Below are 55,333 nucleotides of genomic sequence, written 5' to 3' on the forward strand. Positions count from 1 at the left end.
CCTTATCGTCGGCAGCGTCAGATGTGTATAAGAGACAGGGTCGGCACCGGGTCGCCGGCCTCGTCCAGTCCACCGAAGAAGTCCATCGCGTACTGCGCCATCCCCGCGCGGTACAGGTTGTGGGTGTATCCCTGCAGGCTGATCGACTGGAACGTGGGCCGGGTGGCGTCCCCGTAGGTGGTGCGGGTCCAGTCCGGCTGCGGCCGGTCCACCGTTCCGGAGCCCTGCGCGATCCCGTGCAGGTTGGTCCACTGCTTGACCTGCTCGCCGAGGTTCGGGTAGGCCAGCACGGTGTCCTGCGTACCGTGCCAGGTCTGGAACCTCGGGTAGAAGCCGCCGTACCCCGGGTACATGGCGCGGGCCGCGTCGCCCCATTCCTGGGCCGTACGGATGTCCTGCCCGTTCGAGCACGTGCTGTTCCACGTGTTCTCCGCGCTGCCGGTCGCGAAGCAGGACGCCGGCACCCCCGCGAACGCCGCGCCCGCCGCGAACACGTCCGGGTAGAGCGCCAGCAGGACGTTCGTCATCATCGCCCCCGACGACACGCCGGTCACGTAGATGCGCGAGGTGTCGACGTCGTACTGCTGCGTGGCATGGTCGATCATCGACCTGATCGCCACCGGGTCGCTGCCGCCGTCGCGCGTCAGGGCGTCCGGCGAGTACACGTCGAAGCAGTGCCCGTCGCGCGGCGCCTCGGGGAACACCATGACGAACCCCTGCTCGTCGGCAGCCCGCACGAACTCCTGCGCGCCACCGCTGAAGTACGCCGCCGCCGTCCCCGTGCAGTAGTGCACCGCGACCAGGAGCGCCGGGTGCGGGTCCACGTCGTCGGGCACGTACACGTACATGTTCAGACCGCTCGGGTTCGGCCCGAAGTCGGTCACCCGCTCCAGGCTCGCCGCCGCCGACGGCTGCGTGACCGCGCCGGCCCAGAGCGAACCGAGCGTCAGGGCGAGCGTCGCCGCGAGCGCCGCGGCCACCGGGCGCAGGAGTGGTCTGGTCCGTGGTGCGTGTACGCGGCTGCTCATCGTCGAGCCCCTTCCTCGGAGTGCCGATACGACGCCGGCGGTGCCAGGCGCCGGTTCAGCCAACCGGTGGGAGGGGCGCCCGTCCACGGACTGAACCGATTAACCGGCGAGGCGTTGCACCTCTTGTCCGAGCTGCACGTCTCGAGGGGAAATGCGAGCAGCGGGCGGGTGGCGGTCAGCCCAGCGTCAGCTGGGTCTCCCGGCCCGCAGGAGGCTCCTTGGACACCTCCGCGTAGGCGGCCGCGAGGATCGTCGGGTCCGGGCCCTCCAGACGGGCCGGCCTCGCGATGTCGTCGAGCACGACGAAGCGCAGCATGTCGCCCCGGGACTTCTTGTCGCGGCGCATGGCGGCCAGCAGGTCGTCCCACCGGTCGCCGCGGTACGACGTCGGCAGCCCCAGCGCGGTGAGGATGTCGCGGTGGCGGTCGACGACGGCGTCGTCGAGCTTGCCGGCCAGCCGTGCCAGCTCCGCGGCGAACACCATGCCCACGGCGACGGCGGAGCCGTGGCGCCACTGGTAGCGCTCGGCGAGCTCGACGGCGTGGCCGAACGTGTGCCCGTAGTTGAGGATCTCGCGCAGGCCGGCCTCCTTGAGGTCCTCGCCCACGACGCGCGCCTTGACGCGGACGGAGCGCGTGACCAGTTCGGCGAGCACGTCCCAGGTGCCGGGGTCCGCGTCCGCGCCCTGCCAGCCCCGCAGGTCCTCGGCGTGCTTGCTGACCAGGCGCAGGATCTCCTCGTCGGCGATGAACCCCGTCTTGACCACCTCGGCGAGCCCGGCCACCAGGTCCCAGCGGTCCAGGGACTCCAGGGCGGCCAGGTCGCACAGCACCCCGGCGGGCGGGTGGAAGGCGCCCACGAGGTTCTTGCCCTCGGCCGTGTTGATGCCGGTCTTGCCGCCCACGGCGGCGTCGACCATCGCGAGCAGCGTGGTGGGGACGTGGACGACGCGGATGCCGCGCAGCCAGGTCGCCGCCACGAAGCCGGCCAGGTCGGTGGTGGCGCCGCCGCCCACGGACACGATCGCGTCGGTACGGGTGAAGTCCGCCTGGCCGAGCACCTGCCAGCAGAACGCGGCGACCTGCGCCGTCTTCTGCTCCTCGGCGTCGGGCAGCTCGACGGCGAACGCCTCGTAGCCCTGCGCCGTGAGGTCCTCGCGCACCGCTTCGCCCGTGGCCTGCAGGGAGGCCGGGTGCATGACGAGCACGCGGCGCGCGTCGCGGCCGATCATCCCCGGCAGCTCGCCGAGCAGATGCCGCCCGATCACGACGTCGTACGGCGCCTGCCCGGACACGGTCACGCGGGTGGTGGTCACTGGGTGTCCTCCTGCTCGTTCGCCGGGCCGTTCCCCAGGCCGTTCCCCGGGGCCCCGGCGGCCACGCGCCGGTCCGGCCGCTCGTCGTCCAGATGTTCGGCGTCCGGATGTTCGTCGCCCAGATGCTTGGGGTCGGCCGGCTCCGTCACGGGCTCCAGCCCGAGTGCGGCGACGACGTCGCCCGCGGTCTCGGCCGCCGGGCGTTCCGTCGACTCCACGCGCAGCGTGGCAAGCCGTTCGTAGGTGGGGCGCCGCTCGTCCATGAGTGCCTGCCAGCGCTGCCGCGGGTTGCCCAGGAGCAGCGGCCGGGCCTGGTTCATGCCCACCCGCGGTGCGGCGACGGCGAGCGTCACGTCGAGGAACACCACGTTGCCGCCGCGTGCGGCGTAGGCGGCCAGTGCCGCGTCCGTCCCCGGGTCCATCACCGCGCCGCCCCCGAGGGCCAGGATCCCGTCGTGCTCCGCGAGCGCCGCCGCCACGGCCTGGCGCTCCAGGGCGCGGAAGGCCGGTTCGCCGTCGTCGACGAAGATGTCGGAGACGGGTTTGCCCGCCGTCCGCTCGATGTCGTGGTCGGTGTCGCGCACGCTCAGGCCGAGGGCATGGGCCAGGACGCGGCCGAGCTTGGACTTGCCGGATCCGGGCGGGCCGATCAGGACGAGGACCGGCCCGGGCGCGGCGGGCGTCCCGTTGGCGCCGGCAGGTGCGCCGGTGGCGGGCTCGTCGCCGGTGCCCGGCCTCACGTCGCCGCTCATCGCAGCCCCTGCGGGATCGCGGCGAGGTATGCCTCGGCGTTGCGGCTGGTCTCGGCGAGGGAGTCGCCGCCGAACTTCTCGATCGCGGCCTCGGCGAGCACGAGCGCGACCATGGCCTCGGCGACGACCGCCGCGGGAGGTACGGCGCACACGTCCGAGCGCTGGTGGTGGGCGGTCACGGGCTCACCGGTGGCGAGGTCCACGGTGGGCAGGGCGCGGGGCACCGTGGAGATGGGCTTCATGGCGGCGCGCACCCGCACGGCCTCGCCGTTGGACATGCCGCCCTCGATGCCGCCGGCACGGTTGGTGTCCCGGGTGAGCCCGGCGCCGGGCGCGGGGTCTCCGAGCAGGATCGCGTCGTGGGCCGCGGTGCCGCGCCGGCGTGCGGTGCGGAAGCCGTCGCCGACCTCGACCCCCTTGATGGCCTGGATGCCCATGAGCGCGGCCGCGAGCCGTGCGTCGAGCCGGCGGTCGCCCTGGACGTAGGTGCCGAGCCCGGACGGGACGCCGTAGGCCACCACCTCGACCACGCCGCCGAGCGTGTCTCCGTCGGCCTTGGCCTGGTCGATCTCCTCCACCATGCGTGCGGAGGTGGCCGCGTCGTGGCAGCGCACGGGGTCGGCGTCGAGCGTGGCGACGTCGTCGGGCCCGGGCACGGCGACGTCCTGCGGGACCTCGACCTCGCCGATCGCGACGACGTGGGAGACCAGGCGCACGCCGAGGGCCTGCTCGAGGAAGTTCGCGGCGGCCACGCCGAGGGCCACGCGCATGGCCGTCTCCCGCGCGCTCGCCCGCTCCAGGACGGGGCGGGCGTCGTCGAACGCGTACTTGCGCATGCCCACCAGGTCCGCGTGGCCCGGGCGGGGGCGGGTCAGGGGCCGGTTGCGGGCGATCTCCCGCTCGTCCCCCGTGCCCGCGTCCTTGAGCAGCGCCTCACGGGGCACCGGGTCGGCGGACATGACCTCGGTCCACTTGGGCCACTCGGTGTTGCCGATCTCGATGGCCAGCGGGCCGCCCTGCGTGCGGCCGTGGCGCAGGCCGCCCAGGACGCGCAGCTCGTCCTGCTCGAACTTCTGCCGGGAGCCGCGCCCGTACCCGAGCCGGCGCCGGGCGAGCGCCGCCCGGATGTCGTCAGTGGTGAGGGCGACACCGGCCGGCAGGCCCTCCATCACCCCCACCAGGGCAGGACCGTGCGACTCTCCCGAGGTCAACCAGCGAAGCATGCCGCAATCCTTACATGTCCAGCGCCGCCGCGAGCGCCGCGTCCATGGCTGCGAGCACGTCATTGCTCACACCGTCGGGCGCATCACGGTGCGCGCCGTCGGGCGCACCGTCGTTCGCGCCGTCGTGCCCGCCGTTCGCGCGGTCGTTCACCGTGCGGTTCACGCCGTCGCGGCCCGTCATGAGACGCACCTGCTCGACGGCCTGGTGCAGCAGCATGCGCTCCCCGGGCACGGCCACCCCGCCTGACGCGGTCCAGGCAGTGTGCAGGGCGGTGGGCCGCGGATCGTAGGCGACGTCCAGCAGGACGCCGCGCGGATGTCCCGGGCGGTCGCGGACGACGGCGGCCAGCTGGTCCGCGGCGCGCGGCGGCAGGGTCGAGACGACGACGTCCGCCGCCGCGAGCGCGCGCGGGACCTGGCCGTCCGCGCCGCTCAGGTCCGCCTCGGCGACGTCGGGCGTGATGCCCATGCGGGCGATGGCGGCTCGCAGCTGTCCGACGCGGTCGAGCGACCGGACCAGAACGCGCGGCGAGACACAGCCCAGCTGTGCGAGCGCGGCCAGCGCGGACGCGGCGGTCGCTCCCCCACCGAGCACGACGGCGCTGGTCACCTCGGCGCCGGGTGTCTCCGTGCCGGAGGCGTCGGTGCCGGACGCCTCAGTGCCGGACCCGTCGGTGCCGGACCCGTCGGTGCCGGACGCGTTGCCGGGCGGCGGCGTGCCGAGGCCTTCGCGCAGTGCCTGGACGAGCCCGTAGACATCGGTGTTGGTGCCGGTCAGCGTCACGGCCCCCGACGCGCCGGGCGGGCCGGCGGGCGCCACGAGCACGGTGTTCACGGCACCCACGGCCGCGGCCAGCGGCTCGAGGTGATCCACCAGCTCCAGGGCGCGGTGCTTGAGCGGCATGGTCAGGGACAGGCCCGCCCAGCCACGGTCGAGGCCGGCGAGGAACGTCCGCAGGCCGTCCTCGTCCACGTCGTGGCGACCGTAGTCCCAGTCGTCGAGGCCGAGGGCGCGGTAGGCGGCGGCGTGCAGGGCCGGGGAGAGCGAGTGAGCGATCGGATGCCCGAGGACGGCAGCCCTCACGTCCATGCCTCGCCGGTGAGCGTCTCGTAGATCTCCACGTACCGCTTGCGGGTCTCCGCCACGACGTCGGCGGGGATCTGCGGGCCCGGGTCGGTGCGGTCCCAGTCGGTGAGGGTGGCGGACCAGTCACGCACGTACTGCTTGTCGTAGGACCACTGAGCCCGACCGGGCTCGTACTCGGACGCCTTCCAGAAGCGGGACGAGTCCGGGGTGAGGACCTCGTCGGCCAGCGTGAGCACACCGCCTGCGTCGAAGCCGAACTCGAGCTTGGTGTCGGCGATGATGACGCCGCGTTCCCGGGCGATCTCCGCGCCGCGGGCGTAGATGCCGAGCGTCAGGTCCCGCAGGCGTGCGGCGGTCTGCGCCCCCGTGGTCTCGGCGACCGTCTCGAACGGGATGTACTCGTCGTGGCCCTCCTCGGCCTTCGTCGAGGGGGTGAACACCGGCTGCGGCAGCCGGTCCGCCTCGACCAGCCCGGGCGGGAGGGCGACGCCGGAGACGCTGCCGGACTCCTGGTAGGAGCGCAGCCCGAGGCCCGCGAGGTAGCCGCGGGCGATGCACTCCACGGGCACGATGTCGAGCTTCCGGCAGCGGATGGCCCGGCCCTTCCACTCGGCCGGTACGTCCTCGCTGATGACGTGGTTGGGCACGAGGTCGGCGAACTGCCGGAACCACCACAGCGAGAGCTGGGTGAGGATCGCGCCCTTGTCCGGGACCGGCGTCGGCAGCACGACGTCGTACACCGACACCCGGTCCGAGGCGACCAGGATCACGTCCTGCCCGTCCGCGTACACCTCACGTACCTTGCCCTGGCGAATCAGTTCCACGCCGAAAGGCTACGACACGTCGGCGTGCCCGCCCGACCGCGGTCCGGGCGGGCACGCCGCGAGGGGCCTACCCGTTCCAGTCGGGATGGTCGGCCTCCCACTGCCGCAGCTCGGCGACCAGCGTGTTGAACTCGTCGTTGGTGGTGGCGAACTTCGTCTCGCCGGTCTCGTGGTTCACCGTCACCCAGTACATCTCGGTGCCCTCGGCAGGGTGGAAGGCCGCGTCGATGGACGCCCTGCCCGGGTTGGAGATCGGGGTGGGCGGCAGGCCCTTGTGGATGCGCAGGTTGTACTCGTTGGACGCGTCGTCGAGCTCGGACCGGGTCAGGGCGCCGCTGGTGCGGCCCGTCCCGTACAGGACGGCCGCGTCGATGCCGAGCGTCCAGCCCTCGTCGAGACGCCGCTGGATGACGCCGGACATGCGGGGCCGGTCCTCGGGACGGGCTGCTTCCCGTTCGATGAGCGAGGCACGGATGAGCACGTCCTCCCACCGCTCCTGCGGGACACCGGCCTCCTCCAGCTGGGTGACCGTCATCTCCGTCATCATCCCCACGACGTCGGACGGCGAGGTGCGCTCCGGGTCGGCGTCGTACGTCTGCGGGAACAGCCAGCCCTCGGGGTTGCCGCCGGCCTGTTCGGGGAGGTACTGGCCGAGATCCTCGAAGACCTTCCTGGTCTCCTTCTCCGGCCAGCCCGCCGCGACGATGCGGTCCTGGATCTGCTTCACGGTCAGGCCTTCCGGGATGGTCAGGCCGCCGCGGTCGATGTCGTTCTCCGCGAGCAGCGCCACGGCCTCGGAGGCCGACATCTGCGTGCGCACGACGTGGATGCCGGGCTGGATGCCGGGCGCGTCAGGGTTGCCGTCGAACGCCCGCTTGAAGGCGTCGTAGGAGGCCACGACGTCGTTCTCAAGGAGCACCTCGCCGATCGTGGCGCCGTTGGCGCCCTCCGGGATGTCGACCTCGACCTCCTCGCCGCCCGGGCCCTCGTAGTCCTGCGCCGCCAGCGGCGTGGCGTACCCGAACAGGTAGCCGTCGTTCTTCCACGTCCATGCGCCCAACGCACCGGCGGTGAGCAGGAGCGCCACGACGACGAGGCCGACGGGGCCCCCGGCGCGTCCCCCGGACCGGCGTCTGCCCCCGCGACGTCCGGGGGCTCCGCGGCCACTCGCACGGTGGCTCTCCGTCCCTGCCCAGTGGCGCGGTGGTCCCTGGTTCGACACGACTGCCATCGGCGTGCGGTTCACCCGTCTCTCGTACTCGTCTCGTCCCGCCACGACACGGGGCCCGCGCCGTGGCGAAACGGTTATATCAGGTCCGGGACGGTCCTCCGGAACGCGCCTCAGCCATGGTCGGCCTGCCATTGCCGCAGTTCAGCGACATTCTTCTGGTGCTCGGCGTAGGTCTCGGCGAACTTCGTCTCGCCCGTGTCCAGATTCACCGTGACCCAGAACTTCCAGTTCCCGTCCGCCGGGGCGAGCACGGCGTCGATCGAGGCCGCGCTCGGGTTCGCGATCGGACCGGGTGGCAGCCCCACGTGGCGCTCCAGGTTGTAGGGCGTGTCGGCGTCCTTGTCGGCGTTCGTCAGCTCGGTGCCGGGCTTGTCGAGCCCGTACGCGAGCGAGGCGTCGATCTGGAGCTTGATGTCGTCCTCGAGCCGGTTCTCGATCGCGCGGGCGATCTTCGGCCGGTCCTGCGCGATCCTGCCCTCACGTTCCACGAGGGATGCCTTGACCAGCAGGTCCTCGCGTTCACCGGGCGGCACGTCGCGCTCGTCGAGCTCGCGCACCGTGTTGCGCACCATGCGCCGCAGCACGTCGGCGGCCGACTCCTCCTCGGGGTCGACCGGGTAGGTCTGCGGGTAGAGCCAGCCCTCGGCGTTGCCACCGGCCTGCTCGGGCAGCCCGATCGAGTCAGGATCGTCCAGGGCATCGCGGAAGTCCGCGACGGGGATGCCGGAGACGGACGCCAGCCGCTCGATCGTCTGCGCGACGGTGAAGCCCTCGGGGATCGTCACCCGGAGGTCCGCCATCTCGTTCTTGGCGAGCAGCGCGACGGCGTCCGACGCCTTCATCTCGGTGAGCATGTCGCGGGTGCCGGGACGGATCCCGGCGGCATCCGGGTTCTCGTCGAACGCCTTGACGAAGGCGTCCTTGCTCGCCACGACACCGGCGTCGTACAGCCTCTCGGCCATGTCGAAGCCGGTGGCTCCCTCGCCGATCTCCACCGTCACGTCGTCGGTGCCCGGGCCGGGGTAGTCCTTGGCCTCGATCGGGTTCTCGAAGGCGAGCAGCATGTCCTTCTGCTGCCACACGAGGTAGCCAGCCCCGGCGACCAGGCCGAAGGTCACCAGGAGCACGATGAACGAGCGCCCCTGACGCCGTCGCCGTCGCGCGCGCCGGGAACGGCTGACGCGCGGATTACGGCTCCGGGGGTGCGGGGAAGTGGCCGGCAGGCCCTCCTGAGCTCCAGGGGGCGCCGTGAACAGGTCCGTCACCTCGTCGATCCTTCACTGTGCGAGAACGTGCTGGGTCATCGTGCGTGTCGTGCACGTCTACGCCTCGACGCCGGCACCGGCACGAGCCCCTGTCGCCCGCTCGGCGTCGAGTGCGGATTGCAGAATGATAACGGCAGCAGCCTGGTCGATCACAGACCGATGCTTACGGGTGTTTCGTCCGGCCTCGTGCAGCACCTGCGTGGCGGTGACCGTGGTCATCCGCTCATCGACGAACCGCAGCTCGGTGCCTGGCTGCCCGGCGCCGGCCAGGGCGTGCGCGAGACCGTCGGCAAACGCCCGGGCGTCGGCGCTCGAGGCGCCCTCCTTGCCGTTCAGGTGCCGGGGCAGCCCGACGTAGACCACCGCCGCGGAACGTTCCACGGCCTCCTGCGCGATGCGTCGCAGCGCGGCGGGCTCGGGCCTGCGCGGAACCGTCTCCACGGGCGTGGCCACGAGACCGTCGGGGTCACTGGCCGCCAGGCCCACCCGCGCCTTGCCGACGTCGACCGCGAGGCGGGCCCCGCGGGGCAGGGGCGTCCGCTCGGACGCCCCTGCGTTGTCCTGAGCCATCACGCGCCGACCGCGGCCAGACGCACGCCCTCCGCGATCCCGGCGAGCGCCTCGCCCAGCCGGGCGGGATCCTGGCCGCCGCCCTGGGCGAGGTCCGGCTTGCCGCCACCCCCGCCGCCGAGCGTCTTGGCGGCGGAGCGCACCAGGTCGCCGGCCCGGTGCCCGGCGGCACGGGCGGCCTCGTTCGTCGCGACGACCACGATCGGGCGTCCGCCCGACGTGCCGCCGGCGGCGACCACGACGGGCTCGGCCTCGCCGAGCCGGTTGCGCACGTCCAGCACGAGGGCACGCAGGCCGTCCGCGTCCGCCTCCCCGGCGTCGTGCGCCACGACGCGGACGTCGCCCACACGCGGGGCCTCCGCCGCCAGCCTCCCGGCCTGCCGGAGCAGCTGCGCCTGGCGCATGGCCGCAAGCTCCTTCTCGGCGTCCTTCAGCCGGGTCATGAGCGATCCGACACGATCGGCGAGCTCGTCGTGGCGGACGTTGAGCATCCCGGAGAGCTGCCCCACCAGGGCGTGTTCCGTGGCCTGGAACCCGTAGGCGCCGTCCCCCACGAGCGCGTCGACGCGCCGCACACCCGATCCGATGGACGACTCGCCCAGGAGGGTCACGCGGCCGAGCTCGCCGGTCAGCTTCACGTGCGTGCCGCCGCACAGCTCACGGGACCAGTCGTCGCCGATCGACACGACGCGCACGACGTCGCCGTACTTCTCGCCGAACAGGGCCATCGCGCCGAGCGCCTTGGCGTCCGGCAGGGACATCTGCTGGTCGGTGACCTCGAGGTTCTCGGTGAGCAGGGTGTTGACCCGCTCCTCGATCTCGCCGAGCGCTGCGGCCGGGACCGCCTGCGGGGAGCGGAAGTCGAACCGGATGCGGCTGGGGGCGTTCTCCGACCCGGCCTGCGTGCGGTCGGGCCCGACCAGCTCGTGCAGCGCCTTGTGGATCATGTGCGTGGCCGAGTGGGCCTTGCTGATCGCGGTGCGCCGCGTGGTGTCGATCGCGGCAGTTCCCGGGTCGCCGAGCGCGACGGTGCCCTCGATCAGCCGGCCCCGGTGCACGTTCAGGCCCTTGACGGGGCGCTGGACGTCGTCGACCTCGATCGTGGCGCCGCCGTCGAGCACGATCGTGCCCTGGTCGGCGAGCTGGCCGCCGGCCTCGGCGTAGAACGGCGTACGGTCCAGGACCACCTCGACGTCGGCGGGCGCGGTGGCGGCCGGCGTGGGGATGCCGTCGGACAGCAGCCCGACGACGCGCACGGTGGCGTCGTGCTCGGTGTAGCCGAGGAACTCGACCGGCCCGTCCAGCTCCCTGGCGATGGACTCGTAGGCCGCGACGTCGACGTTGCCGTGCCGCTTGGCCAGCGCGTCGGCGCGCGCGCGGTCGCGCTGCTCCTGCATGAGGGTGCGGAACGCCTGCTCGTCGACGCGTACGCCCTGCTCGGCGGCCATCTCCAGGGTGAGGTCGATGGGGAAGCCGTAGGTGTCGTGCAACTGGAAGGCGGCGTCGCCGCCGAGCACCAGGGAGTCGGTGCCGGCGGGGACGGACTCCTTCAGCTTGGACACGGCCGAGTCGAGGATCGTCGTCCCGGCGGCCAGCGTGCGGCGGAACGCCTCCTCCTCGGCGTAGGCGACCTGGGAGATCTGCTCGAAGTTCTTCTCCAGCTCCGGGTAGGAGGCCCTCATCGCGTCCTTGGACACGGGCAGCAGCGACGGCAGCGCGACGCCGTCGACGCCGAGCAGGCGCATCGCGCGCACGGAGCGGCGCAGCAGGCGGCGCAGCACGTAGCCGCGGCCCTCGTTCGACGGACGCACGCCGTCGCCGATGATCATCAGGGCGCTGCGCACGTGGTCGGCCACGACGCGCATGCGCACGTCGTCCTCGTGGTTCGCGCCGTACTTCTTGCCCGAGAGCTTCTCGGCGGCGTCGATGACCGGACGGACCTCGTCGATCTCGTACATGTTGTCGACGCCCTGCAACAGGAACGCGACGCGCTCCAGGCCCATGCCGGTGTCGATGTTCTTGGCCTTGAGGTCCCCCACGACCCGGAAGTCGTCCTTCGCCTTCACGTCCTCCAGGGCGTACTGCATGAACACGAGGTTCCAGATCTCGATGTACCGGTCCTCGTCAGCCGCGGGGCCGCCCTCGGCGCCGTACTCGGGGCCACGGTCGTAGAAGATCTCGGAGCAGGGGCCACCCGGGCCGGCCTGACCCGTGTGCCAGTAGTTCGTCTTCTTGCCCATGCGCTGGATGCGCTCGTCCGGCAGGCCGGCGACCTGCTTCCACAACGCGATGGCCTCGTCGTCGGTCTCGTAGACCGTGACCCACAGCAGCTCCGGGTCGATGCCGAGACTGCCCTCGTCGCGCGAGCCCGTCAGGAACTCCCACGCGTAGGAGATGGCACCTTCCTTGAAGTAGTCCCCGAACGAGAAGTTGCCGTTCATCTGGAAGAACGTGCCGTGCCGCGTCGTCTTGCCCACCTCGTCGATGTCGAGGGTGCGCACACACTTCTGCACGCTCGTGGCCCGCTGCCACGGTGGCGTCTGCTGGCCCGTCATGTACGGGATGAACGGCACCATGCCCGCGATCGTGAACAGCGTGGAGGGGTCCGGGCTGATCAGCGACGCCGACGGCACCACCGCATGACCTCGTGCCTCGAAGAAGTCGAGCCAGCGCTTGCGGATCTCGGCGGTGCGCATCTATTGCGGTCCTTGTCTCGTGGGCCGGCGCGCGCTCACGCGCCGGAAGGCGGTCTGGGTGGTCCTAGTCTCCCGCGCCGGAGGGCGAAAGACGAAACTGAATGTGGTGCGCTGTGGACAACACTCCGTGGACAACGTCGCGAGGCGGCGCGACAGTCCCGGCAGCTCCTGTCCGCAGGTGTCCTGTCCGCAGGTGTCCTGTCCGCAGGTGTCCGTCCGCGGGCGGCCGCGGCGGCGGGCTCAGTCGCGGCGGCGGCGCAGCTCGTCCAGGTCGTACGTCCCTCCGGCGCCGTCCGACAGGAGCGAGGCCATGAGCTCCGCCTCCCGCTCGGCGCGGGCGGCCCGGAAGTCACCCGCGAAACCTCGGACGCCGCGCGCGAGACGGACCCCGGCGGCGTCTGCCGCGTCGACGGCCCGGGCGCCGGCGGCAGCCGCCATGTTCGCCGCGGTGTACCTCGCGGCCAGTCGCTGCCCGCGCCGCACGACCACGACGGTGACGACCACGCCGACACCGATCCAGAACAGCCGCGCCTTCATCGCAGGCCGTCCTCGGAGCCCGCGGCGTGACGGCCCGAGGAACCGTCCCGGTCACCGTCGGCCCGTCCGGCGGCCTTCGCGAACGCCTGGCGCACGCCGTAGGAGAACGCGGCCACCTTGACCAGCGGGCCGCCGAGCGTGGCGGCGTACAGACCGGTCAGGGCGCTCACGTTCTCGCTGACCGACGCCGCGCTGGTGGTCACGGTGTCCACCTTCTCCAGCTGCGTGTTGGCGCTGGCCACGGCCGTGGCCGTCTCGTCGAGGATCGGCACCGAGTGCTCGGTCACCTCACGCAGACCGGACCGCGCCTCCTCCAGCACACGACCGAGCTTGACCAGCGGATACGCCAGGAAACCCACGAGCAGCAGGAACGCGATCGCCGCGAGCAGTCCCGCCACGTCACCGAGGGAAAAAGTCATGGCCGCAACCCTAACGTGGGACGACGCCGCCCCGCCCGGGCACGAGGCTCGGACGGGGCGGCGCGACAGGCTGAAGAGGGGTCAGCGGGCGTAGTACTCGACGACCATCTGCACGTCGCAGGTCACGGGGACCTCGGCGCGCTTGGGACGACGGGTCAGCGTCGCGGACAGCTTCTCCAGCTGCACGTCGAGGTAACCGGGCAGGGCCGGCAGCACGTCACGGTGCGCGCCGGCGGCGGCGACCTGGAACGGCGTGGTGGCCTGGCTCTTCGGCTTCACCTGGATGGTCTGGCCCTCCTTCACGCGGAAGGAAGGACGGTCCACGATCTTGCCGTCCACCAGGATGTGACGGTGCGTCACGATCTGGCGGGCCTGCAGGATGGTGCGGCCGAAACCGGCGCGCAGCACGAGGGAGTCGAGACGGGTCTCGAGGTCCTCGACCATGACCTCACCGGTCAGGCCGGGCTGCTTGCGCGAGTTCTCGTACACCTTCAGGAGCTGCTTCTCCCGCAGGGCGTACTGCGCCCGCAGGCGCTGCTTCTCGCGCAGACGCACCGCGTAGTCCGACTCGGTGCGGCGACGGGCACGGCCGTGCTCACCGGGCGGGTACGGGCGCTTCTCGAAGTGCTTGACGGCCTTCGGCGTGAGCGGGAGGCCGAGCTTGCGGCTCAGGCGAACCTGACGCCGCGAACGGGTGACAGAGGTCACGTGATTCCTGTCCTTCGTGGTTGATAGGTCACACCCAGGGGCACCGTCCGGGGACGGGACGTTCCGGGTGCGGGACCAGCCGACGGACGCGCTCTGCGGACGAACCGCACGCACGTCACCGGGCCGAGGTCCCAGGGAGTCGCCGTACGGGCCAGGGCCCGTCAGGCAACCGCAACATCTTACCCCGCTCCGGCACAGGTCCGCGCGGTGCGGTGCGTCACCCGGTGTGCCACGCCGGAACGCCTCTCAGCGGGCCCCGTCGGTGTCAGCCTGTCCGCATAGGGTTGCCGCATGGACCTGTTCTCCGCGGTGACGACCAGCGAGCGCGGAACCCCCGAGGTGAGCGACGCCGCGCCGCTCGCCGTGCGCATGCGCCCCGCCTCCGTCGCGGAGATCGCCGGGCAGGGCCACCTCCTCGAGCCGGGGTCCCCGTTGCGGCGGCTCATCGAACCGGACGCGGCCGGCCGCGCCGCGCCGTCGTCGGTCATCCTCTGGGGGCCACCCGGTACGGGCAAGACCACGCTCGCCTACCTGATCGCCACGGTGTCCGGCCGCCGGTTCGTCGAGCTGTCGGCGGTGACCGCCGGCGTCAAGGACGTACGGCAGGTGGTGGAGGACGCCCGGCGGCGCCTGGCCACGGGCGGTTCGGAGACCGTGCTGTTCGTCGACGAGGTGCACCGCTTCTCCAAGACGCAGCAGGACGCGCTGCTGCCGTCCGTCGAGAACCGCTGGGTCACGCTCGTGGCCGCCACCACGGAGAACCCGTCGTTCTCCGTGAACTCACCGCTGCTGTCACGCTCGCTGCTGCTCACCCTGCGGCCCCTCACGTCCGAGCACGTGCGGGAGCTGGTCGAGCGCGCGGTCACCGATGAGCGCGGGCTCGGCGGGGCCGTGGGGCTGGCGGACGACGCGGCCGAGCACCTCGTCCGCCTCGCGGGCGGCGACGCCCGCAAGGCCCTGACGATCCTCGAGGCCGCGGCCGGGGCGGTGCTGTCCGGCGACGGCCACGCGGCGGACGACGGGCACGGCACCGACGAGGACCGCGGCGCCGGCCCCGGCACCACCCCGGAGATCGCCCTGGCGGACGTCGAGCGCGCCGTGGACGTCGCCGCCGTGCGCTACGACCGCGCCGGCGACCAGCACTACGACGTCATCAGCGCGTTCATCAAGTCGATCCGCGGCTCCGACGTCGATGCGGCGCTGCACTACCTGGCGCGCATGGTCGCGGCCGGGGAGGATCCGCGGTTCATCGCCCGGCGGCTGGTCATCTCCGCCGCCGAGGACGTCGGGGTCGCCGACCCGTCCGCGCTCCAGACGGCGGTCGCCGCCGCGCAGGCCGTGCAGCTCATCGGCATGCCCGAGGGGCGCATCGTGCTGGCCGAGGCCGTGGTGCACCTGGCGACCGCGCCGAAGTCGAACGCTGCCTACCTCGCGGGGGACGCGGCACTGGCCGACGTGCGGGCCGGGAAGGCCGGCACGGTCCCGCTGCACCTGCGCGACGCCCATTACGCGGGGGCCGAGGGGCTCGGGCACGGGAACGACTACCGGTACGCGCACGACTGGCCGCATGCGGTGGCGCCGCAGCAGTACCTGCCGGACACGCTGGCGGGGACGGAGTACTACTCCCCCAGCGACCGCGGGTTCGAGCGGCAGGTCTCCGAGCGGCTCGAACGGGTGCGCGGGATCCTGCGGTCGGAAGGGTAGGCCGGACGCGGCGCCGGGACATGGCCGCCGCACCCGCCCGTCACGTGCGCTCGGCGCGCATCCCGATGCCGACGCCCGTCGCGACCACCGCGATGCCCAGCCACACCACGGGGCCCGGGACCGGCCCGCCGAGCAGCACGCCGCCCACCGCCGACGCGACGGGCACGACGCCGGTGAACAGCCCGGCGCGGCCCGGACCGATCCGGCCGACGGCCGTGTACCAGAGCAGGAACCCCGCCACCGTGACGAGCAGCCCCAGGTAGGCCGTCGCGAGCAGGTGGTCGGGCCGGAGCAGCAGCACCGCGGCCGGTCCCTCGGTCGCCAGGCCGAGCGCCGCGAAGCCCGCGGCCGCGATCCACATGGTGTGCAGCGAGACGCCGTGCGGCCCGAGGCTGCGCAGCACCGGCACGGCCAGGAGCGTGAACCCGGCCTCGCACGCGAGCGTCAGCAGCGCGTAGCCCACTCCCGCGGCGTCGGTGCGCCCGCCGCCGGTCACCAAGACGGCGCCGACGGTGACCACGACCGCCCCCGCCATCACGACAGGCGCGGGACGCATCCCGGACAGCAGGGGGCCGGCGAAGGCCAGCAGGACCGGCACTGCCGCGACGGCGACGCCGATCACCGCCGGCTCCGCATGCTCGACGCCGCGCACGATCGCCACGTTGAACAGCACCAGGCCGCTGAGGGCCACGCCCGCGAGCCATGCCCACTCGCGGCCGCGTGGCCGGGGCACCGCGCGTCCCGTGACCCGCAGTGCCAGCAGGATGGCGCCGGTGGCCAGGACGTAGCGCACCGTCTGGACGGTGAACAGGGGCGCGTCCTCGAGCGTGCCGGACACCGCGACGAGGCCGCCCACCAGGGACATGGCGATGGCGGCGTACAGCACGCCGCCCCGTGACCGGGCCCGGTGCCCCTCGCCGGTCGTCGCGACGCCCGCGGCTTCCTGCCTGGTGCCCGCGGCTTCCAGCCCGGTATCCGTCGGGGGGCTGCCCGGCGGGAGGCTGTTCGTGGTTGCTGTCATGAGCACAGCCTGTGTGGCACATTGGTCCCTTGGACAGAGCCAAGAAGATCTCATCGGAGGGTACCAAGATGCCGGGAGCCGACTTCCTCCAGCTGGATCCCGCCCGTGCGCCCGCCGGCGGCCTGACCACCTGGCTCACCGACGCGTTGCGCGACGCGGTCCGCGACGGCCGCCTCCGCGCCGGTGACCGCCTGCCCGCGACCCGGGTGCTGGCCGGCCAGCTCGGCTGCTCACGGGGCGTCGTCGTGGACGCCTACCGGCGGCTCACCGACGAAGGCCTGCTGAGCGGCCGCCGAGGCGGCGGGACGACAGTCCGTACCGACTGGCTGCCCGCGCCCGCGGAGCCCGCCCGCACCCCTGGCCGCACGCCACGCACCCCCACCCCATCCGCCACCACGACGCCGGGCACGACGTCGCCAGGCACCACGTCGCCGGACATCACGTCGCCGGACATCACGGCACACGGTGGCGGGCCTCCCGCCGGCTTGCCACGGATCGACCTCTCCCCCGGCCTTCCCGACCTGTCGGCGTTCCCCCGTGCCGCCTGGGCGCGTGCGGAGCGCGCGGCACTGAGCAGCCTGGCGTCCGCGGACCTCGGCTACGGCGATCCCCGTGGCCTGCCCGCCCTGCGCGAGGTCCTCGCCGGCTGGCTCGCCCGCACCCGCGGGGTGCGCGCACACCCCGACGAGATCCTGGTCGTCAACGGTGTGTCACAGGGCCTGCTGCTGCTGGCGACGGTGCTGCGCGACCACGGGATCACGCGGATCGGCTTCGAGGACCCCGGCTCGCGCGGAGCGCGCGAGCACATACGGCGCTGGGGCGTCGATCCGGTCCCGCTGCCGGTGGACGACGACGGTCTCAACGTCGCCGCGCTCGACGCCTCCGGTCTCGAGGCCGTCCTGGTCACGCCCGCGCACCAGTTCCCGACCGGTGTGGCACTCGCCCCCGGGCGGCGGCGAGAACTGGTGGCGTGGTCCTCCGGGCCGTCGCCGCGGACGGAACGGCCGGACGGCTTCCCCGCCCGTCTGGTGGTGGAGGACGACTACGACGCCGAGCACCGCTACGACCGGCCCCCGGTGCCCGCCCTGCGCGGGCTGGCCCCGGACCGCGTGGTGCACCTGGGCAGCGTGTCCAAGTCGCTCGCGCCCGCGCTGCGGCTGGGCTGGATGCTGGCGCCCGCCCCGATGCGCGCCGAGCTGACCGAGGCGCGGTACTGGACCGACCTCGCGAGCCCCGCCCTGGGACAGCTCGCGCTCGCGCACTTCATCACCTCGGGCGCGTTCGACCGGCACCTGAGGCAGGTGCGGCGGCGCCACCGCGCCCGGCGCGACGCGCTGCTGGCCGCGCTCGCCACGCACCTGCCGGCAGCGACCGTGCACGGCGTGGCAGCGGGCCTGCACCTGCTGGTCACGCTGCCCGGCGACGTGGACGACGCCGCGCTCGCCGCCCGGGCCGCCGAGTCAGGGGTCACCGTGCACCCGCTGTCGTCCCACCGTCGCGGGGCGGGACCGCCCGGCCTCGTCATCGGGTACGCCGCCGCCGGGCCGGACCGCCTCCGGGAGGCGGTCCGTCGGCTGGCCGCGGTGTCGCGGTCCGCCTGACGTGCGGCCGTGACGCAGGGTCCGGCACGCGGCAGAGCCCGCCACGCCGCAGGGTCCGACACGCGGTGGGGCCGGACACGCGGTGGGGCCGGACATACGGCAGGGCAGGATCCCGACGCCGGCCTCAGACCAGGCCGAGCTCCCGGGCGCGCACCCCGGCCTGGAACCGGGAGTCGGCGCCGAGCGCGGCCATCAGCTCGGCCACCCGGCGCCGGTAGGTGCGCAGGCCGAGCCCGAGCTCCCGGGCGGCCGTCTCGTCCTTGACGCCGCGCCCGAGCAGGTCCAGCACCTGGGGCGCGAGGCGGCGGATCTCCGCGGCCCCGGCGTCGAACAGGTCCAGGTCGGCGGCCCCGCGCCAGGCGGCCTCGAACAGGGAGCTCACGCCGCGGACGGCCTCGCGCCGGGTGATGAGACTGTAGGTGCGCTCGCCGGAGCGCAGGTCGCCGGCCAGGATGACGAGCCGCCCGTCGATGATGATCGTCTCGTTCACCTCCTGGTCGGCGACGCGGACCTCGACGCCCGGGTGTTCCAGCACCGTGGCCATTCGCTGCGACCAGGCCGGGTCCAGGAGCATGCCCGAGCGGTAGACCTTGCGGATCCGCGCGTCGGGCCGGCGCGGGGTGATGGACCTGCCCGAGAACCCCGGGGAGTCGCCGGGGCCGTGCGTCCATCCCCAGGACGCGAGCGTGTTGGCCGCGCAGGTGAGACTCCTCGCGTCGGCGAAGAGGTGCGCCGTCCGGCGGAACACCTCCTCCTCGCCGCGTACCACGGTGATCCCCGCATCGGTCGTCCTGACTGTGCCCGCCATGTCCTCCACCCTTCCGGCTGCCTCGTGGCCCGTCCAGCCGTGGCAACAACCTGCCAGCGGCTGCGCTTCCGGCGGCGCGCGGTCCACGCTGGCCGCATGACGACCAACGACATCACGACCACCACCCCGTCGGCCCGCGCCGCAGGTACCTGGCGCCTCGGCGACCGCACGGTGAACCGGATCGGCTTCGGCGCCATGCGCCTGACCGGAATGCCCTGGGACGAGAAGCCCCGCGACCGGGACACCGCGATCGCCGTCCTGCGCCGCGCCGTCGAGCTCGGCGTGAACCACATCGACACGGCCGCCTTCTACTTCCTGCCCACCCGCTCGGCCAACGAGCTCATCTCCACGGGCCTCTACCCGTACGGGGACGACGTGGTGATCGCCACCAAGGTGGGTCCCGTCCGGGAAGGTTCGGGCGGGCTCGCGTTCGCGCCCTACGCGCGGCCCGACGAGCTGCGCGGCCAGGTGGAGGAAAACCTCCGCCAGCTCGGTGTCGACCACCTGGACCTCGTCAACCTGCGCTGGGGATCCGGCATGGGCAAGGAGGCAGGCTCCCTGGCCGACCACGTGAGCGCACTGACCGAGCTGCGCGAGGCCGGGCTCCTGGCGCACATCGGCGTCTCCAACGTCGACGCGGGCCAGCTCACGGAGGCGATGGGGATCACGCAGGTGGCCGCGGTGCAGAACCGCTACGGCCTCACCGAGCGCGGGGACGACGACCTGGTCGCCCTGACCGGGAAGCACGGCATCGCGTTCGTGCCCTTCTTCTCCGTCGGCGCCGCCGTTCCCGGCGCGGTCCCGGGCGGCGCGGTCATGACCGGCGAGTCGGAGGTCGCCGCCGTCGCCGCGGCCCACGACGTCACGCCCGCGCAGGTCCGGCTCGCCTGGACCCTGCACCGCGGCGAGCACGTGCTGGCCATACCGGGCACCGGGGACCTCGCGCACCTGGAGCAGAACATCGCCGCCGGGGCCCTGCGCCTCACCGACGACGAGCTCGCACGCCTGGACGCCGTCACGCCACCGGCCTGAGGCATCCCGAAGGAACCGGCCGTCCGGGCCCGTCTCCGCGCGCGGGACGGGCCCGGACGGGCCGCGCGTCAGGCGAACGGGTCCGGCGTCAGCGTGTACTTGGTCTCCAGGTACTCGGCGATCCCCTCGACACCGCCCTCGCGGCCCAGGCCGGAGGACTTCCAGCCGCCGAACGGAGCGGCCGCGTTGGACACCACGCCCAGGTTCAGCCCCATCATCCCCGTGGCCAGCCGCTCGATCATGCGCTGCCCGCGCGCCAGGTCGCGGGTGTAGACGTAGGACACCAGCCCGTACTCGGTGTCGTTGGCCAGGCGCACGGCCTCGTCCTCGTCGTCGAAGGGGACGACGGCGAGCACCGGGCCGAAGATCTCCTCGCGCAGCAGCTCGCTCCCGGCAGGCACGTCGCCGAGCACCGTGGCGGGGAAGAAGGAGCCGGGCCCGGCGACGAGCTCCCCGCCCAGGCGCAGGACCGCGCCGCGGTCCACGGCGTCGCGCACGAGGCTCGCCGACTTGGCCACGGCGGCGTCGTCGATGAGCGGCCCGATCGTGACGCCTTCCTCCGTACCGCGCCCGCTGCGGAACTCCGCCACCCGCTTCGTGACCCGCTCGGTGAACTCGGCGGCGACCGAACGGTGCACGAGGAACCGGTTGGCGGCCGTGCACGCCTGGCCGATGTTGCGGAACTTCGCCGCCAGCGCCCCCTGGACGGCCTTGTCCAGGTCGGCGTCCTCGAACACGACGAACGGCGCGTTGCCGCCCAGCTCCATCGACGTGCGCAGCACGCCCCCCGCGGCCTGGCGCAGCAGGGTGCGTCCCACCGGTGTGGACCCGGTGAACGACAGCTTGCGCAGCCGCGGGTCGCCGATGATCGCCTCGGACACCGGCCCCGGGGACGACGTCGTGACCACGTTCAGCACGCCGGCCGGCAGCCCGGCCTCGGCGAGGAGCTGCGCGAGGTACATCGTGGTCAGGGGCGTGGCCTCGGCGGGCTTGACCACGGCCGTGCAGCCGGCCGCGAGCGCCGGGGCGATCTTGCGGGTGGCCATGGCGAGGGGGAAGTTCCAGGGGGTGATGAGGTAGCAGGGGCCCACGGGGTGTCGGCTGACGATCATGCGGCCGGTGCCCTCGGGGTTGACGCCGTACCGTCCGGCGATGCGGGGGGCCTCCTCGCTGAACCAGCGCAGGAACTCGCCGCCGTAGGTGACCTCGCCGCGCGCTTCGGCCAGCGGTTTTCCCATCTCGATGGTCATGAGGAGCGCGACCTGGTCGGCGCGTTCGGTGAGCAGGTCGAAGGCGCGGCGCAGGATCTCGCCGCGTGCGCGGGGCGGCGTGGCTGCCCAGTGGTCGGCGGCGTCGCAGGCGGCGTCGAGGGCGGCGGTGCCGTCGGCGGGGGTGGCGTCGGCGACGTTCTTGACGACGTCGCCGGTGGCGGGGTCGGTGACGGCGAGGGTGGCGCCGCCGGTGGCGGGCCGCCAGTGGCCGCCGATGTGGAGGCCGTCGGGGACGGTGGCCAGGAGCTGGGTCTCGCGGGGGTCGGTCATCGGGTCTCGGACTCCTTCGTCTCGCGCGTCGCGGGCGGTCGGCCCGGTTCGCCGTCGGGCTCCTCGTCCCGGAGGGTACCTCCAGGCCGTCGCGCGGGGGGCGGTGGAGGTGCCGTCGGCGGCCGGTGCACGGTTCGGGGAGCGTGCGGCTGAGCCCGTAGGCTGTCCGCCGTGCCGCTCTCCCTCTGGTTGGCCCTGGTCGGTGCGGGCGTCCTGATCTCCTTCACGCCCGGCGCCGGGGCGGTCAACACGATGTCGAACGCGATGACGTCGGGCTGGGCCCGGTCGATCTGGGGGATCCTCGGTCAGCAGGCGGCGCTGCTGATCCACATCGTGGTGGTGGCGGCCGGGGTGGGGGTGCTGGTCGCGGGCACGCCGTGGCTGTTCGACACGATCCGTTACGCCGGTGCGGCCTATCTGGTCTACCTGGGCGTGCGGCAGTTCCTGACGCGGCCGGGCCCGGGGGTCGGCACGGACGGCGGTGCCGGGGTGCCTGAGCCCGTCCCGTCGATGTTCCGGCGCGGGCTCCTGGTGAATCTCACCAACCCGAAGGCGATCGTGTTCTTCCTGGCGTTCGTGCCGCAGTTCGTGCGGCCGGATCGGCCTCTGGCCGGCCAGTACGCGGTCCTGGCCGCGACGGTCGTGGCCATCGATGTCCTGGTCATGTGGTTCTTCTTCGCGACGACCGCGCGCGGGCTGGGCCGGCTGACCGCCGGGGAGTCGGGTTCGAGGACCGTCAACCGCGTGTTCGGGAGCTTGTTCGTGGGGGTGGGTGTGCTGCTCGCCGTGATGCACTGACGTCTGGTGGCGGCGGGGGTGGCGCGGGGAGTCACGACGGTCGCCTGGACTCGGCGGTGGGGGTGGCGGTTGCCGTTGTGACGTCGCGCACCGGCAGGTGGTCCTCGTCGGCCGGCCACGTGACCTGGGAGGCGTCCTCCCGGCTCCCGGTCACCGCTGAGCACGTCGGCCGGCGCCGCCCCGAACTCCTGGCCGGGGAACCACGCCGCGACGACGGCGGCGACCTCGTCCCGCCAGGGAAGGAGCACGGGGGCGCCCGCGTTGACGACCACCACGGTGCGGGTTCGCGGCCGCTACGGCCCGCACGAGGTGACGTGCCTCTCGGGGCCGTCCACGCTCCGCAGCGCCTCGACGATCTGGTTCCGCCAGGCCCTGGCCGCTGGTGAGATCTTCGTGAAGATCGCGGTGCTGTGCACCTGTCCGGGGTGCAGCCGGAAGCGGGCGGGAACCCCGGCCTCGTTCAGCCGCTCCACATAGGCGGCGTCGTCGTCGCGCACCAGGATGTCCGTGCTCCTGTCGAAGACCGATCCGAGCACCCAGCCGCCTCCGTGGAAGTAGAGGTGGATCGGGTGCGGCCCGTCCGTGAAGGGCCGGTAGACCCGCAGCACGACGGACCCGTCCCGGACGGGGATCTCGTGATCCTCGACGCTGCGCACCTCGGGACCGGGCTCGGCCAGCTGCGGCAGCCCGGCTTCGACGTTCCGACGTACCTGCGCGCGCAGCGCGTCGTAGTCGTCGGTGACCACGGGCTCGCCGGAGTGGTGGGCGAGCAGCGGCGCGATGATCGGGTCGAGCGGCATGGTCACCTCACGCTCGTCGGGGCGGCCGGCTCGCCCCCGCGTGCCGCGGACTGCGGATCGGTGACGCCGGCCGACGTGGGGGCGCCGTCCACGGGCGGTTCGTGCGCCTCGCCGATCAGATCCGGACGGGTCAGCCAGGCGCTGATCCGCCGCACGGTGCGCCGGGCCCCGGGCGCGCTGGTCTCGTTGAGGTGGCCGTGGCCGACGCCGACCTCACGCACGACGGTGACGTCCACACCCGCCAGCGCGAGCGCCGCGGCGTAGGCCTCTCCGGACGCGCGCAGGCCGTCGTGGTCGGAGTTGACGATCAGGGTGGGCGGCAGCCCGTCGAGCACGCCGTTGGCCGGGAACGCGTACGGGTGGGTGAGCAGGTCCTCCTGACCGACGTAGTTCAGGTTGAGTTCCCGGCTCGCCTCAGGGCTGAACTGCTCATCCTGGGGCAGCCGCGCCACCTTCGCCCGGAGTTCCGCGGAGGCCGGCGGGACCTGGTCGTGCAGCACCGGGTAGACGAGCACGCTCGACCGGGGCAGGCGGCCTCGCCCGTCCCGGGCCTGCATCGCGACGGACGCCGCGAGGTTCCCCCCGGCGCTCCCGCCCCCGAGGTGCCAGTTCTCGGGTGCCACGCCGAGCCGGTGCTCACCGGTGGCCCAGGTCCACGCGGCCAGGACGTCGTCGCCGGGCACGGGGAAGTGCACGCCGTCGAGCGCGAGCCGGTAGTCGACCGAGACGACGGTGATCCCGGCCTCCGCGAGGCGGCGGCTGACCCAGTCCGCCTCGGGCACGTCCAGGTCGCCCTGGTAGAAGGCTCCGCCGTGCAGCCACACGAGGCCGGTGCCTTCCGGCTGCACGGGTTCGTAGACGCGGACGGGCACGGGGCCGTGCGGGCCCGGGACGCTGTCCTCGCTCACGCGGGTGATGGTCATGGTGCTCCCTGGGAATCTGTCGGGGCGGGGGGCGTCGGAGAGCGCGGGTCAGTGGTCCGCGGGGGCCGGGGCGGACACGGAGGCGCCCTGCCCGAGCTCCTCGGTGCGGGCCTCGGCGTGCTCCTCGGTGCGGAACTCGTTGCGCGAGCGGCGCAGCACGAGGCCTCCGACGAGGTACCCCACGCCCGTCACGACGGCGAGCCCGACGTAGACACCTTGCAGGTTCCACTGCAGGAGGGCGGGCGTGACGGTCGCCAGCAGCGCTGCCGCCACCCGGGCGAAGGCCACGATGCCGCCCTGGGCCGTGGACCGGAGCATGGTGGGGAAGGACTCCTGGGTCCAGACCTTCATGATTCCCTCGAAGGCGAACGTGTTGCCGACGAGGGCCAGGAACAGGGCGACGACCATGGTCGTCAGCGTGAATCCGACGACGGCCAGGTACAGGTAGCTCGCCGCGGCGAGCACGGCGCCGACGGTGAAGAAGGCCATCCGCCAGCGGGTGTCCACGAACTTCATGAACAGCAGCCCGGGCGCGAAGCTGACCACCATCGCGATCAGCGCCCACTGGTTGAACGTCTCGACACTCGTCCCGGCGAAGTTCGTGGCGATGAACGTGTTGAACGAACCGGTCGTGTTCGCCCCCAGGTTGGTCAGGGTGTAGAAGACGATCAGCGCGATGAACGGCGTCGAGTACGGGGTGCGCAACAGGTCGCGCAGGCGGGCCCGCGGACGTGACTCGGCCTCTCCGGCGTCACGGCGCCGGCGCGCCTCCAGCCACAGGCCGGACTCCGGGATGCTGAGGCGGGCGACGAGTACCAGGAGCGCGACGGCGCCGACCTGGCCGAACATGAGCTGCCCGCCGAGGCGGCCCAGGCCGCCGGAGACGGACGCGAGAGCGATGGAGCTGAGGATGCCCGCCACCCAGAGCATGTTCGACAGCAGGATGAGCTTGCCGCGGTTGCGGTCGCTGGCCGACTCGGCGATGGTCGCCAGCGACACCGGCAGGTCCGCTCCGACGCCGAGGCCGACGAGGACGACCCCCGGCAGCAGTACGGGGAAGGTGGTCCCGAACGTGGTCAGTACGCTGCCTGCCACGATCAGCGCCATCGTGACGATGAACACCCGGCGCCGGCCGAAACGGTCGCCGAGGCGCCCTCCGACCAGCGCACCGATGGCGATGCAGAAGGTCAGCGCCCCAGACATGATGCCGATCTGGCCGGGGGTGATGCCGATCGTGAACTGGTAGATCACCAGCGCGATACCGACCGCCAGGATGGCGGCCGCGTCGATGTAGGAAGCCATACCGGCGACGACACCGGTCCACCACTCGTTCGGTGCTCTGCGTGCGACGTGTTCAGACATGGTCCCGGTTCTCCCTTGAACGATGGTACGGACCTTGCATCACTCACACGTGTGAGTGACACGTGTGAGTACTGCAGGGTGCTACCTGGGCGCAACGCAAGAGGCCTGGACACGAGGGGGACGGTGACCGTGAACGGAAGACGGGCAACAGCCGCAGACGTCGCGGCGGCCGCGGGCGTGTCCCGCTCGACCGTCAGCTACATCCTCAACGGGAGCGACCGGCAGTCCTTCTCCCCCGAGACCGTCGCCAGGGTGCGCGCCGCCGCGGCCGAGCTGGCCTACCTGCCGCACGCGGCAGCCCGCGCACTGCGCAAGGGGCAGTCGGGGATCGTGCTGCTGGTGCTGCCCGACGTGCCGGGCAGCACGAACTTCGCGAAGCTGGTCGCAGCCCTGACCGACGCCGTACGCGCCACGGGCCGCTCCCTGGTCACCCTCACGGTGCGCCCCGGAAACCGCCTGGTCGACGCGCTTCGCGACATCTCACCACAGGCCCTGCTCGAGGTCCTCCCCCTGCCGGAGGAGGACTCGGCCGCGGCGCTCGCGGCGAACGTCCCCGTCGTCGTCGTGACGTCCTCGATCGAGAGTCTCGACCGTGCCGCCGGCGCCCTGCAGGTCGAGCACCTGGCGGCCCTCGGCCACCGGCGCCTGGGCATCCTCACGGTCAGCGACGCCCAGGTGCACCCCTTCTCGGCGACTCGGCTGACCGCGGCGACCGCCGCCGTCGAGAAGCTCGGCCTCGCGCCACCCCGGGTGGCCTCGGTCACCGGCCCACCCGACGCGAGGGCCATCGGCGCGGTCGCCACGACACTGCGGGACTGGACCACCGGGGAGGACCCGGTCACCGCCGTGTGCTGCTTCAACGACCTGTTCGCCGCCGTCACGGTGGCGGCGGCCCGCTCCGCCGGGCTCGACGTCCCGGGAGACCTCTCGATCGTCGGGATGGACGACGAGCCCCTCGCCGGCCTGCTGGGGCCGACACTGACGACCGTCCGGTACGACTTCACGGGAACGGGTGCCCACATCCGCGAGCGCCTGCGCCACGCCCTCGACGACGGTCCGGCCGCGGCGCCGATCAGCAGTGACGCCGTGCGGGTCGTCGAGCGGGAGTCGACGGCGCCCGTCGGCGGCGAGGACGCGGCCGGCCCGGCCGGGCGGGACGTCAGCCCACCACGAACGTCCTGATGCTCCGGGCCGGCTGCGCGCCGGTGGAGCCGTCCGTCATGGTGAACGTGGTGTCGTGGGCGAAGGGCCGGTTCGCGTCGGTCAGCCAGGTGGAGATCGTCACCGACCCGGCGTCCCGGTGTCGTGGAGAGTGGACGACGGCGGGTTCCACGGGGAGGCAGCAGGTGGCGCCCGGCCCCGGGTCAGACCCCGAAGGCGCGGCGGATCAGGGCGTCGAAGGCGCGGTCGGGCAGGAGCCGGCGCAGGAACACCAGGGGCGCGGCGCCGAAGCCGATGCGGTAGCGGGTGCGCGGGCGGCGAGCCGTGGCGATCTTGACGATGGTCCTGCCGATGACCTCCGGGCCGGACGTCATCCGGGCATCGGGCTGCGAACTCGCCGCGAGAGTCGCGGCGACGCCGTCGGCCATCGCGGAGTATGCACCGGCACCGGACGTCTCTTGGACGCCCTGCGCCGCGATGGCGCCCCACTCGGTGCGGATGGATCCGGGCTCTACGACCACGACCCGGATCCCGAACTGCGCGGTCTCCAGGCGCAGGGCGTCACTGAGCGCCTCGACCGCGAACTTGCTGGCGTGGTACCAGCCCCCCAGGGGAGTGACGAACCGGCCCCCCATGGAGCTGATGTTGATGACCGTACCGCTGCGCCGGGCGCGCATGTGCGGCAGCACCAGCTGGGTGAGCCGGGCCAGCCCGAAGACGTTGACCTCGATCTGGGAACGCGCCTCGGCGAGAGGAACGTCCTCGACCGCGCCGTAGGAACCGTAACCCGCGTTGTTGACCAGTACGTCGATGCGGCCCGAGGTACGAACGATCTCGTCGACCGCGTCGCGGATCGAGGCGTCGTCGGTGAGGTCGAGCCCGAGCACCCGGACGCCCGCATTCCGCAGGGCCGACATGCGGTCGATGCGCCGGGCCGCGGCGTAGACGGTGTAGCCGGCGTCCTGGAGCCGCAGGGCGGCATCGGCACCGATCCCGGAGGATCCTCCGGTGACGAGTGCGACGCGGGTGGTACTGGACATGTGGCTCCCTCGTTCGTCATCCAACCGGTTAGTTACAAGCTAGGCCGACGCGAGACCCCTGTCAACTGACTGGTTGGTTGTAGAATCCTCGCATGGCCACCCGCGACTCCGAAGCGACGAAGCGGCGCATCCTCGGGGCCGCCACCACCGAGTTCGCCGAGCACGGCCTCGCCGGTGCACGGGTCGACCGGATCGCCCAGAAAGCCGCCGCGAACAAGCAGCTCATCTACGCCTACTTCGGAGGCAAGGAGGAGCTGTTCGACCACGTCCTCGGGACCAGTCTCACCCTCCTGCTCGACACGGTCCCCTTCACCGCCTCCGACCTCCCCGCATACGCCGGCGCGCTGTTCGACTTCGCCGTGGCCAACCCGCAGCTGGTCCGGCTGATGCGCTGGCACCAGCTCGAACGCCCCGGTGTCCTGGACCAGCTGCCGGCGATCACCAGCTCGACCCTGCGCAAGCTCGACGCCCTGGACGCCGCGCAGCGGGCGGGCGAGGTCACCCGCGCCCTGCCCGCCGGCCAGCTGCTCGCGCTCCTGCTGGCGCTCATCCATGGCGGCGCCGAGGCCACCATCGACTCCGGGCACGAGCTCGCGATCCAGCGGGAGACACTCGTCACGGGCGTGCGCAGGCTGGTCGCCCCCTCCTGACGGCCGGCGGCTGAGGACGCCCGTCGCGAAGCGGATGTCGGGCTGCAGGGCCGCGGCCGCGCTGCCGTTGCACACCTTGCCGTAGGCGGAGGTGCCCTGGTGAGGGGCCTGAGCCAGGAGGCCGGGGGCGGCGCCCGCGGGGCCGCGGAACAGTTCTGGGCCCGGCCGCGGGAGGTCGATGTAGGGTACGGGCGAGTACCTCGAAGGAGGGATATATGAGGACGTTCCTCGCAGTTCTGATCGCCATCGTGGTCGGTGCGTCGGCAACCTCACCGGTGGCTTACGCGTTGCAGAGTTCGACCACGGGCGGCTACGCCTCCACCTACAACTGGCACAACATGTATTCGTGTGACTCGATGAACGATGGCAACACGTTCGAGAACCAGAGCTGGAACAGCGCGGGCCAGCGCACGATCGTGAAGGACAACTACGGCGGTGGCTGTTCCGGCCTGGACCTGGCCTCGGTCCGTGTGAAGTTCCGTGGCTGTCGGGACCGGATCTTCGACAACTGCGGGCCGATGAGGTATTCCTCCTGATCGCCGTCCGGCGTGGCGTCCCGAGCGTCCCAGGGCGCCGCGTCGGACGTCCTCGCGCAACGACTGGCCAGCACCGCATTTCATCCGTCCATCCAGTCGCCTACGGCTGATAGTTCCCGGAGAGTCGAATGCAGCCTCCTTTGACCGTCGAAGGAATCGAGATCGCGTACGGCGATCAGGTGCTGGTCAAGGGGTTCGGCCTCCATGTCGATGCCGGGGAATCGGTCGCGCTGATGGGTCCGAGCGGTTCCGGCAAGACGAGCCTGCTCCACTGTCTTGTCGGGTTGAGCCGGCCGGCCGCCGGCGAGATCAGGATCGCGGGGAATCCGATGACCGGCGTCTCGGCGGCGCGCCGGGCCGATGCCCGGCGCGGTCTCATCGGCACGGCATACCAGACGCCCGACCTCCTGGCCGAGGTGAACGTCGCGGAGAACGTGGCGATCACGCTGCTCTTCGAAGGGGCCGCGCGCGAGGACGCGTTGGCGGCCGCGAGACGGTCACTGGCGGCCGTGGGGGTCGAGCACCTCGCCGAGCGTGGCGTGGCGAACCTGTCCGGTGGGGAGGCACAGCGTGTCTCCCTGGCCCGAGCCCTGGTGCGCGAGTCCATGTGCCTGCTCGTCGCCGACGAGCCGACGGCGAGTCTCGACGGCACCAACGCGGTGCGGCTGTCCGACCTGATGACCGGCATGGTGCGTGAGCGAGGTATCGGCGCCGTGATCGCCACGCACGACCAGCGCGTGGCCGACCGGTGCGACCGTGTCGTGGAGCTGCGGGACGTGACCGTTCGATGAACCTCGCGATCTGGACCGTTGCCCGCCGTCTGGCCCTGTCCACGGATCGTCGTCAGCGCTGGCGTCAGATCAGCATCGTCGCCGGCGCCCTGATCGCCACGTGTGCCGTCCTGCTCGCCATGAGCATCATCCACCTGGGCCTGCTCACCTCGGACCACACCGGCGCGCGCCATCCGGTGGTGGACTCGGGAGAGAGCAGGATGACGGTCGCCGTCACCGGACCCATCCTGCCGGACCTCAGCCAGTTCCCCGTGCTCTGGCTGGACCCCGCACCTGGATCCGAGGACGACCCGGCCATCATTCCTCCCGGGCTGTCGGCACTGCCGGCGCCCGGGGAAGCGGTGCTGTCACCCGGACTGCTCGCGCGAGGCTACACGGCAGAGGACCTCGGGTTCGCACCGAGCAGGGCAGGCACAGGCCTTCGACACACGATCGGCGACGCCGGGCTTGCCTCCCGCTCGGAGGGCTTCGTCGTCGCCCGCGCGCCGGAGGGCCGTTCCCTGGGAGAGCATGCGATCGCGAGCTCCGGCTTCAGGGGGCCCGGGCCTCGCTACCCTGTCGAGACCGTCCTCGACGTGCCAGCTGCCGGCGCGGCGATCGTCGGAGCCATCTGGCTGCTGATGCTGCCTGCCCTCATGGTCCTGACGGGGTCGGCGCGCGCGGTCTCGCAGGTGCGCACCGAGCGGGCGGAGACGCTCTGGCGGCTCGGGGTCAGGCGCCGTGGCATCGGGCTGCTCGTGGCACTCGAGACCCTCGTGCTCGCCACGATCGGATCAGCACTCGGCGTGCTGCTCTGGGGCGTGGCGATCGCGCCCCGAACACACCTTCCAGGCATCGGCGCGTCCCTGCTTCCCGGAGCCCTCGACCTGCCGGGCCTCGCCGTCGCCGCCGGGGTCGCGCTGGTCCTGCTCAACGCCACGCTTGCGGCTCTCTGGGCCAAGCGGGAGCCGAGCCGGCCACGGGGTGGTGTCTCGGTCCTGCGGGTACTGCCGTTCGCCGCCTGCCTGGCGGTGATGACACTCGCCGGATGGGTCCCGCAGCTGCTGAGGTCGGATGCCGGCTACGACCTGGGGGTGACGGTCCTGATGGTGGCCGGTGCCGGCGCGACGATCACGCTCCCCATGGCCGTGCCACCCCTGCTCGGCGGCATGGCGACCGTGGGAAGACTGCTGCGACAGCCGACCGCGTGGCTGGCCGGCCGTCTCGTCGTGGCCCGCCGGTCCACCTTGGCCCGCCCCGCCGTGATGGCCGCCGTGCTGGTGTATCTCGCCGGAGCCACCACCGCCATGATCGCCGGCCTCACCGAGAACGCGCCCGTATCGGTGCTACCCAGCGCCCAGCGCGAGGTGTGGGTGGTCACGTGGGCGGACAGCCGCGCCGACGACATCGACACGGCCGCTGAGCGCGCCCGGCAGGCAGGAGCGGAAACCCTGGCCGTCACGCCCACGCCTGCCGCCGAGGCGGGGCCCGAGCCGTCCGACGGCATCGTCACCACCGAGGACTGCGCCGCCGCCCGACAGTTCTTCGGACTGGACGAGCAGACGATGACCTGCACGAACGAGGAAGCAGCCGCGCCCGGTCTGTGGTTCACCGTGCGGTTCGGCTCCGCGGAGAACCGCGAGGGGACGATCTCCGCGGCCGCGACAGGCATGCTGGTGAGCGCGCCGCCGGGATGGACCGAGGCCGACACCCTCGCGGTGTTCTCGGGCCTCCCCGTGGTCAATCCGTGGAAGGTCGCGGGCACCAGCGACTTCTTCAGCCCGGTCTACGACTGGCTGGCAGGCGCGATGATCGCCGCCACCGGGATCCTGGCGATCGGCCTGGTCCGCGAGATCGGCGACCGTGTCCTGGTCGTGGTCGGCGAGCGGTCGCGCCTGCTGCGCGCAGGACTCCGCGACGGCGAGTCCGACTGGGTCTACGGCCTGGCGACCCTGCTCCCGATGGCCGTGGCGCTACCGCTGGGATACCTGTCGGCCCGAATCTTCGCCGCGAACGGCACCGGATACGCCGTCACGGCCGACAGCGTCGACATCGTCGCCATGGTCGCTGCCCTTGTGGCAGGACTCACCGCAGCGGTCGTCGCCCTCACCCTCTGGTGGCAGCGACGCATCGACACGGGCCGCGGTGAGAGCTGACCGCGACACCGAGGATCAGGGAGCGGGGCACCGCTCAGCGCCTCCTGCGCCGCCGGGCGCTGACGTCGTCGTCGTGCCCGGGCTCGAGCAGCACGCCGCCGGTTCCCTCGGTCGACAGCTCGTCCTCGGGGTTGTACAGGGCGCAGGCCTTGAGACTCAGGCAGCCGCAGCCGATGCACCCGTCCAGCCGGTCGCGCAGGCGTTCGAGACGCTCGATCTGCTGGTCGAGCCGTGGCCGCCACGCTCGGCTGAGGCGGTGCCAGTCGCGCTTGGTCGGGGTGCGCCCCTCGGGGAGAGTCGTCAAGGCCTCGCAGATCTCCTCGAGGCTGAGCCCGACGTTCTGCGCGGCGCGGATGAACGCGACCCGTCGCAATGTCGCCTGCGCGTAGCGCCGCTGGTTCCCTCCCGTGCGGCGTGAGGCGATCAGCCCGCGTTCCTCGTAGTAGCGCAACGCCGAGGTCGCGACGCCCGCGCGCTGTGCGAGCTGCCCCACGGTCAGGTCCTGCTGGGTCGGCACGGTGATCCTCTCGCCGGGTGTTGACTTCATGTTCCCTTGAAGTTTGAGAGTACTGCCATGACATCTCGGACCGTCACGCGGCGCCCCGTCACGCGTGCTCGCATCACCGCCCTCATGTCCCGGCTCGCGGGCGACGAGTCGCACACCGCCGCCGCGACCTCCACCCTCGACGTCCTCCACGTGCTCTACGGCCGGATCCTGCGGGTGACGCCCACGTCGATCGACGATCCCGACCGCGACCGCTTCTACCTCAGCAAGGGCCACGGGCCCATGGCCTACTACGCGGTCCTCGCCGCCCACGGATTCTTCCCCGAGGAGCACCTCGACACGTTCGGGGCCTTCGAGTCGGTGCTGGGCCTGCACCCGGATCACCTGCTGGTGCCGGGGGTCGAGATCTCCAGCGGATCCCTGGGACACGGCCTCCCGCTCGCCGTCGGCGCGGCGCACGCACTGCGCATCCGCGACAGCTCCGCCCGCGTGATCGTCCTGGTCGGCGACGCCGAGCTCGACGAGGGATCGTGCGCCGAGGCGATCGAGTACGCCGCGGCCGCGAAGCTGGAGAACCTGACCCTCGTGGTGGTCGACAACATCTCGTCCTCCTACACGGTCCACGGCCGTATCGAGCAGCGTCTGCGTGCCAACGGCTGGCGCGCCGACCGCGTGGACGGCCGCGATCAGAGGCTGCTCGAGGAGGCACTGGCCCGCCGCGTCCCCGGCACCCCGAACGCCGTGGTCGCCCAGGTCGAGAAGAAGAGCGCCCAGGTCGAGAACAAGAGCGAGGCCGCCTGATGAGCACCGCGGCACCCCTCGCACCGTCCCCTCGCGCCCAGTTCGGGCGCACGTCGTGCGCCCTGCTCGACGAGCGCGAGGATCTCGCGGTCGTCTGGGCCGAGATCTCCGGGCAATACCTCGAGGCCGGCGCGCGCGCCCACCCGGACCGCGTGATCAACGTCGGCATCCGCGAACAGCTCCTGGTGAGCCTCGGCGCCGGCCTCGCCCTGAACGGTGTCCGGCCGATCATGCACACGTTCGCGCCGTTCCTCGTGGAGCGGGCATTCGAGCAGATCAAGCTCGACTTCGCGCACCAAGGCGTGGGCGGCGTGCTCGTCAGCGCCGGAGGGTCGTTCGACAAGGCGTCGTCGGGCCGTACCCATCAGGGCCCGGCGGACGTGGCACTCGCCGCGACCGTTCCCGGCATGACGGTGCACGCACCCGGCACCGCGGCCGAGGTCGATGCGACGATCCGCGCGGCCGTGGCCGGCGACGGTCTCCACTACGTACGCACCTCCGAACTGACGCAGGCGACCCGGATCCCCACGGACGGGGCGATGCACGTCCTGCACGAGGGGCGAGGACCAGGCCGACGATCCGCTCCGGCGGGCGGACCGCTCACGCTCCTCGCCCTCGGGCCCGTCCGCGACGCGGCACTCGCAGCGGCCCGGGAGCTGGACGCGACGCTGCTCACGACGACGTCCGTGGTGCCGCTCGACGGTCAGGCCCTGCGCGCCCACGCCGGCGGCGAGGTCGTGGTGATCGAGCCGTGGCTCGAGGGGACCTCGGTCGCGGCCGTCGCCGCCGAGCTCGACGACGCTCCGCGAAGATTCCTGGGCATCGGCACCTCGCATCAGGAACTGCGCCGGTACGGCACCCCGGCCGAGCACGTCACCGCGCACGGCCTCGATCCCGACGGTCTCATCAGGCGAATCCGCGCCTGGTCGCGCAGCTCCTAGCTGTCGGGTCGCCCGGGGAGGTCTCACCCCGGGCGACCTTCCGAGCGACCCGGCCCCGGGTGCCAGGAGGCGACGATGGTTTCTCCGGTCGGTACGGCCGGCAACCTCTGGATGCTATGGTGTTCAAAACATTCTGAACATACGGGAAGAATCTTATGGACGAGGAAGCTTCGCGTCGCTACGCCGAGGAGGTCGGCGTCGCACTCACCCAGATGGGAACGACGCCGTCGTTCGGCACCCTCCTCGGGTGGCTCCTGATCTGTGAACCACGAGCGCAGACCATCACGCAGCTGTGCGATGCCGTCGGGCTCTCCAAGGCATCGGTGTCGACCGGCATGCGCGCGCTCGAGCAGTCGGGCCTGGTACGGCGTGTTCCCGCATCGGGGCGCGGCCATGCCTACGAGATCCACGACGACGCGTTTGCCCGCGCGATCGACCCCACTGCGAAGATGCGCACCTTCCTTGAGGTGCTGCAGCGTGGGCTCGACCTGGTCGGCGACGACGAGGCCCGCGCACAGCGGCTGCGGCACAGCCGCGACTTCTACGCGTTCATGATCGAACGGGTACCAGCGCTGATGGAGGAGTTCCGCACGAGCGAAGCGAGCACCCACCCGAGCAGCACGGTCGCGGGCACCGGCCCGCAGGAGGAGATGTCATGACAAGGGTGCTGATCGCGACCGTCGGGTCGCGCGGTGACGTGCAACCGTACGTCGCGCTCGCCCGAGGACTGCGAGCTGCCGGGCACGAACCCACCATCGCGACATGTGCCCGGTTCGAGTCGTTCGTGACCGCCAACGGCATCGCGTTCGAGCCGCTCAGCGACGACATCCTCAGGCTGCTCGACTCCGACGCCGGGCGCAGCGCCATGGAGGAATCCCACGGCGCACTGGGCGCGATCAGGACGAACATCGCCCTCGCGAAACAGGCAGGCCCGATCAACGAGCGACTGCTCCGCGACGTATGGCGTGCGGCGCAGATCGTCGAACCAGGGCTCGTGATCTACCACCCCAAGGCCCTCGCCGGCCCCCATGTGGCCGAGGCGCTGGGCGTTCCCGCGGTCGAGGCGCTGCCGGTTCCGGCCGTCGTCCCGACAGGCGACTTCCCTGTCCTCGGAATGCCTCGTCTACCGTTCGGCTCCCGCTACAACCGGATGACGTACTCGGTGGTCGCTGCCGGCTACAAGCAGTACGAGAAGACGGCCAACCGGTTTCGCACCGATGATCTGGGGCTCGCGCCGGTCAAGGACGCCGCCATGATGACGCGGATGCCGGACGGCACCCCCATCGAGGTCATGCATGCCATCAGCGAGCAGGTGCTGCCCCGCCCTGCCGACTGGCCTTCGCATGCTCGACTCACCGGGTACTGGTTCCTCGATGACGACGGCGCCTGGACGCCGCCGCAGAACCTGGTGGACTTCCTCGATCAGGGCGACCCGCCGGTCTACGTCGGGTTCGGCAGCATGGCCGGTCGCGACCCGCGGAAGGTCACGCGGGAGGTGGTCGCTGCGCTGCGGCAGGCCGGCGTCCGTGGCGTCCTCGCCTCGGGCTGGGGAGGCCTCGACACCGCGGACCTGCCCGATACCGTGCTCGCCATTTCCGAGGCGCCGCACGAGTGGATCTTTCCTCGCGTGTCGGCGGTGGTCCACCACGGCGGCGCCGGGACCACCGCGGCCGGTCTGCGCGCCGGGAGGCCGACCGTGGTGTGTCCGTTCATCGTCGACCAGTTCTTCTGGGGTGCTCGTGTCGCAGACCTCGGTGCGGGCCCTTCTCCGGTACCGCAGAAGGGCCTGACCGCCGACCGCCTCGCGGCCGCGATCAGCGCCGCGGTCACCGACCCCCAGATCCGCTCCACCGCCGAAGGCGTCGGCGCAACGATCAACGCCGAGGACGGTGTCGCCGTAGCCGTCGAACAGATCACCGCGACGCTCGCACGGGCATCCCGGCCATGACGCGATACTGGCGACCCACCGACCGGTCATCGGACTCCGTCGCACCTTCGGTGGTGTGACCTGTGGCGGCGCCTCACGCCAGGAGAATGCGGTGGCGTAGAAGTGGCTGGCCGGCGCAACCGTACGTCCGCCGGAACCACCGGATCATCCCGCGAGCGCGGGGAGCACCAGGTCTCGGCCGGCACCCACGCCGGTCTCGATGTCTCAGACGATGCCCGATGTTCCCAGCAGGGCCCCGGCGGTGTAGGTCGCGGCCAGCGCGAGCGCGCCTCCTGTCACCACACGGATGATCGCGCGGGTCTTCGAGCTGCCGCCGATGTGTGCGGAGATCGCGCCGGTGACGGCGAGGGCGATGAGCACGGCGGCGAACGTGACGGGCACGCGCAGGGCGGGCGGGGGCAGCAGGATCGCGAGCATGGGGAGGATCGCGCCGATCGTGAACGCCACGGCGGACGCGAACGCGGCATGCCACGGGCTGACCACGTCGTGCTCGTCGATGTTCAGCTCGGCCGCGAGGTGGGCGCCGAGCGCATCGTGCGCGGTCAGCTCGATCGCGACCTGGCGGGCGGTGTCCTCGCTGAGCCCTCTGGCCCGATACAGGCCGGCGAGTTCCTCGAGCTCCTCCTCAGGCATGTCGGCCAGCTCTTGTCGTTCCTTGGCGATCAGCGCCCGCTCGCTGTCGCTCTGGCTGCTGACCGACACGTACTCGCCCAGCGCCATGGAGATCGCGCCTCCGATCAGGCCCGCGAGCCCGGCGGTGAGAATGGGAGGGATCACGCTGGTCGCGCCGGCGACGCCGACCACGATCGCAGCGACCGACACGATCCCGTCGTTGGCGCCGAGAACACCGGCGCGCAGCCAGTTCAACCGTTGCGCGATCCCACCGCGGTGCGGCTCGTCTGCGTGCAGGTCCACATCAGCTGCGGCGGTCGTCATGAGGCGACTCCACACGACCGGGCCGGTTCGCGCAAGGATGGTAAGGCTCAACGAACACAGGCCCACCTGCGCCCCGCGACGGCAGGTGACCACCGACCGGAGAGCGTGGCGAGCCCCCGAGAGGGAACCCTCGCGGCCGTCACATGTCGGTCCAGTTCGGCATCCTCGATGCCTCTCGGAACCGTCGGTGCGCCCGGGCCGTATACCCGGCGCCTCCCGCACCGTCATGAGGCACTCCTCGTCCCCAGCACCCGGCCGAGCCAGTCGGTCCGTGTCCGCCGCGCCGCCGTCGAGACCCGCGCCTCGGGCACGAGCGCGTCGAAGCCGTGGAAGCCCCCGGCCCACACGTGCAGCTCCGCCTGGCCCCCCGCCGCCCAGATCCCGTTCGCGTAGCTGACGTCCTCGTCCCGGAACACCTCGGCCGAGCCGACGTCGACGTAGGTGGGCGGCAGGCCGGACAGGTCGTCGGCCCGGGCCGGCGACACGTACGGCGACACCTCGGTCGCCGGCCCGTCGCCCAGCACGGACCGCCAGCCGAACGCGTTCATGGCCCGGCTCCAGGTGGCGGGGCCCTCGGCGAACTGGTGGCTCGAGCCGGTGTCGTTGCGATGGTCGAGCATGGGGCAGACCAGCACCTGCGCGGCGACGGCAGGCGCCCCGCGATCCCGCGCGAGCAGGGTGACGCCCGCGGCGAGGCCACCTCCCGCGCTGGTCCCTGCCACGACGAGCCGGGCCGGGTCCACGCCCAGGTCGGCGGCATGCTCGGCGACCCAGGTCAGCCCTCGGAAGCAGTCCTCCACCAGCGTTGTGCCGGTCGCCTCCGGCGCCAGCCGGTAGTCCACGGTCACCACCACGACGCCGAGCTGGTCGAGCCACTCCAGCGGGATGTCGATGTTCGAGAACCGGTCCCCCATCACCATCCCGCCACCGTGCACCCAGTAGACACAGGGCACAGGGGTCGAGCGGTCCAGGCCCGGCGGGCTCAGGACGGTCAGCGGGACCGGCGCCCCGTCCGGTGCGGTGACCCCGACGTCGCGCCGGTCGACGGCACGCCCGGCCGTGAGCAGGCTGTCGACGCTCTCCGCCGTGGGCACGGCGAGGTCGCGCACCTGTGGCAGCGTGGCGCTGCTCAGGGCCGCGGCGGGCAGGAGGTCGAGCAGCGGCCGCAGCTCGGGATCGATCTCGGGGCGGATGGTCGTCATGGCATGTTCCTCTCGGTCAGGGTTCGGGATCGTCGGCGGGCTCGGCCGCTCCGGCGGGGCCCGCGGCTCAGAACTCGGCCTTGCCGCCGACGGGCACCTGGTCGGTGTACCCGGACTCCCCCGCCAGCAGCTCCTGCAGCTCGGCGACGAGGGCCTGCGCCTCGGCGCTCGCGAAGAACGCGGTGTGGGCCTCCTCGGAGGTCCAGCCCTCGGTGACGTGCACGACATCGGCGTTGCCCGCCGAGCGGCTGATCAGGAAGACGGGGCAGTCGTCGCGGGACAGCGACGGGGCGTGCAGCAGCATCTCGACCAGGGCGTCGCCCTTGCCGGGCTGCGCGGTCATGGTGGCCTGGAATCCGTGGCGGACGGTCATGTGGGGCTCCTCGGTGCGGGGGCTCCTGGGAGCCCGTGTGCTGTGTGTCCATCACACCGCGCAGGCCCTCCCCGCCGACAGACCGATCGTCCCGGCGGCTTGCACAATCCTCTCGACACGGCGAGCATCGTGAATGTGCCATGATCGGGGGCATGAGCGCTGTGGACCTCGAAGAGCTACGCACGCTGCTCGCCCGGCACGCACGGCGGGACAGCAGTGCGACGGCGCTGGACGACGTCCTGGTCTCGGCGGTGCAGCGCACCGCGCCGCCCGCGCCGTCCATGTCAGGCGTAGTCATGGCGCTGATCGCCCAGGGCTCGAAGCGGATAGCGCTCGGGGACCGCGTGTACGAGTACGGTGCCGGGCAGTACCTGGTGGCATCCGTCGACCTGCCGGTGACCGGGCTCTTCACGAGGGCTCGCCCCGGCGAGCCGGCGCTCGGCTTCGGGCTCGTCCTGCGGCCGGCGCTGATCGCGGAGCTCCTGCTGCAGGCCGGACCCGGCGACCTCCCTCCGACCGGCGCCGCGGCCCCTGCCGGCATGGTGGTCAGCGATGCCTCCGCGCCCCTCGTCGACGCCGTCGTGCGACTGCTGCGGCTGCTCGAGAGCCCACGCGACGCCGCGGTCCTGGCACCGCTCGTCAAGCGCGAGATCCTCTGGCGGCTGATCACCGGGGAGCAGGGCGCCACTGTGCGTCAGCTCGGCCTTGCCGACAGCGGCCTCGCCCACGTCGCCCGGGCCGTCCGGTGGATCCGCGAGCACTACGCCCAGCCCTTTCGTGTCCAGGACGTGGCGGCGCTGTCGGGCATGAGCGTCTCGGCGTTCTACCGGAACTTCCAGGCCGTCACAGCGATGAGCCCCATCCAGTTCCAGAAACGGATCCGGCTCCAGGAGGCACGGCTGCTGCTCGCCACGCGCCCCGGCGACGTGACCGGCGTCGGGCTGCGGGTCGGCTACGACAGCCCGTCGCAGTTCAGCCGTGAGTACCGGCGCCAGTTCGGCCTGCCGCCCAGCCAGGACGCCGTCCTGCTGCGCGACACGTCCGCCGACCGAGCCCCGGCCCTCGTGTAGGCGATGGGCCGTGTTCGGGTCGCCGCCTTCCCGCCGCGCCGCCGGCAGGAGAGCTGCTGGACCCACCCGGGGGTTCTGTCGGGGACACTGGACACAGCAATGTCTGTCGAGACGAGGAGTCTGAAGTGCCCCAGGGAACTGTCCGATGGTTCGACGCCGACCGTGGGTTCGGCTTCATCGACGTCGGGAACGAGGCCGAGGACCTGTTCGTGCATGCGTCCGAGATCGTCGGCGGCGACGGACCGAAGCTCCTCCGCGAGGGGCAGGCCGTCGAGTTCGAGGTGGGCGAGGGCGAGCGTGGCCCGCAGGCGCGCCGTGTCCGCGTCACGGGCGACCGGGCCGCCGACGCGCCCGTGGGTGTGCTCGGCACCGTCACCTGGTACGAGCCGGCCAAGGGATACGGCTTCGTCACGCCCGACGACGGTCGCGGCGAGATCTTCGTGCACAGCTCGGCCGTCGTCACCGGCGGCGTGATCTCGGAGGGGCAGCGCGTGGCGTTCCTCGTCGTCGACGGCGAGAAGGGGCCGCAGGCGGACCACCTGCTACCGCTGGGGGCGCAGGCTGCCCGGCATGCCGTGCCCTCGGACGGCGCGGACGGCACGGTGTCCTGGTACGACGACGCCAAGGGTTTCGGGTTCGTCACTCCCGACTCGGGCGGCGAGGACGTCTTCGTCCACGTCCGGGCGCTCGGCCCCGGTGTGACCGAGCTTTCCGAGGGTGCACGTGTGACGTATGACGTCGTCGAGACCGACAAGGGGCCGAATGCCCGCAACGTGCAGCTCGTGCGCGGCTCCGGGAGTGGGCGCGCGGCCGCGGACCGCGGTCGGTCGGGCCGTCCTGCGGCATCGAACCGGCCCGTGCGAGCAGGTGAGGGCACCGTCGCGCGCTACGACGCGGAGCGCGGTTTCGGCTTCATCACCCCCGATGCCGGGGGCGCGGACCTGTTCGTGCACGTGTCGGTCGTGCAGGGCACCGATTTCCTGGAGGAGGGTGACCGGGTCCGGTACAAGGTGCGCCAGAGCGACCGGGGACCGCAGGCCGACCACGTCGAACTGGCGTGAGCTGCGATGTTCCACGACATCGTGGAACGGTCCCGCCGCGGGGCGGCATCCCGGCCACGGGCACCACGCCGCCGGCGGATCTGCCCTTCGCTCGGCTCGGATCGGTGCCGGGCGGCCGGCACTGCGGACGCCCCCGCCGGCCCTACCGGCGGGCGACCGCCGGATGCGTGTGCGCGACCGACAGCAGGACGCGAGCCCCCGTGTCGCCGGCCACCGCCCAGCGGTGCCGGATACCTGCCGGGTGGCTGATCGCTTCGCCCGCACCGAGCCGCCAGGAGCCCTCGTGCTCCAGGGTGACCTCGAGCTCGCCGCCCATCACGTAGACGGTCATCTCGCCGTCGGACTCGAACCAGTCCCCGAGATCGGCGCCGGGCTCGATGTCGTACTCCACCACCTCGAGCAGGTGCCCGGCGCCGCCGGACAGGAGCCTGCCTCTTGCCGCTCCCGGCACGTCGGACACGGCCAGCTCCTGACCGTCCCCCTGGCGCAGGACGGACACCCCGCGCGGCGCCGCCACCGCCGGCATGAGCTGGCTCGGCGGCACACCGAGCGCATGAGCCAGCCGGTAGAGGCTCGACAGCGAGGGGCTCGTCTCGCCCTTCTCGACCTGGCTGAGGAACGGCTGGCTCATCCCGCCCGCCCGCGCCAGGGCACGCATCGAGAGCCCCGCCGCCTCGCGCGCACGCCGCACGGCTCGCCCCACCGCCGCACGAACGTCGGCCGCGACCTCCGGATGCTGTAACACCGGCTTAACCCCCACGGCTCGATCCTGGCCCATAGTGATAACCAATACCTATCACCTTGGCCCCGGGCGGTCGCCCGGGACAGGACCGAAGGTATCCGAACACCGAAGGAGACTCGCATGCCCGCATTCCACGTCCCCGCGATCGACATCACTCCCTACATCGCGAACGGCACCGACGCCGAGCGAGCCGACGTCGCTTGTCAGGTCGACGAGGCGGCCCGCACGGTCGGCTTCATGCAGATCCTCGGGCATGGGATCCCGCTCGAGGCGTGGGCCCGCCTCGGGCGCGCGAGTGACCGGTTCTTCGAGCTGCCACTCGACGTCAAGAAGCAGTACCGGGCCCCCGCCGGCGTCAACCGCGGGTACAGCCCGCCCAGGTCCGAGCGCCTCAGCCTCAGCCTGGGCGTCGAGAAGGCCGAGCGCATGAACGACTTCTTCGAGGCCTTCAACCTCGGCGCCACCACCACCGACTACCCCGGCGCCGGCCTCGACCCCCGCATGTACCCCGAGAACATCTGGCCCGCCGAGAGCGACACGTTCCAGGACGACGTCGAGCTGTGGATGTCACACGCCCGATCCGTGGCCCGCGTCATGATGCGGATCTTCACCGACGCTCTCGGCCTGCCGGCCGGGCACTTCGACGCGTACACCGACCACTCGCTCGACGTCCTGCGGATGAACAACTACGCCCTCCCCGAGGGTGAGCGGGTCGAACTCGACGGTGATCTCATCGGCATGGGCGAGCACACCGACTTCGGCATCGTGACGCTCTTGTGGGCCGACGACGTCAAGGGGCTCCAGGTCCTGGACGCCGACGGCGGCTGGAACGATGTCTCACCACTGCCCGGCGCCCTGCTCGTCAACCTCGGCGACCTGACGGCGCGCTGGACGAACGAGCAGTGGAAGTCGACGCTGCACCGCGTGAAGCCCCCGGTGATCGACGGCCGCATCAGGCGGCGCCGGTCGGCCGCGTTCTTCCTCGACGGCAATGTCGACGCGGTGATCACGACACTCCCCGGATGCGTCGCCGAGGGCGATACCGAGCTGTACGGCCCCATCACCGTCGGCGAGCACATCGAAGCGAAGCTCAACGGCTCCCGGGGCCTCGTGAACAACACGAAGGACACCGGTCGCGAGGCCCGGCGCGTCCTGGCCGGCGACGCCTGACCGGCACACTCCGGGAGGCACGTCCCGGGCAGCCCGCCCGCCTCACACGATGCCCGAACGTGACCTGCGAAAACAGACCGCAGGGATCCCGGATGAGCGACTGTGGCGATGCTATGGTCTGGAGCGATACCACGGAGGGCGCGCCCGTCGCTCCACCACCACTTCGGCGACCGGCCGGAACCGGTCCGCGCGGTGGTCGATGTGCCGTTCGGGGCGATGTACCCGACATCGGTCGCGCCGCCAACCCCGGTCGAACGAACCGGCGCGCTACTGCGTGCCGGTTTCGTCACCGGCCAGGCACACGGCTGACTCCTTCTCGATCCGGCCGAAGCAAGCAAGAACCCTCTCCACGGAGCAACACTCATGACCGACCTGCTCACAGACAAGACGATCCTCATTACCGGCGCCTCGTCCGGTATCGGCGAGTCCGCCGCGCACCTGTTCGCCCGCGAGGGCGCGAACCTCGTCATCACCGCCCGCCGCAAGGCCGAACTTGACCGCGTCGCCGCGAGCATCACCGCCCACGGAGGCAACGTCCTCGCCGTTCAGGCCGACACCACCAACGCCGAAGACCTGCAACGAGCCGTCGCCGCCGCGGTCGAGAGGTGGGGGCGCCTCGACGGCGCACTGAACAACGCGGGCCGCACCCAGGGTGGCGGCCGTCTCGCCGAGGTCACCGACGAGACCTTCGACTCCGTCCTGGAGACCAACTTCAAAGGCGTGTGGCTGGCGATGCGCGCCGAGCTGAAGGCGATGACCTCGCAGGGCGCCCCTGGTGGTTCGATCGTCAACATCAGCAGCATCGGAGGCACCTTCGGCGCTGCCGGGCAGAGCGTGTACGGAGCGACGAAGGCTGCCGTCATCGCGCTGAGCCGCGCCGCCGCAGCCGAATACGGCCGCGACAGGGTCCGCGTCAACGCCATCGCGCCCGGCGCCACGATGACCGAGATGATGGTCGCCTGGCAGCAGCGCGACCCGAGCATCATCGAGCACCTCAGCTCCCTCGCCGCCCTCGGCCGCCCCGGCCAACCGGACGAGATCGCCGAGGCCGCCGCCTGGCTCCTCAGCGACCGCGCGAGCTACGTCACCGGTATGGCCCTCGGCGTCGACGGCGGCACCGCCACCTGGCCGCACTGAGTCGACCTGAGCCGCGCCGCCACCCCGCCTCAGGAGCACCCGGACGGGCAGGAGGCCATCGCGGTGAACCTGCCCGGCGCGGTCAGGATCGCGTCGACCGAGTCGGGGCTTAGGCAGTGCTCGTCACCTTGGGAGCTTCGTCGGGGACAGCGGTTCGGGGGCGGACGGCGCCGGCCAGGAGCAGGCCTGCGAGGCAGCACAGCAGGGGTGCGAGCAGTGCGGTGTTGATCCCCACGGCGTCGGACAGCCATCCGATGACCGCGGGTCCGGCGAGCATGCCGAGGTAGCCGAGCCCGACGACGCGGGACAGGATCACTCCGCGGCGCGCGGACGACAGGTTGCCGGCGGCGGTGAACAACTGGGGCACGATGCCCGACAGGCCGAGACCGAACAGCAGCCAGCAGGCCAGTGTCAGCGGGTAGTCCGGTGACAGGATCACGCCCAGGATCCCGGCTCCGGCCAGGAGGGATCCGCCGCGCACGACGGCGACGGGCCCGAGGCGAGCGACGAAGCGGTCGGCGGTGAGCCGGCCGATCGTCATTGCCAGCGCGAAGGTGCCGTAGGCCAGGGCTGCGAAGGATTGGCTCCGGTGCAGGTGTTCGACGGCGTGCACGGCGCTCCAGTCGGTGGCGGTGCCTTCTGCGAGGTTGAGCAGGACAGCCAGGACGGCCAGGGCGATGGCCGGTGCGAGCACCGAGGGTTCGCCGGCGTGAGCGGTGTGGCCTTCCCGGGAGGTGGTGATGTCGGCCTCGGGGACGCCGTCGGGGACTGGTGGCGCAGGCTCGGTGAGGTCCTCACGGGCCAGGAGGCGTGGCACGCTGAGCGCACCGACCGCCGCTGCGGAGAGGGATGCGGTGCCCAGGGCTCCGGTGGTGGGCATGTCGAGCGTGTGGAAGAGGGCGCCCAGCCCGGCGCCGGCGGCTCCGGCGATGGAGAAGTAGCCGTGGAAGGCCGACATGATGGGGCGGCCGTAGGCGTTCTGGATCTTGACGGCCTGGTCGTTGGCGGCCACCGTGACGGCGCCGGTGCCGACGCCGAGCAGGGGCAGGATGACCGCCAGGTGCCACGCGGTGGTCGCCAGGCCGGGTCCGTTGATGGCCACGGCGATGACGGCCACGCTCAGGCCGGCCGTGCGGCGGCTGCCCCACCGGTCACTGATCCAGCCGGCCGCCTGCATGCCTGCAATCGAGCCTGCGCCCAGGGCCAGCAGGAGCAGCCCGAGCGTGGAGTTGGAGATGCCGGTACGGGCCTGGACGGCGGGGATGTTGACGACCCACAGCGCGATCGCCAGACCGGTCAGCACGAACAGCCCGGTGTTGGCGATCCGGACGCGGCGGAGTTCGGCAGGCGCAAGCATGCGTACGATCGTACACATCGTCGGAGTGCTTGCCTACCTGCTGGTAAGTTCCTTTGTGTACGAACGTACACTCGACTCGGTGCCCGCTGCACCGGTCGAGCAGGACCGGACCCGCACCGGCGGGCGGACGACACGAGGGAGTTCTGCGGTGGACGAGCGCGAGCAGGAAGTTCGGCGGCGAATGGATGCCCAGGAGCTGTACAAGGACGTGGGGCCGGGACTGGAGGCACTGGAGGAGTCACGGGTACGGGGCAAGGAGCTGGCGCGGGAGTTCAACGCGCTGCAGCCGCGTGATACCCCCGGCCGGAACCGGGTGCTGCGAGAGCTGTTCGGGGCTGTCGGGAACGGGGTGTGGGTCGAGCCGCCGCTGTACGTGGCCTACGGGGCGCACACCACGGTCGGGGACGGGGTGTATGCCAACACGGGCCTGACTCTGGTGGACGACGGACCGATCAGGATCGGCAACGGGGTGATGTTCGCCCCGCACGTCACCGTCGCCACCGCCGGTCACCCGCTGCACCCGGCCGCCCGCCCGCACGGCGAGCAGTTCTCCGCGCCGGTGGTGATCGAGGACGACGTGTGGGTGGGGTCCCACGTGTCGATCATGCCGGGCGTGAGGATCGGGCGCGGCTCGGTGATCGCCGCGGGAGCGGTGGTGACAGCCAACGTTCCCCCGATGGTGGTGGCCGGCGGAGTACCCGCCCGGGTCCTGCGCGAGATCACCGACGCCGACCGCCACTGGACCTATCAAGCCCCGAGCACCCTCGCCCTCCCGGTCGGCAGCGAGGCGCCCGGCGCGTGATCCGCGGCCAGCTCCCGCTGCGCGACCCGGGCTCCGGATCGCGCAGCGCGGCCCCTGCTCCGGCAGGGCCGGGACGGCACCTCGCGACCCTGCACACGGCGAACGGCACCGGCACCGGCACCGGCACCGGCACCCGGTCGTGATGTGTACGCTCGTACGCATGAGTGTCGACCACTTCACCGGTGATCCCCGCAGCAACCACGAACGCATGCTCGCCGGGGACCTGTACATCGCCGACGACCCCGCCATCGCCGAGGACCAGAGACAGGCCGTCCGGCGCGCCGCCGCCTTCCGGTCGGCCTACGACCAGGACCCCGTGGCCGCCCAGAGCCGGCTCGCCGAACTGTTCGGCGCCATAGGACAGGACGCCTTCGTCCGCGCACCCGTGCACGTGGACTACGGCAGCCGCATCACCATCGGGCCGCGCACGTTCATCAACATGGGTCTGACCGCGCTCGACGTCGCCCCGATCACCATCGGCGCCGACTGCCAGATCGGCCCCCACGTGCAACTGCTCACCCCGACCCACCCGATCGACCCGCAACCACGCCGCGACAAGCTCGAGGCCGCCCGGCCGATCACCATCGGCGACAACGTCTGGCTCGGCGGCGGCGTGATCGTCTGCCCCGGCGTCACCATCGGTGACAACTCCGTGATCGGCGCCGGAGCCGTCGTCACACGCGACATCCCCGCGGGCGTGGTGGCCGTGGGCAACCCCGCCCGCACGGTTCGCGAGATCATCTGACCCATGACCCCACCGGCCGCCCCGCCCACCCGCACCCGCCGCTACGACCCCCGGCGTCGGGACCGCATCATCGACGCCTGCATCGAGGTCATCGCAGCCCACGGGGTCGACGGCACCTCCCACCGGCGGGTGGCCACGGCGGCCGGCGTCCCTCTCGGGTCGATGACCTACCACTTCTCCGGACGTGACCAACTCCTGCGCGAGGCGTTCGCGCGCTTCGCCGACACCGTCGCCGACCGGATGACCGCACGCATGGAACAGGTCCCACCCGGCGACCACGAGGCGGGGATCCGAGCAGTCGTGGACTCCATCCTGCTCGATGTCTTCCCCGACCCCCGTGAACTCGTCCTCACCCACGAGCTCTACACCCTCGCGGCACACGACCCCGCGTACCGCACCCTCACCAACGCCTGGATGCGCCGCAGCCGTGCCGCCCTGGAACGATGCTTCGACCCCACCACCGCGCGCATCCTGGACGCGCTGATCGAGGGCATCACCATCCACCGTGCCCTGGACAACCAACCCCACGACGACGCCGACGTCGAACTCGCCGTCCGCCGGATCGTCCAGCCCTGAACCTGGGCCCGGTCACGCATCGCCGGTCCCGCCGGCGCGAGGCATTCCTGGGTCACCCCCATACTCCCGCCCGGGCGTACCAGGACGGCGCCCCCGCTCGTCACCCGCGGTAGCCGGACCGCTCCCCCACCACGGCATCCCGCGCACACCTGCTCCACGACCGCCACGACCGCCCGGGACCCACCACGGGAGTGCGACGGTGCCGCTACTCAGGCAGCCGCTCGCCACGGGTGCTCCCGCGCATGACCAGGCGCACCTCACCCACGACGTGCTCCGGCCCGGCCGCGGGGTCTTCCGGCTGCCGCTGCAGGAGCCGCAGCGCCTCGGCCGATGGGATGATCGACCAGCGCCCGCGGATCGTGAACAGCCACTGGGGCGACGTCGTCGAGGACAACGCCTTCGGCACGCACGAGTTCCTCGACCTGTGCGAGCTGCTGGGCGCCGACCCCTACGTGTCGGGGAACGTGGGCTCGGGGTCCGTGCAGGAGATGTCGGAGTGGGTCGAGTACCTCACCCGGGCCGACGACTCCCGCATGGCCGCGCTGCGCCGCGCGCACGGCCGGGACGAGCCGTGGCGCGTCCCGTTCTGGGGCATCGCCAACGAGACGTGGGGCTGCGGCGGCAACATGAGGGCCGAGCAGTACGCCTCCCTCGCCCGCCACTACTCGACGTTCGTCCGTGACCAGGGCGAGACTCGTGCGCACCCCGACATACCACGTCTTCGAGATGAACGCCGGTCACCACGACGCGGCGTCGCTGGACGTCGTGCGTCGGTCACAGCTCGCCGATCAGGTCCGTCTCGCGCGCCGGCCCGTCAGACGGTTCCGACCAGCTCGGCCAGCGCGCCGTCCCTTGCGAAGACGGGGACGACGTCCAGTTCCGCCGTGACGGTGATCCACCGCCCCCCGCCGGTTGTCTCGCCGGTGTGGAGGTCGGTCCAGGACGCGCCGGCGGGGAGGTAGACCTCGCGGCTGGTGGCGTGTGGCCGAACCACGGGTGCGACAAGCAGGTCCGGGCCGTACAGGTACTGGTCGGGCAGGTCCCAGGAGGTCTCGTCGTCGGGGAACTCGTGGAACAGGCCGCGCATGACGGGCTGCCCGTCCCGGTGCGCCTCGGCCATGAGCCGACGGGTGTAGGGGCGAAGGGTCTCGCGCAGCCGGACGTACCTGGCGAGGATCTCGTACACGTCGGGACCGAAGCTCCACAGCTCGTTCGGCGCGCCGCTGCGCAGGCGTGGCGTGCCGTCGGCGGCGGCGACCTCCTCATACGGCCGCCGGTCGCCGTGCATGCGCATCACGGGGCAGAAGGTCCCGAACTGGAACCAGCGGATCAACAGGTCGTGGAAGTCCGGGTCGGTGATGTCGCCGTCGTGGAAGCCGCCGATGTCGGTGGTGAACCACGGGATCCCGGCCACGCCCATGTGGATGCCCGCCGTGATCTGGCGGCGCAGGTCCTCGTAGGTGGAGTGGATGTCCCCCGACCAGACCAGGGCGCCGTAGCGTTGGCTGCCGGCCCACGCGCAGCGCAGCAGGTTGACCACCTGGGACTGGCCCGCCGCGGTCTGACCCTCGTGGAAGGCGCGCGCGAAGGCCTGCGGGTAGATGTTCCCGACCTGGAGGTTGGAGCCCTGGTGGTAGCGGTAGTTGTCGAAGTCGTAGACGCCGTACTCGGGCTCGGCCTCGTCCAGCCAGAACAGCTTGATCCCCAGGTCGTGATAGTTGCGCCGGCAGATCTCCCAGACCGCCTCGCGGGCGCGCGGGTTGGTCGCGTCCACGAACACGCTCGGCCCCTGGAACCCCATCTGCAGGTCGATCCCGCGCTCCGTGCTGACCAGCAGGTTCTCCTTCTTCAGCAGCGCGAAGTTCTCCGACTCGGTCGAGACCTGAGGCCAGACCGAGACCATGAGCTCGATCCCGAGCTCGGCCAGTTCGTCGACCATCGCGCGGGGGTCCGGCCAGAACTCCTCCTCGAACCGGTAGTCGCCCATCTTCGGCCAGTGGAAGAAGTCGGCCACGATGACATCGATCGGCAGGCCGCGGCGCTTGTGCTCCCGCGCGACCTCCAGCAGCTGCTCCTGGTTCCAGTAGCGCAGCTTGCACTGCCAGTAGCCCAGCCCGTACTCCGGCATCATCGGCGCGTGCCCGGTCGCATCGGCGTAGGCCGACGCGATCGCCGCGGGGGTGTCGCCTGCCGTGATCCAGTAGTCGAGCTGCTTCGTCGACTCGGCGACCCATTCGGTGCGGTTGACGGCGAACGTGGCGCGGCCGATCGCCGGGTTGTGCCACAGGAAGCCGTAGCCGGCGCTGGAGACCACGAACGGCACACTGGCCTGAGAATTGCGATGCGCGAGTTCGAAGGTGGATCCCTTGAGGTCGACGATCTGCTGCTGGTACTGCCCCATCCCGGACAGCTTCTCCCCGGGCACCGGCTCGAACGCGGCGGTGACCTGGTGGTCGCCTCCGGGGATCGAGCGAAAGGCACGGGCGTCGAGCTTGAGCGAACCGCCCGCCTCCAGTTCACGCAGCAGCACCTTGCCCGCCGCGTCACGGAACTCGACCGCACACCGGTAAACCTGGTAGCCCACCTGCTCGTCGAAGAAGTCCCACGCGTGCAGGACGACGGCGAGCCCGCCGACGACCAGGCGGGCCTCACCGCCCGCGACCGTGACCACCACCTCCGCGGGCGCTGGCGGGAGCAGGGCGAAGTCGGTGTCGAGGACGTCGCCGCCGGGCGCGCACCGCACCCGCACCGCACTCGCCCCCCATGCCTGGACGACCAGGGTCTGACCACCTCCGCGCCAGACGACGCGGTCCGGACCCGTCTCGAAGATCTGCATCGGTCGTGTGTCGCTCTCTGTAGGATTCCGCACCGGATGCGCGAGAGCGCGCCGGTTTCCCGCCGCCCCATGACAGCCACAGGCTTGATGTCGCCCGTGTCAGCGCTCACACTTCCGGTGAGCGGGACAACAGAAGCCCTGCTCACCGGGCAGAACAGCCATTCCCGGCGACCGCTCTCGTGGGCGCCGGTTCGCTTCGGCGATGTTAGCGCCCCCACAGATGTTGGCGCCGACCTCGGGAGGCCATGGCGCCCGGTAGAAGTCACGGTTCACCAACGCGGCCCACCTCCGGCCATGGCTTCCGTCGCCAGGAATGCCACAGCACCGGCTTTCTCTTGACCGCACTCCCGGGAGCGCCGGCCCAGCCCGACGACGACGCTGCGGCACGAAGGAGACACACCTCACCGAGCACTCGTCACGTGGGAGCGGCCCGGCGTGATCCGCGCAGGAACTGCTCGACCGCGGTCTCCACGAGCGCGTCGCGCATCTCCCGCGGGACCAGTCCGCCGTTGACGAAGGTCACGATGCCCTGGATCGTCGCGAACAGGATGGTGCCCACCTGGTAGAGATCCCCGGGCTCGAACACACCGGCCTCCTGCCCCTCCGCGACGAGATCGAACACGACGGTCAGCGCGGCGCCGGCCGCGGCGACGACCGGCTCGCTGACCCGCTGGTGCTTGGCGGTGAACATGAGTTCGAGGAGCGCGACGTCGCGCGTGGCGAAGCGGCTGTACGCCGCCGCGGCCGCCCCGAGCCGGGCAGGGAGGCTCCGCCCGGCACTCGCGACCGCTGCGCGCAGCTCCTCGCCCAGCCGCTCGAACCCTGCTGTCGCGAGCGCGTCCAGCAACGCCTGGCGGTCCGGGAAGTGCCGTCGTGGTGCGGCGTGACTGACGCCCACCTGCCGGGCGAGCTCGCGCAGCGAGAGCTGGTCCACGCCGTGCTCGCGCAGGCTCGCCTCGGCCGCGTCGAGCAGCGCGGTGCGGAGGTTCCCGTGGTGGTACGGACGTTCGCCGGTGCGTTCGGGGCTGGTCTCGGGCACGTGCACAGAATATCCGGGCCATGTTGCCATTGACATCAATGTATCCGGCGACAACTATGTTTCCTGTGACTACATTCGCTGCTTCCAGCATTCCCCCGATGACCGGCCGCACGATCGTCGTGACCGGCTCGAACAGCGGTATCGGCCGCGTCACCGCGCGCACCCTCGCCGCGAAGGGCGCACGAGTCCTGCTCGCGGTGCGCGACGTCGGCAAGGGCCGATCTGCCGCCGCGACGATGACCGGCGAGACGGAGGTCCGGCATCTCGACCTCGCCGATCTCACGTCGATCCGGGCATTCGCGGCCGGCCTGGACGAACCCGTCGACATCCTCGTGAACAACGCGGGCGTCATGGTCCCTCCGCTCGTGCGCACCGCCGACGGCTTCGAGCTGCAGTTCGGCACCAATCACCTGGGGCATTTCGCGCTCACGAACCTGCTCCTGCCGCGTCTCACGGGACGGGTCGTCACCGTCTCGTCCAACGGGCACAGGATCCCCAGGACCTTGGACCTCGACGACCTGAACTGGGAACGCAAGCCGTACCGGGCGTTGCAGGCCTACGGGCAGTCGAAGCTCGCAAACCTCCTGTTCACGGCCGAGCTCCAGCGGCGCCTGGCCGACACCGGCTCACCGGTCATCGCCACCGCCGCCCACCCCGGCATCGCCTCCACGAATCTCGGCCACGCCCACAACGAGGATCGTCGCTGGACAAGGCTGCTCTTGTCGCTGACCGGCCGGCTCGCCCAGAGTGACGAGGACGGCGCCCTGCCCACCCTGTACGCGGCCACCGCGGACATCCCCGGCAACAGCTACGCCGGTCCGGGCGGCTTCCAGGAGGGACGCGGGGCGCCCGCCCTCGTCGGCCGCTCGGGGCTGGCCCAGGACGACGGCCTGGCACGCCGCCTGTGGGCCGTCTCCGAGGAACTCACCGGAGTCACCTTCCCCCTGCGAACCCCGCGAACCTCGCCCTGATGATCCCCGGGGGTCGATGACGCCCGATCTGTCGTCGGCTCCAGATGCTGTCCCACGACTGGCCGAGTGGCCGGCGAGTCGTGCCACGGTGTCTCCGGAGACCGAACTTCTTGGAAGGATGACAGTCATGGGGGTCTGGGCACGTCCGGGGTGTCAACCCGCGGATTGGCCGTCGCGGGAAGGATCCAGGACGGTCAGGCGCACTGCCAGGTATAGCGGAGAGCGCCGAGTTCGCCGCGGTCGAGGTCTCGGTAGCGGGCGTACCAGTACAGTTGAGCGGTCTCGGCCCAGAGGTACTCGTCGTTGCAGTCACTCTCGACCTGGAACAACAAGGTCCAGTGCTCCGCCTCGCCGTGAACGGCCTGGTCGGACAGCCTCCAGGGCTGGTCCATGTGCCGCAGCTGGCCAGTGGCGATCTCGTACTCGGGCACGCCCTCGACGGGGTCCGCGGCCCAGCCGCCGACCTGGTGCCCGTGCCCGTTCATCGCGTCCCAGACCGCCTCTCTGAAGGCTTCGGCAGCAATCGGGTGCTCGGTGTCGGCGAGGCTGGTGTCGAGCGGGAGACCGAGAGCTTGCCGGAGCCGGTGGTGCTCGGGGGCGACGGGGGTAAGCCGCTGCCGTGCGGTCAAGACCTGCTCGGCGTGGATCCATCCGTCGTCGGGCACCGAACGCTCCGTCCCGTCTGGCGGGAGCTGGAGGACCCGGCTGCCCGGCCAGCTCCTGGGGTCGTCGCCCCTCACGGGTGGGCTGTGCCACGGCCCGTCCGCGGGCTGCTTGTAGTAGAAGAAGGCCAGCCGCCCGTCACCTGGCAGCCGGATCCCGGCATCGACACCGCTCGCTCGCAGAGCGGTCAGGTCGAGCTCACCGAGAAACGACAGCGGGCCTACGCCGTCCCAGACGGGCCAGGCGACGTCGTCAGGCAGACACGGGTTCCCGCCCAGCCGAGCCACCACACGGTCCTCGGGACGGGCCGGAACAAGCCTCGCAGCTGGCCGAAGGAGCGAGACCCACGTCGCGGCCGTCCTCTGGTCGAGGTGCTCGTGCGCGACCGCCTCAAGTCGTTCGCGCTCGCCTCTCGCTCCGGTGAAAGTCATGCCAGGACCGTACCGGCGATGCGTGGGCCCCGGACGCGTCGCTGCGTCGCGCGCCAGACGCGTCGGCCAGGCGAGAGGGCAGGAGGAGGGGTGAGGCGACTGAGCGTCCCGGGCTCTCGGTGAGGCGGTCAGGTCAGACGGAGACTCTCTCCTTCACGGCGGGCCTCGTGGCCGCCTTCGGTGCGAGCGTGCTACCGAAGGTCAGTTTGGGGGTGCTGCTTGTGCCAGGCGCCGGACCGGTCGGCGCTCGGAGCCGTGTGCGGTGAACATGCCCGACTTCGCGATCCACGGCATCAGCGGCCCTGGCTCCGGGTCAACGTGTCGGCCGGCTCGGATCCAGGTCGCATCTCCCATCGGGAGGCTGGTGACCGTGGATCAATCGGGACCCGCCCACGCTTCGCCAGGTGGGTGCGAACGGTAGACCGCCGGCACCGGCACGGTGCCCCGTCGGGGGCGGAGGTTCAGGTGTTCAGCTCGCTGGTCTCGTCCCGCCGGACCGGACGTGCGTCGTCGAACGACCCGAGCGGACCGAGGTCGACGCCGTCGAACTGCGCGGCCGTGGATCGAGCGACTCCGACGAGCTCGGCCAGGGGAACGACCACACGACTGGTCGCGCCAAGGTCCTCGTGAGCTTCCTTGGACCACAGGGGCGGGAAGAAGGCCAAGCCACGGTCACCATCGAGACCGCGGGACTCGGCCTCCCAACCGTCCCACCGCAGCCCGTCCGTGAACTCGCTCAAACCACCCTCCAGCACCCACGCGAGCCACGCCGCATACCCGGCCTCAAGCCGTTCCCACTGCAGGGTGTCGGGCGCAAGATAGATCATCTCGCCCGGATTCCCCGGCCTCCCGACAGCCTCGGGATCGTGCCCGTTGAGGACATAGACACCACCCAGAACATCATGGGCCACCACGAGCCCGGACACCGGGAACCAGGCAGCATCCGACTCCGGCGGGAAGTCGTTCACCGCGGCCAAGCCCGGCAAACGACCAGGCCCTTCCCGGAACGGGCTTCCATAGACACGCAGCCAGCCATGATCGATCAGGAGCCCGCCGGTATGGACGACCACGGCACCCAGGAACGAGCCGGTCGTGACCTGGAGCTGCTCAAGCGTGCGACGACTGATCGCCCCATCCGGGGCGAGGATCTCGACGGTGACCGAAGCCCCGCCCATCAGCCGCTGCAACTCCGGCCAAGCAGGTCGCTGCGTGGCAGTCAGATTCTCGAACACTCGCACACGCCCGATCGTAGGGGCCGCGGTCCGCGAGCCGGCATCCCCTGGCGTCGTACCTGAGGCCCGGCGTCCGCGGCCTGATGGTCGTCGATATCCTGCGCACCAACCGGCCCATCGGGGTCAGATGCCGATGGCTTTCCGAAGTAAGCGATCCTGCTCGGGCGTGATTCCGAGCTGCTTGGTGGTACGCAGACCGGTCGTGTTCTGCCAGAGCAGGTCGTCTTCGGGTCCCGCCGGGTGCCATTGGCTGTCCGGCCACCCTTCGGTGACGGCTTCGACGAGAAGGGGCGCTGTCTCGGCCGAGAGGCCGACGGCGACGAGAGCTTCGGCGATCCGTTCACGGGCCTCGACCGCCGGTGCCTCGAGGTCGCCGATGGCAGGGAGCAGGAGGAGCAGCCGGAGGTGGCGATCTCGGACCGTGGTCGGGCCGGTTTCCTCAGCGTCGTCAGTGGTCGCCCCACGCCGTGGTGACCGGTCGGCGATGGCGACGGCCTCCGGCCAGCGCAAGCCGGGGCCGATGGCGTTCCCGGAGATCGCCGCGAACAGGGCTGTGCCGTCCCAACCGGGGTGGGCGAAGCGGAATTCGGCAGCGCACTCGGAGACACCAGGGACGCCGTCGTCGTCCAGATGGGAGTAGATGATCTGCAGTTCGTGGCCGTCCTGCATCGGAAGGCGGAAGGCCGGCCAGGCGGAGCCAGTGTCAAACGTCGCCTTGCCGACACGTTCCGCCTCGGGGCCTTCAGCCGAGAGGCGATCGGCATCGTGCAGGTCATCGACGTCCAGCTCGAAGAAGTCCCAGTGGTGACCCCAGAATCCCGGCATCTGCAGGAGATGAGCGGCAGGGACGATCTCGTACTCACCAGGGTCCGCAAGGCGATCCCAGTACTGCATGTGCGGCTCCTCAAGGTCCGATGGAGTACGTCGCGTCGTCCAAGGACAAGATGCCATTCGTCCAGGCCGAGGATCTACTCTAGCTCGATGCGCAACGATCGACGGGTCCGCCGTCTCGTGGTCGACGAGGCCGTCTGGCGTTGGACAGTCCGGCGGCAAGTGAGTCCGGACTACGCCGACTGCCGGTTGACGCTTTCACTCTTCCCCGAGGCAGCGGCGCAGCGCGTTCGACGCCGGTTGGCCTTGGTCTTTGCTCCAGGCGCGGACCGCATCATCTCGAACGGGTACTTCGAGGCTGGCACGGTCATACGCCTTCCGGACCGCGCCCGCCTCAACCTCTACG

Annotated in this window: 56 protein-coding genes and 2 pseudogenes (1 of these 58 cut by a window edge); 24 read left to right on the forward strand and 34 right to left on the reverse strand. The window is 71.8% G+C overall.

From position 1 onward, the window contains the following. Positions 1-17 precede the first annotated feature (17 nt). The 13 genes from HGK34_RS12645 to rpsD all read right to left on the reverse strand — a co-directional run bounded on the left by HGK34_RS12645 (position 18) and on the right by rpsD (position 13,655). On the reverse strand, positions 18-1,028 hold the full coding sequence (locus HGK34_RS12645) for an extracellular catalytic domain type 1 short-chain-length polyhydroxyalkanoate depolymerase (RefSeq protein WP_201847812.1): 1,011 nt from the start codon (positions 1,026-1,028) through the stop codon (positions 18-20). Positions 1,029-1,203: 175 nt separating this feature from the next. Further along, on the reverse strand, positions 1,204-2,343 hold the full coding sequence (gene aroB / locus HGK34_RS12650; RefSeq protein WP_201847814.1) for a 3-dehydroquinate synthase: 1,140 nt from the start codon (positions 2,341-2,343) through the stop codon (positions 1,204-1,206). Then, positions 2,340-3,095, reverse strand: a complete 756-nt coding sequence (locus HGK34_RS12655; RefSeq protein ID WP_201847816.1) for a shikimate kinase — start codon at positions 3,093-3,095, stop codon at positions 2,340-2,342. Before HGK34_RS12655 ends, aroB begins: the two co-directional genes overlap by 4 nt. Continuing rightward, complete coding sequence (aroC, locus tag HGK34_RS12660; RefSeq protein WP_201847818.1) at positions 3,092-4,318, reverse strand: chorismate synthase; 1,227 nt, start codon at positions 4,316-4,318, stop codon at positions 3,092-3,094. Before aroC ends, HGK34_RS12655 begins: the two co-directional genes overlap by 4 nt. A 10-nt stretch (positions 4,319-4,328) precedes the next feature. Next, positions 4,329-5,408, reverse strand: coding sequence for a shikimate dehydrogenase (locus HGK34_RS12665; RefSeq protein ID WP_201847820.1), 1,080 nt, complete (start codon positions 5,406-5,408; stop codon positions 4,329-4,331). Continuing rightward, entirely contained in the window at positions 5,399-6,229 is an 831-nt protein-coding gene (locus HGK34_RS12670; RefSeq protein WP_201847822.1) for a phosphoribosylaminoimidazolesuccinocarboxamide synthase, read from the reverse strand. The genes HGK34_RS12665 and HGK34_RS12670 overlap by 10 nt, the downstream gene beginning before the upstream one ends. A gap of 67 nt (positions 6,230-6,296) precedes the next feature. Then, the gene (gene mltG, locus HGK34_RS12675; protein WP_201847824.1) at positions 6,297-7,316 is read right to left on the reverse strand and encodes an endolytic transglycosylase MltG; all 1,020 of its coding nucleotides are present in this window, start codon (positions 7,314-7,316) and stop codon (positions 6,297-6,299) included. Positions 7,317-7,570: 254 nt separating this feature from the next. Beyond that, positions 7,571-8,578 (reverse strand): endolytic transglycosylase MltG, encoded by a 1,008-nt coding sequence (gene mltG / locus HGK34_RS12680; RefSeq protein WP_307815937.1) that lies wholly within the window; start codon positions 8,576-8,578, stop codon positions 7,571-7,573. Positions 8,579-8,782: 204 nt separating this feature from the next. Beyond that, the gene (gene ruvX / locus HGK34_RS12685) at positions 8,783-9,295 is read right to left on the reverse strand and encodes a Holliday junction resolvase RuvX (RefSeq protein ID WP_201847828.1); all 513 of its coding nucleotides are present in this window, start codon (positions 9,293-9,295) and stop codon (positions 8,783-8,785) included. Continuing rightward, a complete protein-coding gene (gene alaS / locus HGK34_RS12690) occupies positions 9,295-11,991 on the reverse strand; it encodes an alanine--tRNA ligase (RefSeq protein ID WP_201847830.1) in 2,697 nt (898 codons plus the stop codon). Before alaS ends, ruvX begins: the two co-directional genes overlap by 1 nt. Positions 11,992-12,231: 240 nt before the next feature. Beyond that, entirely contained in the window at positions 12,232-12,528 is a 297-nt protein-coding gene (locus HGK34_RS12695; RefSeq protein WP_201847832.1) for a hypothetical protein, read from the reverse strand. Further along, positions 12,525-12,947 carry a DUF948 domain-containing protein gene (locus HGK34_RS12700; RefSeq protein WP_201847834.1) on the reverse strand — a complete coding sequence of 141 codons (423 nt, stop codon included), beginning with the start codon at positions 12,945-12,947 and terminating at the stop codon, positions 12,525-12,527. Before HGK34_RS12700 ends, HGK34_RS12695 begins: the two co-directional genes overlap by 4 nt. A gap of 81 nt (positions 12,948-13,028) precedes the next feature. Next, the gene (gene rpsD, locus HGK34_RS12705) at positions 13,029-13,655 is read right to left on the reverse strand and encodes a 30S ribosomal protein S4 (protein WP_201847843.1); all 627 of its coding nucleotides are present in this window, start codon (positions 13,653-13,655) and stop codon (positions 13,029-13,031) included. A gap of 291 nt (positions 13,656-13,946) precedes the next feature. On the opposite strand from rpsD, the gene HGK34_RS12710 reads away from it, so the two are divergent. Continuing rightward, complete coding sequence (locus HGK34_RS12710; protein ID WP_201847845.1) at positions 13,947-15,359, forward strand: replication-associated recombination protein A; 1,413 nt, start codon at positions 13,947-13,949, stop codon at positions 15,357-15,359. A gap of 40 nt (positions 15,360-15,399) precedes the next feature. Here HGK34_RS12710 and HGK34_RS12715 read toward each other — a convergent pair whose 3' ends face one another. Beyond that, positions 15,400-16,380, reverse strand: coding sequence for a DMT family transporter (locus tag HGK34_RS12715; RefSeq protein WP_201847847.1), 981 nt, complete (start codon positions 16,378-16,380; stop codon positions 15,400-15,402). A gap of 68 nt (positions 16,381-16,448) precedes the next feature. On the opposite strand from HGK34_RS12715, the gene pdxR reads away from it, so the two are divergent. After that, positions 16,449-17,981, forward strand: a complete 1,533-nt coding sequence (gene pdxR / locus HGK34_RS12720; RefSeq protein WP_201847849.1) for a MocR-like pyridoxine biosynthesis transcription factor PdxR — start codon at positions 16,449-16,451, stop codon at positions 17,979-17,981. Positions 17,982-18,105: 124 nt separating this feature from the next. Here the strand turns inward: pdxR and HGK34_RS12725 are convergent, their stop codons facing one another. After that, positions 18,106-18,789 (reverse strand): helix-turn-helix domain-containing protein, encoded by a 684-nt coding sequence (locus HGK34_RS12725; RefSeq protein ID WP_201847851.1) that lies wholly within the window; start codon positions 18,787-18,789, stop codon positions 18,106-18,108. A 96-nt stretch (positions 18,790-18,885) separates the two neighbouring features. Between HGK34_RS12725 and HGK34_RS12730 the strand changes: the two genes are divergently transcribed. Continuing rightward, the gene (locus tag HGK34_RS12730; protein ID WP_201847853.1) at positions 18,886-19,821 is read left to right on the forward strand and encodes an oxidoreductase; all 936 of its coding nucleotides are present in this window, start codon (positions 18,886-18,888) and stop codon (positions 19,819-19,821) included. Positions 19,822-19,889: 68 nt separating this feature from the next. Here the strand turns inward: HGK34_RS12730 and HGK34_RS12735 are convergent, their stop codons facing one another. Then, positions 19,890-21,362: an NAD-dependent succinate-semialdehyde dehydrogenase gene (locus HGK34_RS12735; protein ID WP_201847855.1), complete on the reverse strand. Its 1,473-nt coding sequence runs from the start codon at positions 21,360-21,362 to the stop codon at positions 19,890-19,892. Between the two features lie 171 nt (positions 21,363-21,533). On the opposite strand from HGK34_RS12735, the gene HGK34_RS12740 reads away from it, so the two are divergent. Next, on the forward strand, positions 21,534-22,160 hold the full coding sequence (locus tag HGK34_RS12740; protein ID WP_201847857.1) for a LysE family transporter: 627 nt from the start codon (positions 21,534-21,536) through the stop codon (positions 22,158-22,160). Between the two features lie 164 nt (positions 22,161-22,324). Here HGK34_RS12740 and HGK34_RS23545 read toward each other — a convergent pair. The 4 genes and pseudogenes from HGK34_RS23545 to HGK34_RS12755 all read right to left on the reverse strand — a co-directional run. Then, positions 22,325-22,435, reverse strand: a pseudogene (locus HGK34_RS23545) (glycoside hydrolase family 3 C-terminal domain-containing protein); the annotation flags it as partial. Between the two features lie 18 nt (positions 22,436-22,453). Beyond that, positions 22,454-22,966, reverse strand: coding sequence for an alpha/beta hydrolase family protein (locus tag HGK34_RS22735; RefSeq protein ID WP_244666683.1), 513 nt, complete (start codon positions 22,964-22,966; stop codon positions 22,454-22,456). Further along, positions 22,963-23,883: an alpha/beta hydrolase gene (locus HGK34_RS12750; protein WP_201847859.1), complete on the reverse strand. Its 921-nt coding sequence runs from the start codon at positions 23,881-23,883 to the stop codon at positions 22,963-22,965. Before HGK34_RS12750 ends, HGK34_RS22735 begins: the two co-directional genes overlap by 4 nt. 48 nt (positions 23,884-23,931) lie before the next feature. Then, entirely contained in the window at positions 23,932-25,245 is a 1,314-nt protein-coding gene (locus HGK34_RS12755) for an MFS transporter (protein WP_201847861.1), read from the reverse strand. A 129-nt stretch (positions 25,246-25,374) separates the two neighbouring features. On the opposite strand from HGK34_RS12755, the gene HGK34_RS12760 reads away from it, so the two are divergent. After that, positions 25,375-26,427: a LacI family DNA-binding transcriptional regulator gene (locus tag HGK34_RS12760; RefSeq protein ID WP_201847864.1), complete on the forward strand. Its 1,053-nt coding sequence runs from the start codon at positions 25,375-25,377 to the stop codon at positions 26,425-26,427. Here the strand turns inward: HGK34_RS12760 and HGK34_RS23240 are convergent. Together HGK34_RS23240 and HGK34_RS12765 are read right to left on the reverse strand one after the other, a co-directional pair. Then, positions 26,405-26,530, reverse strand: coding sequence for a hypothetical protein (locus tag HGK34_RS23240; protein ID WP_280517906.1), 126 nt, complete (start codon positions 26,528-26,530; stop codon positions 26,405-26,407). The genes HGK34_RS12760 and HGK34_RS23240 overlap by 23 nt on opposite strands. Positions 26,531-26,609: 79 nt before the next feature. Further along, a complete protein-coding gene (locus HGK34_RS12765) occupies positions 26,610-27,446 on the reverse strand; it encodes an oxidoreductase (protein WP_201847866.1) in 837 nt (278 codons plus the stop codon). A 92-nt stretch (positions 27,447-27,538) separates the two neighbouring features. Here HGK34_RS12765 and HGK34_RS12770 point away from each other — a divergent pair, with 92 nt between their 5' ends. The 4 genes from HGK34_RS12770 to HGK34_RS12785 all read left to right on the forward strand — a co-directional run bounded on the left by HGK34_RS12770 (position 27,539) and on the right by HGK34_RS12785 (position 31,558). After that, the gene (locus HGK34_RS12770; RefSeq protein ID WP_201847868.1) at positions 27,539-28,096 is read left to right on the forward strand and encodes a TetR/AcrR family transcriptional regulator; all 558 of its coding nucleotides are present in this window, start codon (positions 27,539-27,541) and stop codon (positions 28,094-28,096) included. Between the two features lie 215 nt (positions 28,097-28,311). Continuing rightward, positions 28,312-28,632 carry a hypothetical protein gene (locus HGK34_RS12775; RefSeq protein ID WP_201847870.1) on the forward strand — a complete coding sequence of 107 codons (321 nt, stop codon included), beginning with the start codon at positions 28,312-28,314 and terminating at the stop codon, positions 28,630-28,632. A gap of 128 nt (positions 28,633-28,760) precedes the next feature. Then, positions 28,761-29,423 carry an ABC transporter ATP-binding protein gene (locus HGK34_RS12780; RefSeq protein WP_201847872.1) on the forward strand — a complete coding sequence of 221 codons (663 nt, stop codon included), beginning with the start codon at positions 28,761-28,763 and terminating at the stop codon, positions 29,421-29,423. Then, positions 29,420-31,558: a hypothetical protein gene (locus tag HGK34_RS12785; protein WP_201847875.1), complete on the forward strand. Its 2,139-nt coding sequence runs from the start codon at positions 29,420-29,422 to the stop codon at positions 31,556-31,558. Before HGK34_RS12780 ends, HGK34_RS12785 begins: the two co-directional genes overlap by 4 nt. A 34-nt stretch (positions 31,559-31,592) precedes the next feature. Here HGK34_RS12785 and soxR read toward each other — a convergent pair whose 3' ends face one another. Further along, complete coding sequence (soxR, locus tag HGK34_RS12790; RefSeq protein ID WP_201847877.1) at positions 31,593-32,105, reverse strand: redox-sensitive transcriptional activator SoxR; 513 nt, start codon at positions 32,103-32,105, stop codon at positions 31,593-31,595. Positions 32,106-32,132: 27 nt separating this feature from the next. On the opposite strand from soxR, the gene HGK34_RS12795 reads away from it, so the two are divergent. From HGK34_RS12795 to HGK34_RS12810, 4 genes are all read left to right on the forward strand, one after another. Continuing rightward, complete coding sequence (locus HGK34_RS12795) at positions 32,133-32,864, forward strand: thiamine pyrophosphate-binding protein (RefSeq protein WP_201847879.1); 732 nt, start codon at positions 32,133-32,135, stop codon at positions 32,862-32,864. Further along, a complete protein-coding gene (locus HGK34_RS12800) occupies positions 32,864-33,805 on the forward strand; it encodes a transketolase family protein (protein ID WP_201847881.1) in 942 nt (313 codons plus the stop codon). The genes HGK34_RS12795 and HGK34_RS12800 overlap by 1 nt, the downstream gene beginning before the upstream one ends. A 155-nt stretch (positions 33,806-33,960) precedes the next feature. Further along, positions 33,961-34,464 carry a GbsR/MarR family transcriptional regulator gene (locus HGK34_RS12805; protein WP_201847888.1) on the forward strand — a complete coding sequence of 168 codons (504 nt, stop codon included), beginning with the start codon at positions 33,961-33,963 and terminating at the stop codon, positions 34,462-34,464. Next, positions 34,461-35,753: a glycosyltransferase gene (locus HGK34_RS12810; RefSeq protein WP_201847890.1), complete on the forward strand. Its 1,293-nt coding sequence runs from the start codon at positions 34,461-34,463 to the stop codon at positions 35,751-35,753. The genes HGK34_RS12805 and HGK34_RS12810 overlap by 4 nt, the downstream gene beginning before the upstream one ends. A gap of 204 nt (positions 35,754-35,957) precedes the next feature. Here the strand turns inward: HGK34_RS12810 and HGK34_RS12815 are convergent, their stop codons facing one another. The 3 genes from HGK34_RS12815 to HGK34_RS12825 form a co-directional block, all read right to left on the reverse strand. Further along, complete coding sequence (locus tag HGK34_RS12815) at positions 35,958-36,689, reverse strand: VIT1/CCC1 transporter family protein (RefSeq protein ID WP_201847893.1); 732 nt, start codon at positions 36,687-36,689, stop codon at positions 35,958-35,960. A gap of 224 nt (positions 36,690-36,913) precedes the next feature. After that, the gene (locus HGK34_RS12820; protein WP_201847895.1) at positions 36,914-37,891 is read right to left on the reverse strand and encodes an alpha/beta hydrolase; all 978 of its coding nucleotides are present in this window, start codon (positions 37,889-37,891) and stop codon (positions 36,914-36,916) included. Between the two features lie 67 nt (positions 37,892-37,958). Next, positions 37,959-38,264 carry a putative quinol monooxygenase gene (locus HGK34_RS12825; RefSeq protein WP_201847897.1) on the reverse strand — a complete coding sequence of 102 codons (306 nt, stop codon included), beginning with the start codon at positions 38,262-38,264 and terminating at the stop codon, positions 37,959-37,961. A gap of 152 nt (positions 38,265-38,416) precedes the next feature. On the opposite strand from HGK34_RS12825, the gene HGK34_RS12830 reads away from it, so the two are divergent. Both HGK34_RS12830 and HGK34_RS23245 read left to right on the forward strand, forming a co-directional pair. Beyond that, positions 38,417-39,334, forward strand: coding sequence for an AraC family transcriptional regulator (locus HGK34_RS12830; protein ID WP_207193419.1), 918 nt, complete (start codon positions 38,417-38,419; stop codon positions 39,332-39,334). A gap of 125 nt (positions 39,335-39,459) precedes the next feature. Continuing rightward, a complete protein-coding gene (locus HGK34_RS23245) occupies positions 39,460-40,395 on the forward strand; it encodes a cold-shock protein (protein ID WP_201847899.1) in 936 nt (311 codons plus the stop codon). Between the two features lie 142 nt (positions 40,396-40,537). On the opposite strand, the gene HGK34_RS12840 is transcribed toward HGK34_RS23245, so the two are convergent. Continuing rightward, on the reverse strand, positions 40,538-41,140 hold the full coding sequence (locus tag HGK34_RS12840) for a helix-turn-helix domain-containing protein (RefSeq protein ID WP_201847901.1): 603 nt from the start codon (positions 41,138-41,140) through the stop codon (positions 40,538-40,540). A 117-nt stretch (positions 41,141-41,257) separates the two neighbouring features. On the opposite strand from HGK34_RS12840, the gene HGK34_RS12845 reads away from it, so the two are divergent. Both HGK34_RS12845 and HGK34_RS12850 read left to right on the forward strand, forming a co-directional pair. Next, the gene (locus tag HGK34_RS12845; protein ID WP_201847903.1) at positions 41,258-42,307 is read left to right on the forward strand and encodes an isopenicillin N synthase family dioxygenase; all 1,050 of its coding nucleotides are present in this window, start codon (positions 41,258-41,260) and stop codon (positions 42,305-42,307) included. A 363-nt stretch (positions 42,308-42,670) separates the two neighbouring features. Then, positions 42,671-43,444: an SDR family NAD(P)-dependent oxidoreductase gene (locus HGK34_RS12850; protein WP_201847905.1), complete on the forward strand. Its 774-nt coding sequence runs from the start codon at positions 42,671-42,673 to the stop codon at positions 43,442-43,444. Between the two features lie 109 nt (positions 43,445-43,553). Here the strand turns inward: HGK34_RS12850 and HGK34_RS12855 are convergent, their stop codons facing one another. Further along, a complete protein-coding gene (locus HGK34_RS12855; protein ID WP_201847907.1) occupies positions 43,554-44,801 on the reverse strand; it encodes an MFS transporter in 1,248 nt (415 codons plus the stop codon). A gap of 79 nt (positions 44,802-44,880) precedes the next feature. Between HGK34_RS12855 and HGK34_RS12860 the strand changes: the two genes are divergently transcribed. The 4 genes from HGK34_RS12860 to HGK34_RS12875 are packed head-to-tail and all read left to right on the forward strand — an operon-like array spanning position 44,881 to position 46,924. Continuing rightward, positions 44,881-45,603 carry a sugar O-acetyltransferase gene (locus HGK34_RS12860; protein WP_307815938.1) on the forward strand — a complete coding sequence of 241 codons (723 nt, stop codon included), beginning with the start codon at positions 44,881-44,883 and terminating at the stop codon, positions 45,601-45,603. After that, entirely contained in the window at positions 45,600-45,746 is a 147-nt protein-coding gene (locus HGK34_RS12865; protein WP_201847910.1) for a hypothetical protein, read from the forward strand. The genes HGK34_RS12860 and HGK34_RS12865 overlap by 4 nt, the downstream gene beginning before the upstream one ends. Before the next feature lie 17 nt (positions 45,747-45,763). Further along, positions 45,764-46,348 (forward strand): sugar O-acetyltransferase, encoded by a 585-nt coding sequence (locus tag HGK34_RS12870; protein WP_201847912.1) that lies wholly within the window; start codon positions 45,764-45,766, stop codon positions 46,346-46,348. Between the two features lie 3 nt (positions 46,349-46,351). Further along, entirely contained in the window at positions 46,352-46,924 is a 573-nt protein-coding gene (locus HGK34_RS12875) for a TetR/AcrR family transcriptional regulator (RefSeq protein WP_201847914.1), read from the forward strand. Between the two features lie 205 nt (positions 46,925-47,129). Here HGK34_RS12875 and HGK34_RS12880 read toward each other — a convergent pair whose 3' ends face one another. Further along, positions 47,130-47,330, reverse strand: a complete 201-nt coding sequence (locus HGK34_RS12880) for a hypothetical protein (protein ID WP_201847916.1) — start codon at positions 47,328-47,330, stop codon at positions 47,130-47,132. On the opposite strand from HGK34_RS12880, the pseudogene HGK34_RS22755 reads away from it, so the two are divergent. Beyond that, a pseudogene (locus HGK34_RS22755) lies at positions 47,257-47,613 on the forward strand (alpha-L-arabinofuranosidase family protein); the annotation flags it as partial. The gene HGK34_RS12880 and the pseudogene HGK34_RS22755 sit on opposite strands and share 74 nt — an antisense overlap. A gap of 125 nt (positions 47,614-47,738) precedes the next feature. Here the strand turns inward: HGK34_RS22755 and HGK34_RS12885 are convergent. Then, positions 47,739-49,760, reverse strand: a complete 2,022-nt coding sequence (locus tag HGK34_RS12885; RefSeq protein WP_201847919.1) for a glycoside hydrolase family 31 protein — start codon at positions 49,758-49,760, stop codon at positions 47,739-47,741. 415 nt (positions 49,761-50,175) lie between these two features. Then, positions 50,176-50,799, reverse strand: coding sequence for a TetR/AcrR family transcriptional regulator (locus HGK34_RS12890; protein WP_307815940.1), 624 nt, complete (start codon positions 50,797-50,799; stop codon positions 50,176-50,178). Between the two features lie 56 nt (positions 50,800-50,855). Between HGK34_RS12890 and HGK34_RS12895 the strand changes: the two genes are divergently transcribed. Beyond that, entirely contained in the window at positions 50,856-51,770 is a 915-nt protein-coding gene (locus HGK34_RS12895; RefSeq protein WP_201847923.1) for an oxidoreductase, read from the forward strand. Positions 51,771-51,964: 194 nt separating this feature from the next. Here HGK34_RS12895 and HGK34_RS12900 read toward each other — a convergent pair whose 3' ends face one another. The 3 genes from HGK34_RS12900 to HGK34_RS12910 all read right to left on the reverse strand — a co-directional run bounded on the left by HGK34_RS12900 (position 51,965) and on the right by HGK34_RS12910 (position 54,921). Next, positions 51,965-52,864, reverse strand: a complete 900-nt coding sequence (locus HGK34_RS12900) for a DUF1963 domain-containing protein (RefSeq protein WP_201847925.1) — start codon at positions 52,862-52,864, stop codon at positions 51,965-51,967. Between the two features lie 461 nt (positions 52,865-53,325). Beyond that, positions 53,326-54,102 (reverse strand): DUF2625 family protein, encoded by a 777-nt coding sequence (locus HGK34_RS12905; RefSeq protein ID WP_201847926.1) that lies wholly within the window; start codon positions 54,100-54,102, stop codon positions 53,326-53,328. 117 nt (positions 54,103-54,219) lie between these two features. Continuing rightward, positions 54,220-54,921 carry a hypothetical protein gene (locus tag HGK34_RS12910; protein ID WP_201847928.1) on the reverse strand — a complete coding sequence of 234 codons (702 nt, stop codon included), beginning with the start codon at positions 54,919-54,921 and terminating at the stop codon, positions 54,220-54,222. 156 nt (positions 54,922-55,077) lie between these two features. On the opposite strand from HGK34_RS12910, the gene HGK34_RS12915 reads away from it, so the two are divergent. Further along, positions 55,078-55,333, forward strand: partial view of a hypothetical protein gene (locus tag HGK34_RS12915; RefSeq protein WP_201847930.1) — the 5' portion only. Its footprint extends 143 nt past the window's final position; 256 of the gene's 399 nt are visible here — the first part of the coding sequence; the start codon lies at positions 55,078-55,080; its stop codon lies off the right edge, out of view.

This window comes from Myceligenerans indicum (assembly GCF_016742955.1).
GTDB classification, from domain to species: domain Bacteria; phylum Actinomycetota; class Actinomycetes; order Actinomycetales; family Cellulomonadaceae; genus Myceligenerans; species Myceligenerans indicum.

Bases quoted from the DNA above. Each gene is read 5' to 3' on its own strand.
- HGK34_RS12645 (WP_201847812.1), bottom strand. From the start codon at position 1,028: ATGAGCAGCCGCGTACACGCACCACGGACCAGACCACTCCTGCGCCCG.
- HGK34_RS12655 (WP_201847816.1), bottom strand. From the start codon at position 3,095: ATGAGCGGCGACGTGAGGCCGGGCACCGGCGACGAGCCCGCCACCGGC.
- aroC (WP_201847818.1), bottom strand. From the start codon at position 4,318: ATGCTTCGCTGGTTGACCTCGGGAGAGTCGCACGGTCCTGCCCTGGTG.
- HGK34_RS12665 (WP_201847820.1), bottom strand. From the start codon at position 5,408: ATGGACGTGAGGGCTGCCGTCCTCGGGCATCCGATCGCTCACTCGCTC.
- ruvX (WP_201847828.1), bottom strand. From the start codon at position 9,295: ATGGCTCAGGACAACGCAGGGGCGTCCGAGCGGACGCCCCTGCCCCGC.
- alaS (WP_201847830.1), bottom strand. From the start codon at position 11,991: ATGCGCACCGCCGAGATCCGCAAGCGCTGGCTCGACTTCTTCGAGGCA.
- HGK34_RS12695 (WP_201847832.1), bottom strand. From the start codon at position 12,528: ATGAAGGCGCGGCTGTTCTGGATCGGTGTCGGCGTGGTCGTCACCGTC.
- HGK34_RS12700 (WP_201847834.1), bottom strand. From the start codon at position 12,947: ATGACTTTTTCCCTCGGTGACGTGGCGGGACTGCTCGCGGCGATCGCG.
- HGK34_RS12710 (WP_201847845.1), top strand. From the start codon at position 13,947: ATGGACCTGTTCTCCGCGGTGACGACCAGCGAGCGCGGAACCCCCGAG.
- HGK34_RS12715 (WP_201847847.1), bottom strand. From the start codon at position 16,380: ATGACAGCAACCACGAACAGCCTCCCGCCGGGCAGCCCCCCGACGGAT.
- pdxR (WP_201847849.1), top strand. From the start codon at position 16,449: ATGCCGGGAGCCGACTTCCTCCAGCTGGATCCCGCCCGTGCGCCCGCC.
- HGK34_RS12725 (WP_201847851.1), bottom strand. From the start codon at position 18,789: ATGGCGGGCACAGTCAGGACGACCGATGCGGGGATCACCGTGGTACGC.
- HGK34_RS12730 (WP_201847853.1), top strand. From the start codon at position 18,886: ATGACGACCAACGACATCACGACCACCACCCCGTCGGCCCGCGCCGCA.
- HGK34_RS12735 (WP_201847855.1), bottom strand. From the start codon at position 21,362: ATGACCGACCCCCGCGAGACCCAGCTCCTGGCCACCGTCCCCGACGGC.
- HGK34_RS12750 (WP_201847859.1), bottom strand. From the start codon at position 23,883: ATGACCATCACCCGCGTGAGCGAGGACAGCGTCCCGGGCCCGCACGGC.
- HGK34_RS12755 (WP_201847861.1), bottom strand. From the start codon at position 25,245: ATGTCTGAACACGTCGCACGCAGAGCACCGAACGAGTGGTGGACCGGT.
- HGK34_RS12765 (WP_201847866.1), bottom strand. From the start codon at position 27,446: ATGTCCAGTACCACCCGCGTCGCACTCGTCACCGGAGGATCCTCCGGG.
- HGK34_RS12770 (WP_201847868.1), top strand. From the start codon at position 27,539: ATGGCCACCCGCGACTCCGAAGCGACGAAGCGGCGCATCCTCGGGGCC.
- HGK34_RS12775 (WP_201847870.1), top strand. From the start codon at position 28,312: ATGAGGACGTTCCTCGCAGTTCTGATCGCCATCGTGGTCGGTGCGTCG.
- HGK34_RS12780 (WP_201847872.1), top strand. From the start codon at position 28,761: ATGCAGCCTCCTTTGACCGTCGAAGGAATCGAGATCGCGTACGGCGAT.
- HGK34_RS12785 (WP_201847875.1), top strand. From the start codon at position 29,420: ATGAACCTCGCGATCTGGACCGTTGCCCGCCGTCTGGCCCTGTCCACG.
- soxR (WP_201847877.1), bottom strand. From the start codon at position 32,105: ATGAAGTCAACACCCGGCGAGAGGATCACCGTGCCGACCCAGCAGGAC.
- HGK34_RS12795 (WP_201847879.1), top strand. From the start codon at position 32,133: ATGACATCTCGGACCGTCACGCGGCGCCCCGTCACGCGTGCTCGCATC.
- HGK34_RS12800 (WP_201847881.1), top strand. From the start codon at position 32,864: ATGAGCACCGCGGCACCCCTCGCACCGTCCCCTCGCGCCCAGTTCGGG.
- HGK34_RS12805 (WP_201847888.1), top strand. From the start codon at position 33,961: ATGGACGAGGAAGCTTCGCGTCGCTACGCCGAGGAGGTCGGCGTCGCA.
- HGK34_RS12810 (WP_201847890.1), top strand. From the start codon at position 34,461: ATGACAAGGGTGCTGATCGCGACCGTCGGGTCGCGCGGTGACGTGCAA.
- HGK34_RS12815 (WP_201847893.1), bottom strand. From the start codon at position 36,689: ATGACGACCGCCGCAGCTGATGTGGACCTGCACGCAGACGAGCCGCAC.
- HGK34_RS12820 (WP_201847895.1), bottom strand. From the start codon at position 37,891: ATGACGACCATCCGCCCCGAGATCGATCCCGAGCTGCGGCCGCTGCTC.
- HGK34_RS12825 (WP_201847897.1), bottom strand. From the start codon at position 38,264: ATGACCGTCCGCCACGGATTCCAGGCCACCATGACCGCGCAGCCCGGC.
- HGK34_RS12830 (WP_207193419.1), top strand. From the start codon at position 38,417: ATGAGCGCTGTGGACCTCGAAGAGCTACGCACGCTGCTCGCCCGGCAC.
- HGK34_RS12845 (WP_201847903.1), top strand. From the start codon at position 41,258: ATGCCCGCATTCCACGTCCCCGCGATCGACATCACTCCCTACATCGCG.
- HGK34_RS12850 (WP_201847905.1), top strand. From the start codon at position 42,671: ATGACCGACCTGCTCACAGACAAGACGATCCTCATTACCGGCGCCTCG.
- HGK34_RS12855 (WP_201847907.1), bottom strand. From the start codon at position 44,801: ATGCTTGCGCCTGCCGAACTCCGCCGCGTCCGGATCGCCAACACCGGG.
- HGK34_RS12870 (WP_201847912.1), top strand. From the start codon at position 45,764: ATGAGTGTCGACCACTTCACCGGTGATCCCCGCAGCAACCACGAACGC.
- HGK34_RS12875 (WP_201847914.1), top strand. From the start codon at position 46,352: ATGACCCCACCGGCCGCCCCGCCCACCCGCACCCGCCGCTACGACCCC.
- HGK34_RS12885 (WP_201847919.1), bottom strand. From the start codon at position 49,760: ATGCAGATCTTCGAGACGGGTCCGGACCGCGTCGTCTGGCGCGGAGGT.
- HGK34_RS12895 (WP_201847923.1), top strand. From the start codon at position 50,856: ATGTTTCCTGTGACTACATTCGCTGCTTCCAGCATTCCCCCGATGACC.
- HGK34_RS12900 (WP_201847925.1), bottom strand. From the start codon at position 52,864: ATGACTTTCACCGGAGCGAGAGGCGAGCGCGAACGACTTGAGGCGGTC.
- HGK34_RS12910 (WP_201847928.1), bottom strand. From the start codon at position 54,921: ATGCCGGGATTCTGGGGTCACCACTGGGACTTCTTCGAGCTGGACGTC.